The sequence below is a fragment of the Micromonospora sp. NPDC127501 genome (assembly GCF_040302185.1).
GTDB lineage: Bacteria > Actinomycetota > Actinomycetes > Mycobacteriales > Micromonosporaceae > Micromonospora.
This window is the reverse complement of record NZ_JBEORJ010000013.1, coordinates 62108-117159: the sequence shown is the minus strand read 5'-3', so window position 1 is coordinate 117159 and position 55052 is coordinate 62108. Positions and strand designations below refer to the sequence as shown.

Here is a 55052-nt window from a genome sequence, read left to right as displayed (position 1 = left end):
GACAGGGAGAGCACCCACCTCGGCACCTGCGCGCTCTGCCGTGCGGAGGTCGCGAGCCTTCAGCAGGTGGCGGGGCTCGGCACCGAGACGCAGGGCCTGGCCGACCTGCCCGACCCGCCGGAGCACGTCTGGCAGGGCATCGAAGCCCAGGTCAGGGCGGCGGAGGCCGGGCCGTTGCTGACCGAGACCCGTCGGCACCGGGTGCCCGGGCAGGCCGACATCACGACGGCCGAGCAGGCCTTCGGCGCGGCGGCCGAGTCGACGGTGACCCGACTGGACCCGGCGCGGCGATCCCGTCGGGGTCGCGGCTGGTCCGGTTGGGTGGCCACCGCGGTGACCGCGGCCGCCGCCGCGGCGGTCGGCGTGGTGGGCACCGTCTCGGTGCTCCGACCGGACGATCCGACGCCCACCCCCACGCCGGCGGTGGTGGCGAGCGCGCCGCTGGCGGCGTACGGGGCGACCCCGCCGACGGCCAAGGGTGACGCCCGGGTCTTGAAGAACGGCCAACTACATCTGCATGTGGCGAATCTCCCGAGCGTCACGGGGTACTACGAGGTCTGGCTCATCAATCCGACGACGATGGAGATGTTCTCGGTCGGCACCCTGGGTGGCGGCTCGGACGCGCTGCTACCCCTGCCCCCGAATGTCGACCTCAAGAGCTACTCGGTGGTCGACGTCTCCGCCGAGCGGTACGACAACAACACCCGCCACTCCGGCGACAGCCTGCTGAGGGGCTCCCTGACGGGCTGATCGGCGGGCCGGCTCAGCTCCCCGGCTCGCCGATCAGCTCCCATACGGCAGTGGCCGCCCGTTCGCACGGGCGGCCACTGGCGTATCGCTGGCTTACTTGCGCTTGCGGATCTCCTCGGCGGCCTGCGGGACGATCTTGAACAGGTCGCCCACCACCCCGAAGTCGGCCAGCTCGAAGATCGGCGCCTCGCCGTCCTTGTTGACCGCGACGATGGTCTTCGAGGTCTGCATGCCGGCCCGGTGCTGGATGGCACCGGAGATGCCGAGGGCGACGTAGAGCTGCGGGGAGACCGTCTTACCGGTCTGGCCCACCTGGAACTGGTGCGGGTAGAAGCCGGAGTCGACGGCCGCGCGGGACGCGCCGACGGCGCCGCCGAGCAGGTCGGCCAGCTCCTCGACCAGCTTGAAGTTGTCGGCGTTGCCGACGCCCCGACCGCCGGAGACGACCACGCCGGCCTCGGTCAGCTCGGGGCGGGAGCCCTTCTGCTCGGCGACCCGCTCGACGACAGTGGCCAGCTTGTCGGTGTCGGTGACCGACACGCTGAGCTGCTCGATCGCCGGGGTGGCCGCCGCCGGGGCGGGGGTGACCGAGTTGGGCCGGACGGTGACCAACGGCAGGCCCCTGGTGACCTTGGACTTGACGATGGTGGAGCCGGCGAAGGCGACCTGGGTCGCGGTGCCGTCGGCGTCCAGGCCGACCACGTCGGTCAGGATGCCGTTGTCGAGCTTGACGGCGAGCCGGGCGGCGATCTCCTTGCCCTCCTGGGCCGACGCCAGCAGCACGGCGGCCGGCTGCACCCGCTTGACCAACTCGGCCAGCACTGTCGCCTTGGGGGCCACCAGGTAGCCGTCGATCTCGTCACCCTCGGCGGCGTAGATCTTCTCCGCGCCGTACTCGCCCAGCTTGCCGCTCAGCGCCTCGGCGGCGCCGGCGCCGCCCAGCACCACCGCGCTCGGGGTGCCCAGCTCACGCGCGAGGGTGAGCATTTCCAGGGTGACCTTCTTGACGCCGAATTCCTTGGTGGCTTCGACGACGACGAGAACCTCGGACATGTCAGACCCCCCTCTCACACGAACTTCTCGGTGGCGAGGAACTCGACCAGCTTGACGCCGCCCTCGCCCTCATCAGTGATCTTGGCGCCGCCGGAGCGCGGGGGGCGCTTGGTGTGCTCGACGACGGCGCTGGTGGCGCCGTCGAAGCCCACCTCGTCGGCCGCGACCCCGAGCTCGGCCAGCGAGAGCGTCTGCACCGGCTTCTTCTTGGCGGCCATGATGCCCTTGAAGGAGGGGTAGCGCGGCTCGTTGATGGTGTCCCAGACGGAGACCACGGCCGGGGTGGAGGCGGTGACCACCTCGTAGCCCTCCTCGGTCTGCCGCTCGACGGTCAGCGTCGCGCCGTCGACGGTGAGCTTGCGGGCACCGGTGAGCGCCGCGACGCCCAGCCGCTCGGCGATCATGTGCGGCATGACCTGGACCCGACCGTCGGTGGACTCGGCACCGCAGATGACCAGGTCGGCATTGAGCTGACCGAGAGCGGCGGCGAGCACCTTCGAGGTGGCGACGGCGCACGAGCCGTGCAGGGCGTCGTCCAGCACGTGCACGGCCTTGTCCGGGCCCATGGAGAGCGCCTTGCGGATCGACTCGGTCGCCCGGTCCGGACCCATGGTCAGGATGGTGACCTCGCCGCCGTGCGCCTCCTTGATCTTCAGCGCCTCCTCGATGGCGTACTCGTCCATCTCGTTGATCACGTTGTTCGCCGAACCGCGGTCGACGGTGTTGTCGTCATTGCGCAGGTTGCGGTCCGCGCCCGAATCAGGCACCTGCTTGACGAGTACGACGATGTTCATCGCGCTTCGACGACCCTCCTGTGTGGTGTTGCGATTCGCTCGCCCGGTCTGGGGCGCAGCGTCGCGCGTCGGTCGACGCCAGGTCAACCGCGGGCGGTTGTGCAGTTGCCCACGGCGCAATGTTACCTGCCAGTAGGTTGTGCTCCCGCAGCACTCAGAGTGACACAGCTCACCGACGCGCAGATGGTCAGGCCGGCTCGGCCAGGGCGACCCGGATCTGGTCGATGGCCGCCGCCTCGGCGGGCGCCACCCCGTCGTGCGCCCGGGCCACCTGGTCCGCGGCGGCCAACACCAGTTCGCGGTACGCGTCCACGTCCCGTGGGGACTTCTCCCGCAGGATCCGCACCGCCTGCCCCAACGCCGGCAGCACCACCGACTCGATCTCCAGCTGCGAGTCCCGGGGAAGTCGCGGCAGCGGGCCGGTGGTCAACGCCTCCTTGACCGTGCCACTGGCGTCGGCCAGCGCGCCGGACGCGGCGATGCTCTCCCGGATCACCCCCAGGACACCGGGGTCGGCGTTGGAGACCAGGAAGACGGCGCCGAAGGCACCGGTCTTGAGGGTCAGCCGCTCCTCGTCCGTCAACCGCTGCTCCATGATCACGGAGTGTAGACGTACGGGGTGGTGGTGGTGACCGCGACGAGGCCGAGCCGCTGCAGGATGGGCCGGCTGTCCTCGGAACAGTCGACCTGCATGAGCGTCCGACCGCGCTGCTCGGCCAGTCGCGCCCGGTAGTTGACCAACGCCCGGTAGATGCCCCGGCGCCGCCACTGCGGCAGGGTCGAGCCGCCCCACAGGGTGGCGAAGCCGGTGTTCGCCGGGAACCGCACCCAGCCGGCACTCACCACAGTCTCGTCCGCCTCGGCCACCACGATGGTGATCGAGTTTGGGTCGGCGTCGATCTCCTTGGCCAGGCCCCACACGAGGTGCGAGCGGTCCTCCCGCCAGACCTCCTCCTCCATGGCGGCGATCCGCTCCAGGTCCTCCCGGGAGGTCACCTCACGCAGGCGTACCCCCTCGGGGACGACCGGCAGCGCGGCGGCCAGCGGCGCGACCGGGCCGACCACGACGGTCTCCCGGTCCTCCGGTACGAAGCCGGCCGCGCGCAGCCGGTCCGCCAGGTCCGCCGGTTCGTCGTGCTCGTTGAGCTTCCACTCCGCCGACTCGCTCCGCTCACGGCACAACCGCACCTGCCGGGCGATCAGCTCGTCCAGCGCGTCGCCGGTCAACCCGCCCAGGTCGCGGTACGTGATGAACCCACCGGAGTCGAGCCCGGTGATCCGCACCAGCGGCCCGTCCCGCTCCACAGTCACGCCGGCCGGAACCGGGTCGGGGATCTCCGGGCGGAGTTGGTTGTCGTAGGCGGTCCGCAGCGTCAGGATGTCGAGATCAGTCACCGGCCCAGGCTAAGCGGGATGGGAAGCGGATAATCTCCCACTGTGTGGGAGGCGATCAAGCGGTGGTTCGACCCGGCGGAACTGGGCTCGGTTGGTGAAACACCTGACTACCGCTTCTCCCTGGCCAACGAACGGACCTTCCTCGCCTGGCTGCGCACCGGGTTGGCGCTGGTCGGAGGCGGGTTGGCCGCCGCGCAGTTCCTGCCGCCCCTGCCGATGAGCCACCTGCGGGAGGTGATCGCGGTGGCGTTGCTGCTGCTCGGCGCGGCGGTCGCGATCCGCGCTGTGGACCACTGGGCGCGTACCGAGCGGGCCATCCGGCTCGGTCAGGAACTGCCCGCGTCCCGGTTCCCCGCCATCCTGGCGCTCGCCGTCGGCGTCGGCGCGTTGCTGCTGGTGGCCGCCGTCCTGATGCGGGCGGTCGGCGGGCGGTGAGCACCGGACGCGACCCGGGGCTGCAACCGGAGCGGACCCGGCTGGCCTGGCGGCGCACCCTGCTCACGGTGACCGTGGTGACAGTGCTCGCCGTCCGGCTGGCGTCGACCGGCGAGCCGACCGGTGCGTTGATCGCCGGCGGCACCGTTCTGGTGTGGGGCGCCCTGCTGGTGCTCTGCTGGCCCCGGGGCACCGGCACCGGTCCGGCCCGCACCGGCGGCCGGACACTGCCCCTGGTCACGGCGGGCACCGTGGTGCTGGCGTTACTGGGAGTGCTGCTGGTCCTGCGCGGACTAGGGTGACGCGATCCGGTGCGTCATCATGGGTGCATGGCCCGGCTTGGCGTACTCCTCTTCCTGGTGCAGATTGTCCTCGCCGTCTGCGCGCTGATCAGCTGCCTCTCCGCCGAGGAGGGCAAGATCCGCGCCCTTCCCCGGATCGCCTGGGTGCTGATCATCTTGTTCTTCCCGCTGGTCGGCTCGATCGCCTGGTTCATCGTCGGCCGCGAGCCCACCCCCGGCGCCCGCAAGGGCTGGCCGGGCGGCACCGGCGGCGCAGAACGGCAGCGCCCTCGGCCGGTGGCCCCCGACGACGACCCGGAGTTCCTGCGCTCGGTCGAGGAACGCGCCCAGCAGCAGGACCAGGAGCTGTTCCAACGCTGGGAGGAAGACCTGCGGCGACGCGAGGACGACCTGCGCCGCCGCGACGGTGAGCCGCCGCGCGAGGGTGACCGACCGGAGGTGTGAGCAGGCCGCCGCCGCCGGCGCGGGAGCGACGGCGGCGGCGGGTGCGACTCAGGCCAGGTTCGACGACCGGGGGTACGCGTCGGTCGGGTCGGTGAGCACGTTCACCAGGTACGGCACTCCCGAGTCGAACGCCCGCTGGAGTGCCGGGCCCAGGTCGGCCGCCTTGGCGACCGTCTCCCCCGCCCCGCCGAGCGCGCTGACCACGGTGTCGTACCGCAGCTCCGGCTGGAGGTCGGCGGCCACGTCGTAGCCGTACATGGCCCGCATCGGGTGCTTCTCCAGCCCCCAGATGCCGTTGTTGCCGACGACGATCACCACCGGCAGCTTCTGGCGGACCAGCGACTCGACGTCCATCAGCGAGAAGCCGGCCGCGCCGTCGCCCATCAGCACGCAGATCTGCCGGTCCGGGTGACTGACCCGGGCCCCCATCGCGTAGCCCATCCCGGTGCCCAGGCAGCCGTACGGGCCCGGGTCCAGCCACGTGCCGGGCTGGGCCGGCTCCAGGTACCGCCCGGCGTACGACACGAAGTCGCCGCCGTCGCCGATGGTGATCGCGTCCGGGGCGAGCGCCCGACGCAGCTCGCCGTAGATCCGGGCCGGACGGATCGGGTCGGTCTCGGCGGCCATCTCCGCGGCGTCCCGAGCCTTCGCCGCGTCCTCGGCGACGCGCAGGTCGGCGATCCAGTCGGCGTGGTCGGCCCGGTCACCGGAGTGGTCGGCCAGCGCGGACAGGATCAGGCGCAGGTCACCGGCGGGGGCGACGGCCGGCTGCACGTGCGTCGCCCGCTGGCTGGGGGCGTCGACGATGTGCACCACCTTGGCGTCGCCGAAGTCACCGAAGCTGAGCCGGAAGTCCAGCGGGGTGCCCACCACCACGACCACGTCGGCGCCGGAGAGCGCGGCCCGGCGGGCCTTGGCGAACGCCAGCGGGTGTTCCGGCGGGAGCGAGCCGCGACCCATGCCGTTGGTGAAGACCGGCACCTGCAACGCCTCGGCCGCCTCGCGCAGCGCGGCGACCGCGTCGCCCGCGTACACGTCGGAGCCGGCGATGATGACCGGCCGCTGCGCCCCGGCGATGAGCATCGCCGCGCGGCCGACCTCCTCCGGGTCCGGCGCGATCGGGTCGACACCAGTCACGGTCGGCAGCTCGGCCTCCGCGACCGAGAAGACCGTCTCCAGCGGAAAGTCGAGGAAGGCCGGGCCGCGGTGCGGGGTGAGCGCGGCGTTCAGCGCCGCACCCACCGCACGCGGGATGTCGTCGGTGCTGAACACCGTCTCGGCGTGCTTGGTGACCGGAGCGACCAGCGGCAGGTGGTCCATCTCCTGGAGGCTGCCCGAGCCCCAGCGGAACGCTGGCGCGCGCCCGCCGAGCACCAGCACCGGCGAGGCATTGAAGAACGCGCTGGTCATGCCGGAGATGCCGTTGGTGACACCGGGCCCGGCGGTGAGCACGGCGAGGCCAGGACGGCGCTGGAGCTTGGCCACCGCCTCGGCGGCGAAGACCGCGGACTGCTCGTGCCGGACGTCGTAGATCGGGAAGTCGGTCTTGTACGCGGCGTCGTAGAGCGGGAAGACATGCCCACCGGACAGCGTGAACATCTCCCGTACGCCGTGCGCGCGTAGTGCCGCGAGCGCCAACTCGCCGCCGTGACCCTCGATCCGCTCCGTCATGTCGCTCCCATCGTCCGTGGCCGGGATCACAGGTTACCGGCCAGTCACTTGGCCCTGCGACCGCGGCCCCGGCCAGTGGACGTGGCCGACCTCAGGGGCCGTCGGGCCGGGAAGCGACGGATCAGCGGCCGGTGAAGCCCGGCTTGCGCTTCTCGACGAAGGCCGCCATGCCCTCGCGCCGGTCGTCGGTGGCAAACAGGGCCGCGAAGAGCTGACTCTCCCAGGCCAGGCCCGAGTTCAGGTCCATGTCCAGGCCGCCGTCGACCGCCAGCTTCGCCGCGCGCAGCGCCTGCACCGGCCCGGTCAGGTACGGAGTGATCAACGCGACGGCGGTGTCGTACACCTCCGCGGCCGGGGCGACCCGGTCGGCCAGACCGATGCGCAGCGCCTCCTGCGCGTCGACCATCCGCCCCGACATGATCAGGTCCTTTGCGCGGGCCGGGCCGACCAGCCGGGCCAGCCGCTGGGTGCCGCCCGCACCCGGGATGATGCCCAGCTTGATCTCCGGCTGGCCGAGCTTGGCGTCCTCGGCGACCACCCGCCAGTCACAGGCCAACGCCAGCTCACAGCCGCCACCCAGGGCGTACCCGGTGATCGCGGCGACCACCGGCTTGGGGATCCGGGCGATCGCGCCGAGCGCGCTGGACAGGTTCGCCGCCCGGTCGGCCATGTCCACGTAGGACATCTCGGCCATCTGCTTGATGTCGGCGCCGGCGGCGAAGACCTTCTCCCCGCCGTACACGATGACGGCGCGGACCTCGGGATCGGCGGTGGCCGCCGTGGCGGCGGCGCGCAACTCCTCCTGCACCTGGGTGTTGAGCGCGTTCATCGGCGGCCGCTCCAGCCGGATCGTGCCGATGCCGTCAGTGGTCTCCAGCCGAACGAACTCGCCCACGCTGCCCTCACTTCCTCGTCGAAGTCGCGTGCCAACCTTACGACCCGGCTCGTTTGGGTAAGTAGTGTGGTGTCAGCCCCGTGGGCGGGAGTCCAGCCATGATCACGTATTACGACGACAGGTCGGTGCAGGTCACCTCCAGCACCGTCCGTATCGACGGTCGCAGCTACAAGCTGGCCGACATCACCATGATCTGGCACCGCCGGGGCACCCGTTCCTGGCGCGTGCTGGTGGGGCGGGGCGCGATCGGCGCCGCGCTCGCCGGCCCGCTGGTCGCGGCGGTGCTCGGCATCGGCGTGGCCGTCTGGCTGCACCGCTCACCCACCGTGACGATCGCGATCGTCGGCGCGTCGGTGCTGGTCGGGTTGGCCGTCGGACCGGTCGCCGACTTCCTCTTCGAACACCTGGACCGCTCGTACGCCCGGGGCAGCCGCCAACTGGAGATCTGGGCCCGTTGGCGGGGCCAGCCGGTGCGGCTGCTGCGCACCGGTGACGCGCTGCGCTTCGGGCAGATCTACCGGGCGGTGCAGCGCGCGGTAGAGCACAGCCAGCCGGCCCACCCCGTCACGCGCCGCTAGCCAGCCTGGTTCCGCTTCACGTCCCGACCTGACCGGGGCCGGTGGTCACCGGTGGGACCTGCGCAGCGACCCCGCTCGCCAGCCGGGCGCAGCGGGCGCGGGCCCATCCGGCGCGGAGCTGGCCCATCCGGCGCAGCCGGCGCGGAGCTGGCCCATCCGGCGCAGCCGGCGCGGCGCTGGCCCATCCGGCGCAGCCGGCGCGGCGCTGGCCCATCCGGCGCAGCCGGCGCGGCGCTGGCCCATTCGGTGCAGCCTGCGCGGCGCGGGCGCGGGCGGCGCAGCCAGCACGGGCCCGGGCGACGCAGCAGGCGGAGGCGCAGCGGCCGCAGCGGCCGCGGCCACAGCGTTCCTGCAGTGCCTATGGAGCTGATGTCGCAAACGAATCGGACCCGGGCCTGCGATTCCGCAAGGCCGCGATGTGACGCGACGACGCGACGACGCGACGACCCGTGATGTCGCAGACGATTCAGCTCCAAAGGACCGCCGCAACGTCACCTCCACCCGCCGGACCGCCTCCGTCGAGCCCTCTGCGCAGAACGGCCGATCCTTCTGCGAGGAAGGCCAGGCGCCACGCTCCGAGCGAGGCGAGGGTTGCCTGACGGTGGTTAGGCTTAGTGATGACCCTCTATTACCGGGACGACGCGGTGCAGGTGACCTCCGAGTCGATCCGGGCGGGCGGTCACGTGATCGCCCTGTCCGACGTCACGTTCGTCTGGCACGACCGGGGGCAGAAAACCCTCGCGGTCCGGGGCCGTGTGCTGGGGCGCGGTGTCCTGGTCCTGCTGCTCTCGCTGCCGCCGCTGGTCGCGGTGGTCTGCGTGCTGTCGCTGGCCTGGTCGGCTCAGGACCGGGGCAACTGGCAGCTCGCGCTGATCATCCTCGCCGCCTGCGCGGTGGGGGCGCTGGCGTTGATGCCGTTCCTGGAAATCCCGTTGGGGTGGCTGGACCGCTCCTACGAGCGCGGCAACCATGTGCACGAGTTGTGGGTGCAGCACCACGGTCGGGAGGATCTGCTGGTGCGCACCCCGGACGCGCTACGGTTCGGGCAGATCTACCGGGCCGTGCAACGCGCCGTCGAACAGCAGGGAGACCATCGATGACCACCCGCCGCGGCGAGGCCGTCGCGCTGGCCGGCCTGCTCGCGGCGGCCGGCGTCACCCACCTGCTGCGACCCGGCGTGTACGACCCGATCGTGCCAGGCGCGCTGCCCGGGCCGGCCCGCTTCTGGACGTACGCCAGCGGGGTGGCCGAACTGGCGGTTGCGGCGGCCGTGGCGCACCCGACCACCCGGCGGGCCGGCGGCCGGGCCGCGGCCGCACTCTTCGTCGCCGTCCTGCCGGCGAACGTGAAGATGGCCGTGGACTGGCGGCACCGACGCCCGACGAAGCGGGCCATCGCGTACGGTCGGGTGCCGTTGCAGGTGCCGCTGATCTGGTGGGCGCTGCGGGTGGCCAGCGCCGACACCGCCCGTCGACGGCCCCGCTGACCGGCTCCGCCGGGCGGTTGTGGCACGGCCGACGCACACTTGATCCCATGGCGATTCCCCTCCCCACCCCGACCGCGGTGGTCGGCCTGACCCGCTCCGCTCTCGACCAGGCGCTCGGCTCGGCCGCCTCGATGGCCGCCGTGCCCGCCCGCGCGTTCGCGGTGCTGGACGGGGTGGAGGCGCTGCTGGCCCGGATCAACGGCGTGGTCGACCGGATCGAGACGACCCTGGACCGGACCGACCAGGTGCTCACCGACGCGGAGGCGGCGGTCCGCGAGGTGGCCGTCATCAGCGCCGCCGCGACCACCGCCATCGACACGGCCACCGAGGTGGCCACCGCCGCCGCCGTGGTGGTCACCGAGGCCGAGCGGGTCTCCCGGGCGGCGGGCACGGTGATCGCCGCGGCCGAGCGTGTGGCGACCCGCGCCGCCACCACCGTGGGTACCGCGACGGAGGCCGCCGCGACGGCGGCTGAGCTGCTGGCCGCGTACGAGCCGGCGCTGCGCCGGGCCGCGCCGATGGCCGGGCGGTTCGTCGAGGAGCTGAGTCACGAGGAGATCAGCGCGGCGATCCACTTGATCGACGAGCTGCCCAAGCTCAAGGAACACCTGACGGCGGACATCCTGCCGATTCTGGCCACACTGGACCGGGTCGGGCCGGACCTGCACGACCTGCTGGACGTGACTCGCGACCTCAAGCTCGCCGTGGCCGGCATCCCCGGGCTGGGCATGCTGCGCCGACGCGGCGAGAAGCTCGCCGACGAACCCGTCGGCTGAGCCCCCGCAGGCCTGCGTCCCGGCTCAGCAGTCGCAGGTGATCGTCGTGGTGGGCGCGGTCAGGTCGTCGACCGGTCGTCGGGTCACCCCGGCCTCCGTCACCACCGGCAGCCCCTCGCGCGCCCAGTACTCGAAACCGCCGAGCATCTCCTTCACCGGGTGACCGAGCCGGGCGAACTCCAGCGCCGCCCGGGTCGCGCCGTTGCAGCCCGGACCCCAGCAGTAGGTCACCACCGCCGAGCCCGGCGGGATCAGGTCCGCCGCCCGGGTCGCGATCTCGGCGGTGGGCAGGTGCACCGCGCCGGGGAGGTGCCCCTGCGCCCAGGCAGCCGCGCCCCGGGAGTCGACGACCACCAGAGCCGGGGTACGGGCCGACAGGTCGGCGTGCACGTCACTGACGTCGGTCTCGACGCTGAGCCGATTGCGGAAGTAGGCGGCGGCGGTGGCCGGATCGGCCGGCGGAACGGCGAAGGAGAAGGTCATGCACCGATCCTCGGCACGATGCCACCTCGGGACGAGTGGCGGGAACGACGTCCTGCGCTAACATCCCGCCATGCCGATATCGGCCACGACAGTCGGCCCGCGCCCGCTGCCAGCGCCCCGACGACCGGCAGCCGCGCACCGGGTCGCCGTCCTCGCGTACCCGGGGATGTCGGTGTTCGAGACCGGCATCGTCACCGAGGTGTTCGGGCTGGCCCGGCCGGAGTTCGACGTCGACTGGTACGACCTGGTGCTCTGCGCCGAGCAACCGGGACCGGTGCCGGTGGTCGGCGGGGCCAGCCTGCACACCCCGTACGGTCTGGCCGAGCTGGCCACGGCGCGGACGGTGATCGTGCCCGGCGTGCCGGACGTGACCGCGGACCCGTCACCCGAGCTGATCACCGCGCTGCGCCGGGCGCACCGGCGCGGTGCCCGGATCATGTCGATCTGCTCGGGCGCGTTCGCACTGGCGGGGGCGGGGTTGCTGGACGGTCGGCGGGCCACTACCCACTGGCGGTACGCGGAACTGCTGGCGCGGCGGTACCCGCGGGTCGAGGTGGACGCGGACGTGCTCTACCTCGATGACGGTGACCTGCTCACCAGTGCTGGCAGCGCGGCCGGGCTGGACCTCTGCGTGCACGTGATCCGGCTCGACCATGGCGCGGCGATCGCCAACGCGGTCGCTCGACGGCTGGTGATCCCGCCGCACCGCGACGGCGGGCAGGCCCAGTTCGTCGAGGCGCCGGTACCCGCCGACCCGGACGACGACCGGATCGCGGGCAGCATCGACTGGGCGCTCTCCCATCTCGCCGAGCCGCTGAGCGTGGCCCGGCTCGCCGGGCGGGCGCACATGTCGTCCCGCACCTACCTGCGGCACTTCGCCCGGGCCACCGGGACCAGCCCGATCCGTTGGCTGATCGACCAGCGGATCCGCGCCAGTCTGGCCCTGCTGGAGGAGACCGACGCCCCGGTCGAGCAGGTTGCGCGCGCGGTGGGCTTCGACACGCCGGTGACCTATCGGCACCACTTCGGTCGGGTGATGCTGACCTCACCGTCGGCGTACCGCCGGGCCTTCCGCACGGGTGGGGGCCAGCGGGCGTAACCCGCCGACGCGCGCAGGCCGGCTCAGCGCGGAACGCGCTCAGGCCGGCTCAGCGCGGAACGCGCTCAGGCCGGCTCAGCGCGGAACGCGCTCAGGCCGGCACGTACAGCTCGTCGATCTCGGCGCGTTGCGGTAGCGCCACCGAGGCGCCGAGCTTGCGGACGCAGGCAGCGCCGGCCGCCGACGCCCAGCGCACCGCGTCGACCAGGTCGCGCCCCTCGCCCCAGCCGACGGCCAGTGCGGCGGTGAACGCGTCACCGGCGGCGGTGGAGTCGACCACGTCGACAGGTACCGCCGGCACGTGCACCTCGGTGCCGTCCCGGTCGACGTACCAGGCGCCCTCACCGCCGAGAGTGAGCACGGCCCGGGGGGTCAGGTCGAGCAGTGCGCGCGGCTCCTCCCGACCCCGGCCGGCGAGCGCCTGCGCCTCGCCCTCGTTGACGACCAGCAGGTCCACGGCGGCGAGCAGCTCGGGTGGGAGGTCCCGCGCCGGGGCGGCGTTCAGGATGACCCTCGTGCCGGCCTCGCGGGCGGCCACCGCGGCGGCCGTCACGGTCTGCACCGGGATCTCCAGTTGGGCGACCAGGACGTCCGCCGCGCGCACCGTGGTCAGCTCCTCCTCGGTGAGGCCGACCAGGGCGTCGTTCGCGCCGGGGGTGACCACGATGGCGTTCTCCCCCTGGGCGTTGACCATCACCAGCGCCACTCCGGAGGCGCCGTAGACCACGCGAAGCTGACTGGTGTCCACGCCGGCCGCGGTGATGCGGGCCTTGAGGGTGACGCCGAAGGCATCCGAGCCGATCGCGCCGAGGAACGCGCAGGAGGCGCCGGCCCGGACGGCGGCCACGGCCTGGTTGGCGCCCTTGCCGCCGGGCACCATCACGAAGTCGGTGCCGAGCATGGTCTCGCCCTGTCGCGGCAGCGCGGGTGCCATCGCGACCAGGTCCATGTTGGCGCTGCCCACCACGGCAACCCGGGTCTGCGGCACGGCCGTCTCCGCCTGTCCGGCGCTCAGGCGGCGCGAGCCGTGAAGCGGTCGCCCGACCGCTCGACCACAAGTGGCAGCCCGAAGGTCTTGGAGAGGTTGTCACCGGTCAGCGTCTCGGCGAGCAGGCCCTGGGCGACCACCCCGCCCTCGCGCAGCAGCATCGCGTGGGTGAACCCGGGCGGGATCTCCTCGACGTGGTGGGTGACCAGCACCATCGCCGGGGCGTCCGGGTCGTACGCGAGCTCGGCCAGTCGGGCGACCAGGTCTTCCCGACCACCGAGGTCGAGCCCGGCGGCGGGCTCGTCGAGCAGCAGCAGCTCCGGGTCGGTCATCAGGGCACGGGCGATCTGCACCCGCTTGCGCTCACCCTCGGAGAGGGTGCCGTAGCGGCGTTCGGCGAGGCCGCCGACGCCGAGTTGGCTCAGCAGTGCCCGCGCCCGCGCCTCGTCGCCGCGGTCGTAGTTCTCCCGCCAGCGGCCGACCACCGACCAGGCGGCGGTCACCACCACGTCGCTGACCCGCTCGTCGGCGGGCAGCCGCTCGGCGATCGCGGCGGTGGTGAGCCCGATCCGGGTACGCAGCTCGTTGACGTCGGTGCGGCCGATCCGCTCGCCGAGCACGTGCGCGACGCCCGTGGTGGGGTGCAGCCGACCGGCGGCGAGGTTGAGCAGTGTGGTTTTGCCGGCACCGTTGGAGCCGAGCACGACCCACCGCTCGTCCAGTTCGACGCGCCAGGTCAGGTCCTGGAGGAGGGCGGTGCCAGAGCGGCGTACGCCGACGCCGTCGAGGCTGACCACCAGATCCGGGTCCACAAAAGCGGCGGCAGGCGCGGCGCCGGCAGCGCCGGGGATCAGGTCACCAGTCACCACACCATCCAACCACGCAGCGCCCGGTGCCCCCCACGGGCGGCACCCCGGCCATAGGGTGAAGCGCCGTGTCATTGATCACCAAGCCCGAAGGACGGCCCATGCCCCGCCGACGTACGGAGCCGCGCGGATGAGCGCGGTCATCGAGATCGAGGGTCTGCGCAAGACCTTCCGCAGCCTGCGCAGCGGCCGACGGGTGGCGGTGGACGGGTTCGACCTGCTGGTCGAGGCGGGCCAGGTCCACGGCTTCCTGGGCCCCAACGGCTCGGGCAAGACCACCACCCTGCGGGCCCTGCTCGGGCTGGTACGCGCCGACAGCGGCCGGATGACGGTGCTCGGCGAACCGTCGCCGGAGCTGCTGCCCCGGGTTGCGGGCCAGGTCGGCGCCATCGTGGAGAGCCCGCAGTTCTTCGGCAACTTCACCGGCTACCGGACGCTGCGGCTGTTGGCCCGCGCCGGTGGTGTGCCGGTCTCGCGGGTGGACGAGGTGCTGGATCTGGTGGGCCTGCACGACCGGGGCGATGAGCGGGTGAAGGGCTACTCGCTGGGCATGAAGCAGCGTCTGGCGGTGGCGTCCGCCCTGTTGAAGGACCCGCGGTTGCTCATCCTGGACGAGCCGGCGAACGGGCTGGACCCGGCGGGCATCCGGGAGATGCGGGACCTGATGCGGTCGCTGGCGGCCAACGGGGTGACAGTGCTGGTGTCCAGTCACATCCTGGGCGAGATCCAGCTGATCTGCGACCACGTCACGATCATCTCTCGGGGGCGGCGGGTCGCGACCGGTCGGGTGGACGAGGTGCTGGCGGGCCACGACCGGCACGAGTTCCTGGTCCGGGTGGCCGAGCCGGAGCGGGCCGTCGAACTGCTGCACGCGGCCGAGCTGACGGCGGTCGTGGACGGCGGAGCGTTGGTGGTGAGCGGGGTGAGCGACCCGACGGTGGTCAGCCGGGTGCTCGGTGAGCAGGGTCTGTGGGTGGGCGAGCTGACGCCGCTGCGGCCGGATCTGGAGAGCGTCTTCCTGGAGCTGACCGGCGCGTACGAGCATTCGTCGGTGCCCCGGCAGGTCGGCGACTCGTCGCTGCCGCAGGGCGAAGCTGTGATCGACCTCGATCGGGGAGTGGACGCGTGAACCTGGTGCGTGCCGAGTTGGAGCGACTGTCCGCGCGTCGCTTCGTGCAGCTGATGGTCGTCCTGTTGGTGTTGGCGTTCGCCGTCACGGCGGCGACGACGCTCGCCGGCTCCCACAAGCCGAACGCGGACGAGATGAACTCGGCGCGGGCGCAGGCCGCCGAGGCGCGGCAGGGGATGGAGGTCGCCTTCCAGCAGTGTCTGGCGCGACAGAACGGCACACTTCCGCAGAGCGAGATGGGCCAGTACTTCCCGGAGGAGTGCTCGTCGATCGATCCGATCCGACAGGATCGGTTGCCGATCCCCGCCGACTACCTGCCGGGTGTGTTCAGCTTCGCTGGTCAGGCGCTGCCGCTGCTCTACTTCCTCATCGCGTTCCTCGTGCTGTTCGGGTTTCTGGTCGGCGCCTCCTACATCGGCGCGGACCTGAACTCCGGCGGTGTGGTGAACCTGCTGCTCTGGCGACCGCGCCGGTTGACGGTGCTCGCGGCGAAGTTGGGCACGCTGCTCGCTACGGTGCTGGTGCTGGCCCTGCTGGCCTCGGTGGCCTACCTCGCCACGTTCTGGGTGATCGGGCAGACCGCCGGGTTGCCGGGCCAGTTGGATGGTGACTTCTGGCGTTCGCTCGGTGCGGTGCACGGCCGTGGGCTGGTGCTGGTGCTGCTGGCTTCTGCCCTGGGGTTCGCGATCGCCACGCTGGGTCGGCACACCTCGGCGGCGCTGGGGGCGGCCGCCGCGTACGCGGTGCTGTGGGAGTTGGGCGGCCGGCTGGTGCTGGAGATCGTCGACGCCCGGCGGCCCGATCAGTTGATGCTCTCCAGTCACATCGCAGCGTGGCTCAGCGGCAGGACGCGGTTCTACGACCCTCAGGTCTGTGCGGGCAGCACGGGCACCGGCTACTGCGAGAGCTTCTACAGCCTGAACTGGCCGACCGCCCTGGTGGTGCTGCTCGTGCTCACTGGCGGGCTGACCGCGGCGGCATTTGCCGTGTTTCGTCGCCGCGACCTGATCTGAGGCTTTCACCGGGCTGCCCGTCCTCTGCTGGGCGGCCCGGTGGGCCGGGCCCGACCAGCAGGCGGCAAGAGCTTGCACCGTGCGGACGCGCGGTGAAATATTCCTTCACATGACCGCCGCAGCGGGCTCAGCCGACGGTGGAGCCGAACACCTCGTCGCGTACGGCGTCCAGGGCGGTGCGCAGCGCGCCCTGGAGGATCGGCTCCTCGGTCAGCCCGGTCGGTACCACTCGCGGCTGGACCAGGGTGATCGCGGCGACCTCCTGCTGCACCCGGTCGGCGAGCGCCGCGCCACCGGCCTGGCCGACCTCGCCGGCGAGCACGACCAGCGGTGGGTCCAGCACCACGCAGGTGCTGGCCACGCCGAGCGCGAGCCGACGGGCCAGTTCGTCGAGCATCGGGCCCCCGTCGGCGCCGGCCGCGACGGCCGCGCGGACCGCCTCGGCGGCGTCGGCGTCCGGGTAGCCGTGCTCGCGGGCCACGGCGCGCACCGAGTCCGCACCGATCAGCTGCTGGAAGGCCGGCTTGGCACGACGGGAGACGTCGCGCGGGATGGGCGCGCCGGGCACCGGCAGGTAGCCGATCTCGCCCGCGGCGCCGCTGCTGCCGTGGTGCAACCGCCCGCCCAGCATGATCGCCAGGCCGACGCCGGCGCCCACCCAGACCAGCACGAAGTCCGACAGCCCCTGCGCTGCACCGGACTGCGCCTCGGCCACCGCGGCCAGGTTGACGTCGTTCTCGAAGACCACCGGCGTGTGCAGGTCGTCCCGCAACGCGGCGAGCAGACCGCTGTGCCAGCGCGGCAGGTTGAAGGCGAAGGTGATGTCGCCGGTGCCGGGGTCGACCAGGCCCGGCGTGCCCAGCACGATCCGTCGTACGCTGCTCAGCTGCGCCTGGGCGCTGCTCGCCGCCTGCACGACGGCGTTGTGCACCACGCCCACCGGGTCGTCGGTGTCCCGGGTCGACTGCTCCACCCGGCCGATGACCGCACCGGTGATGTCGGCGCAGGCGGCCACCACCCGGTCGGGCCCGACGTCCACGCCGACCACGTGCGCGCTGCTCGGGCGGACGGCGTAGAGCTGGGCGTTCGGCCCTCGCCCGCCGGCCTGCTCGCCGACCCGCGCGACCAGGCCGCGCTCCTCCAGCCGCTCGACCAGTTGCGAGGCGGTGACCTTCGACAGGCCGGTGAGCTCGCCGAGTCGAGCTCGGGTCAGCGGGCCGCGTTCGAGGAGCAGCTCCAGCGCGGCACGGTCGTTGAGCGCCCGCAACAGACGGGGGGTGCCGGGCAGCCGGGTCGCACTCATGACACGTCCTCTAGTTTTAGTAAACTTTGCTAACTGTAAACCGACCTGCGAACGGGTAGCCGTAGCGTAACGGCCACCCGACGGTGGGACGCTCCGCCGAGTCGGCAGGGCCAGGACCACCACCGGTACGACGTTTCGTACTCGCGGGGCACCGAAGGGGGAAGATCACGTGGGGTTGGATCCAGGACTGCGCCGGCTGGCGCTGGGCACGCTGCTGGCCGCGTACCCGGGACCGGTCCCGCCGGACTGGGCCGTCGACCTGCTGGCCGACGGGCTGGCCGGGCACACCCTGTTCGGCACCAACGTGCACGACCCCGCGCAGGTGGCGGCGAGCACCGCCGCGCTGCGCGCCGGTCGGCCGGACGCGCTGATCGCCATCGACGAGGAGGGTGGCGACGTGACCCGGCTCGCACACGCCACCGGCAGCCCGTACCCCGGCAACGCCGCCCTGGGTGCGATCGGCGACGTGGCCCTCACCCGACGGGTCTACCAGTCGATCGGCGCCGACCTGGCCGCGCTCGGCATCACCGTCAACCTCGCCCCCACTGTCGACGTCAACACCGCCGACGACAACCCGGTGATCGGCACCCGGTCCTTCGGCGCGGATCCGGTGCGGGTGGCCGCCCACTCGGCCGCCGCCGTGGCCGGGTTGCAGGCCGCCGGCGTGGCCGCCTGCGCCAAGCACTTCCCCGGGCACGGCGCCACCGTCACCGACTCCCACCACGAACTGCCCACCGTGGACGCTCCGCTGAGCCTGCTCCGCCAGCGGGACCTACCGCCGTTCGCGGCCATCGTCGCCGCCGGGGCGCGGGCCGTGATGACCGCGCACATCCGCGTGCCGGCGCTCACCGGCGCCGACCCGGCCACCTTCAGCCGAGCCGTCCTGGTCGACCTGCTGCGCACCGAGTACGGCTTCACCGGCACCGTCATCACCGACGCGCTGGAGATGAAGGGTGCCGCGGTGGCCGCCGGCGGCGTCGGGCCGGCTGCGGTCCGGGCCCTGAGCGCGGGTGCCGACCTGCTCTGCATCGGCGCGAAGGTCGACGCCGAACTGGTCGAGCGGGTGGCCACCGAGATCGTCGACGCGCTCGCCGACGGCCGGCTGGCGAGGGCGCGGGTCGAGGAGGCAGCCGGCCGCGCCGCCGATCTCGCTGCCTGGACCCGGGCCGCCAGCGGGCCGCCGGCCATCGGTGACCCCGAGCTGGGGTACGCGGCAGCGCGCCGAGCGGTCCGGGTGGACGGCCTGCTCACCGGCCTGGGCCAGCCACTGGTGGTGCAACTGCACACCGAGTCGACGATCGCCGAGGGTCGGGTGCCGTGGGGCCTCGGTCCGCACCTGAACGGGGTGCCCGAGATCCGGGTGATCGCCGCCGAGACCGACCCGGCCACGCTGCGCGGATTGGCGGGCGACCGTCCCATCGTCCTGGTCGGACGACACCTGCACCGGCTGCCCGGCGGCCCGGAGCTGATCGCCGACCTGGCGGCCCAGCACCCGGTGACAGTGGTGGAGATGGGCTGGCCGGCACAGTGGCGGCCCGCGGGCGTCCGCGCCTTCGTCACCACCTACGGCGCGAGCCACGCCAACGGTCGCGCGGCCGCCGAGGTGCTCGGCCTGGCCGGCTGAGCCACGGCGCCATCCGGCCGGGCCACAGGCGCGGCCGGATGGCACGTTCCAGCGCCGACCCAGAGTGTCCACAGTCACTGGTCGCCACTTCTTGAACATGTTCAATATCGACCCTAGTCTGATGACGTCGGTAGTTGAACACGTTCAAGAAGGGCGTCCACATGGACATCAAGGTCTGGATGTACGTGATCTACCTCGCGGTCAGCGTCGGCCTGACCATCTGGGTGGCTCGAGCGCTGTCCCGCAACGGGCAGGTCTTCCTGGAGGAGGTGTTCGCCGAGGAACGACTCGCCCGAGCGGTCAACAGCCTCCTGGTGGTCGGCTTCTATCTGCTCAACCTCGGTTACGTCACGGTGGCGATGAAGCACTCCGACCCGATCGATTCGACCAGCCAGGCCATGGAGGAGCTGTCTCTCAAGATCGGCTTGGTGCTGCTGGTGCTCGGCGCGCTGCACTTCTTCAACGTCTTCGCGCTCGGCCGCTACCGCCGAAACCGACTCCGCCAGCTCGCCACCCACCCCCCGCTCGCCCCGATCGGCCGACTTCCCATGCCGTCCACCCCACCCGGATCGCAGTTGGTCGGCGCGTACCCGGGTGGTCCGCAGCCGACCGGCGCGCACCCGGCCGGACCCCAGCCCGCTGGTCCGCGACCGGCCGGACCACAACCGGGCGTCGACCCGACGAACAACCCGCCGACCCGATGACCGTGCCCCCGACCGACGGCGTCGGTCGGCTCCCGGATCCCACCGCGCACTCCGGCGGTGGGATCCGGGGGTTCACCGTCCTGTTCGACGCGGCCTGCCCGCTCTGCCGGGCCGCCCGCCGCTGGTTGTCGTCGCGCGCCCAGCTCGTACCCCTGGAGTTCGTGCCGGCCGGGTCCGCCGAGGCCCGGCGGCGCTTCCCCGGCCTGGACCACGACGCGACGCTGCGCGACCTCACCGTGATCGCCGACACCGGCGAGGTGTACGCGGGCGACGGCGCCTGGTTCGCCTGCCTCTGGGCGCTGACCGACCATCGGTCCACGGCCGAGCGACTGGCCCGACCGCACCTGCTGCCCCTCGCCCGGCAGACGGTGGCCGCCGCCTCGGCGATCCGGGAGCGGATCCGCGACCCGTGGGCGGAGCCGACCGACGAACCGGCGGGATACGGTGGCCCCGATGACCGAGCAGCCTGCGCAGACGACCACTGCGGGTGACCCTGCCACCGCCCGGGGCGAGCAGACCCGGCAGCTGATCCGGGACACCGCCATGCGGTTGTTCCGCGAACGCGGGTACGCCCAGACCACCATGCGGGCGATCGCGCAGGAGGCCGGCGTGGCGGTCGGCAACGCCTACTACTACTTCGGTTCCAAGGACCACCTGATTCAGGAGTTCTACGCACAGTCCCAGGTCGAGCACCGGGCCGCCGCGCAGCCCGTGCTCGATCGGGAGGAGGCGTTCGGTCCCCGGCTCGCCGGAGTGTTGCACGCGGGGATCGACGTGTTGACGCCCTCACACGGATTCGCGGCGACCTTCTTCAAGACGGCGGCGGAGCCCACCTCCCCGTTGAGCCCCTTCTCCGCGGAGTCCTCCGGCCCTCGGCAGGCAGCCATCGACCTCTTCGGCGAGGTGTTGACCGGCTCGACGGCCAAGGTCGACGCCGAGCTGCGCCCACAGCTGCCCGAGCTGCTCTGGCTCGCGTACATGGGCGTGATCCTCTACTGGGTGCACGACCGATCGCCGGGCCAGACCAAGACCCGCCAGCTCATCGATGGGGCCGTACCGCTGATCGACCGGCTCGTGGTGCTGTCCCGGCTCCGGGTCCTGCGGCCGGTGACCCGACAGGTGCTCGACCTGATTCGCACGCTCCGTCACTGATCCGGCTGGCACCTCCCGGCGGCGAAGAAGCAGGTCAAGTCCACTTTTCGACACTCCGAACCGACAGCTTCAGCCTTGCCTCGAGCCTGTTCGATACGTAGCGTGATCGGCACGTAGCGGCTCGCCCCCGGCGAGGCCGCTACACCGGTACCGGGGCCTGGGGGGAGGTTGCGGACCGTGGATCCGGCCCGGGATCCACGGTCCGCGCCCAATGCCCGCTCAGCGCGGATAGACCCCGTACGCGCGCCAGCCCCGGTCCGGAAACCCGGCCGCTTCGGCGACCCGGGCCGAGGCGTGATTGTCCCGCTCGTGCAGGTAGGTGGGGACCGCCCCCTCGTCGAGCACCCGTCGCGCCGCCTGGGCCACCAGCCGACGGGCGAGGCCGCGCCCCTGGGCGGCCGGCACGGTGCCGACGGCCAACTCGTGCCCGTACGCGTCGTGCCGCTTGATCCCGGCACCGGCCAGATAGGCGCCGTCCGGGTCACGGACCACCAGCACCGGCCGGTCGAAGAGGCGCAGCCACGGCGGCAGCCCGGCGGCGGTCGGCTCGGTCCACTCCCCCACGTCGGGCAGCGGGGCGGGCGACAGGCTCCACCGGAAGGGGCCGTCGTGTACGCAGAATTCGGGCCGGCCAACGGCCTCCGGCAGCGCGGCGAGCAAGCGAGCCGGCTCACGGCGGACCAACGCGCGGATCGCCGCCACACGGTCCGGCGCAACGGAGAGCACGGCGCTCTGCCCGGTGTCCACGGCGAGCGCGGGGCGCAGCCGGCCGTCCCAGGCCGGTTCGGCCCGCCGCTGCGAGGCGACCACGTGCAACCCCGGCCCGGCCGGCCACTGGCCGAGCCAGGTGGCCAGGTGCAGGTGAAGTCGCCGGTCGAGCATGCGCACCTCCCCGTCACCCGACCCGTCGTCGATCACCGTACGCCGGACGGAAGGGCCGGGCGCAGGATCCGTCAGGGCCGAGTGGGAAAGGGGTGCGGGAACCGAGGGCTCGGATCGACCGTCATATGTATTTCCATACCTGGACACCTTTGTTTGGGACGGTGAACGCATGCCGATTCAGCCGAATGACCACTACCAGCAGGACCCCGAGCGACTCTGGCAGGCGGCGGAGGCCGTCGGAGGCAATCCGCCCCAGCCGCGCTACCGGAACCCGCGGACGATCGGCGGCGGCGCCCTGTCGTGGGCCGGGTTGAACAAGCTGTCCGTCGGCAGCTCCAGTCGGCACCGTCTGAACACCCACTGACGCACCACCGGTTGGGTGGCACCGAAGGGCAGCCTCTGACGTTCGAGGCGACACACCGGAGGAGGTCCAGCGGCGGCTTTCGCACACCTGTCGGGTAATTTCTTGTGGTCCGCCATCCCGGCCTACGACAGGAGAAGCTCCGCGCATGGGCAAGAAGACGATCCACGTCTCCGACTTCACCGGCACGGTTCTGCAGCAGGACGACGAGGTGGTCCGCGTCGTCGTGCTGGAGCACCCGGACCTGGTCGCCGGGCCCGTGCAGTTGGACGCCACCCCGGGCGAGGTGGAGAACATCGACGACGCCGCGCTGGACGTGGCGGTGGTGGAGATCCACGATCGGCACGGTGGCGGCGAGCCCCGCCGGGTGGTGTTGACCGCCAGCGAGTTCGACGCGATGGCCACCGACGTGCCGATGGCGCAGCTGTTGAAGACGGCCGAGCGGGTTCGCCCGCCCAAGGCCCGCAAGACCACCGAGAAGATCGACTACGGCACGCTGGAGCACGCCGGCAAGCCACACCGGGGCCGGGTCACCGAGGAGGAGGCCCGCCTGGTGCGCGAGCAGCTCGACGAGGTCAACAAGCGCCTCGCCGACGCGGGCGTACGCCAGATCGACCCGGCCGATCCGGAGCACGCCCTGCGTTACGGCTTCCCCGAGGTGTCCTGACCCCGGGTTCTCACTTCTTTCCGACGGCGGCGGCGAGGGCGGCGGCCAGGTCGGCCTCGACCGTCGCCTTGTCCAGGCCGAGGTTGGTGAGCACCCCGGTGCCGTCCTCCTGCTCCAGCAGGGCGAGCAGGATGTGCTCGGTGCCGATGTAGTTGTGCCCGAGGCGCAGCGCCTCCCGGAAGGTCAACTCCAGCGCCTTCTTGCCGCGCGCGTCGTACGGGATGAGGTCCGGCACCTGCTCGGCGCGTGGTGGGAGGACGGCACCGACCGCCTCCCGTACCGCCTCGGGGGTGGCGCCGCGACCAGCCATCACCCTGGCGGCCAGCCCTTCCGGCTCGGCGAGCAGGCCCAGCACCAGGTGCTCGGGGCCGATCTCGGCGTTGCCGCTGGCGCGGGCCTCCTCCTGCGAGGCCATCACCACGTTGCGGGCGCGAGGGGTGAACCGGCCGAAACCCGCGTTCGGGTCGAGTGCGGCCGCGTCGGTCGCCTTCGGCACGAAGCGCTTCTGGGCGGCCTGCTTGGTGACCCCCATGCTGCGGCCGATGTCGGTCCAGGAGGCCCCCGAGCGGCGGGCCTGGTCGACGAAGTGCCCGATGAGGTGATCGGCCACTTCGCCGAGGTGGTCGGCGGCGATGACCGCGTCGGTGAGTTGGTCGAGCGCGTCGGTGTGCGCCGTCTTGATTGCCTGGATCAGGTCGTCGAGCTTGACGGTGTTGCCCATCTGAAGAGGATCTGTCATGCGTCAACCATAGGTTGACGCATGCCTCTCGTCAACCCCGAGTTGACGATGTGTGCCCGTCAGGCGGCGTACTCCGGCAGGAGTCGAGCGACGGCCGCTGGCGAGGGCATGGCGGCGATCTCCTCGGCGACAGCGCGGGCCGCGTCGCGCTGCCCGACGTTGCCGTGCTGCGGCAGCAGGCGGTTGGCCTGCTCGGCGACGGCGCTCGCGTCCACCTCGCCGGGAAGGAGCCGCAGGGCGACACCGGCGGCGGCGAGCGTGTCGGCGTTGGCGAACTGGTCGGCGCCCTGCGGCAGCAGCAACTGCGGTACGCCAGCCGCGAGCGCGCCGAGGGTGGTGCCGCTACCTCCGTGGTGCACCACCAGGTCGACGAGCGGCAGCAGCTCCGCCTGCGACACCCACGGAAGCACGCCGACGTGGTCGGGGATCTCGCCCAGTTGCTCCAGGGGCACCCGACCCGCGGCGACCACCACCTCGGCGTCCAGCGCCGTCAGACCGGCGATGGCGGTGCGCAGCAGCTCCGGCGTGCCGAACGCGGTGCCGAGGGTCAGATAGATCAACGGTCGGGACGCTCGACGGCTCACCCGTTCGGGCAGCGGGGCCCGTGTGGAGAAGGCCACCGGTCGCAGCTCGATCCGACGTTCGGTGGCGAGGAAGTCCTTGTCCTGCAACGAGGGCGGCCAGATGTCCAGGTGCGGCCGACCGACGACCTCGGCGTTCCTGGTGGGCAGTTCCAGGCCGATGCCCTCGGGAAACATCCGGCCGAACCCGTGCCACAGTCCCGGGATCCCGGCCCGGTGAGCCGCCACGGCCGCCCCCGGCAGCCCCCACTCGTGCACCACCAGGTCGGGCCGCAGCCGCGCCAGCTCCGGTGCGAGATCCTCGGCGTACACCTCGTAGAAGGCGTCGCCGGGCCGGAACGGCCGCAGGCCGTGCGCGGCGAGCGGCGCGTGCACCTCGGGACCGGCGGCGAAGTGGACCTCGTGCCCGGCCTCCCGGGCGGCGATCGCCAGCGGGATCAGCGGATAGGTGTGACCGACGGACGCAAGACTGGCGAACAGCACGCGCATGGCGTCGGACCCTACCTGCCGCACCGTGGGCCCGGGGCGTCCGGCGGCCCGTATACGGTGGGCTCCGGTCGAGCGCGGTCACCGGCGGGAAGGGCGGTCATGCGTCTGCACGTGGGGTGCGCGATGTGGAGTCACCGGTCGTGGCCGGGCCACCGGCTGCCGCCCACCGAGCGCTTGCGGCACTACGCCAGTTGGTGCGACGCCGTGGAGGGCAACACCACGTTCTACGCGACCCCGGCCCGGGACACAGTGGCCGCCTGGGCCGCCCAGACGGGTCCCGAGTTCCGGTTCGTTCTCAAACTTCCCAAGGTCATCACACACGAACGCCGGCTCACCAACGTCGACGAACCGCTGCGCGCCTTCCTGGACGCCATCGAACCGCTCGGCCCGCGCGCCCACGCCCTCTGGATCCAACTGCCCGGCTCGTTCGCGCCCGCCGACGTCCCGGCCCTGGGCCGTTTCCTGGAGCAGCTTCCGCCGTCCCACCGGTACGCCGTGGAGGTCCGCCATCCCGCGTTCTTCACCGACGCCCGCGCGGCCCGACTGCTTGGGGCGACCCTCGCCGCCGCCCGCGCCGAGTGGATCCCCTTCGACACGACCGCCTTCTTCGCGAGCCCGCCGACCAGTGACGCGGAGCGGGACGCCTGGACCAGGAAGCCCCGCGTGCCGCTCCGGTCCCTCGCGCTGACCGACCGGCCGATCGTCCGCTACCTCGGTCGCGACGACCCGACGCGCACGGTCGATGGGTGGCAGCGGTGGGTCGACGTGACAGTCACCTGGCTTCGCGAGGGGCGCTCGCCGACGATGTTCATCCACACCCCGGACAACGCCGACGCGCCGGCGCTCGCCCGCCGGTTCCACGACGAGGTACGAGCACGCGTACCCGGGCTCGACGCGTTGCCCGAACCGATCCCGGTCGAGCCGCTGACGCTGTTCTGACCGGTCCGATCACCCCTGCTGGTCGAGCAGGTCGTCGAGGTGGGCCGCCGTGCTGATCAGCGAAAGGTGACTGAACGCCTGCGGGAAGTTGCCGATCTGCTCACCGGTCGGCGCGATCTCCTCGGAGTAGAGGCCGAGCGGGTTGCTGTAGGTGAGCATCTTCTCGAAGGTCAACCGGGCGTCGTCGATCCGGCCGGCCAGGGCGAGCGCCTGCACGTACCAGAAGGTGCACATGTTGAAGGTGCCCTCGGTGCCGGCGAGACCGTCCGGCGAGGCCGTCGGGTCGTAGCGGTAGACCAGGCTGTCGGAGACCAGGCCGGTGTCCATCGCCCGCAACGTCGACTCCCACATCGGGTCGGTCGGCGAGATGAAGTTCAGCCCCGGCATCGCCAACAGCGACGCGTCCAGGATGTCGGACCCGTAGTGCTGCACGAACGCGCGACGGTCCTGGCTGAACCCACGAGTCATCACCTGCTCGTAGATGGCGTCACGTTCGGCGGACCAGCGGGCGATGTCGCCGGGTCGGCCCCGGCGTCGCGCGATACGGATCGCCCGGTCCAGCGCGACCCAGGACAACACCCGACCGTAGGTGAAGTCCTGCCGGCCGGAACGGGTCTCCCAGATGCCGTCCTCGGGCTGGTCCCAGTGCGCACAGAGCCAGTCCATCAAGCCGGCCGTCTTGCGCCACCCCTCGTACGGCGCGATCAGCCCGTTGCGGTCCGCGAGCTCCAACGAGATGAGCGCCTCGCCGTAGATGTCGAGTTGGAGTTGGCCCGCGGCGCCGTTGCCGATCCGCACCGGGGCGGAGCCGCGGTATCCCTCCAGGTGACCCAGCACCTCCTCGGGGAGGTCCGGTGAGCCGTCGATGCGGTACATGATCTGCAGGGGCAGGTTGCCGTCCCGTGCCTCACGGATGCGCGCGTCCAGCCAGAGCAGATACTTCCTGGCCTCGTCGGTGAAGCCCAGGCGCAGCAGCGCGTGCACGGAGAAGGACGCGTCCCGGATCCAGGTGTAGCGGTAGTCCCAGTTCCGCTGCCCGCCGATCTGCTCGGGCAACCCGGCGGTGGGCGCGGCGACCAAGGCGCCGGTTGGTGCGTACGTCATCAGCTTGAGGGTCATCGCCGACCGCTCGACCATCTCCCGCCAGCGGCCCTTGTAGCGGGAACCGCCCACCCACCGCCGCCAGTAGTCGCGGGTCTCGGCGAGCAGATCGCACGCCTCGTCGGTGGTGAGTGCTCGGGGCGCGTGTGGACAGGCGGTCTCCAGGACCACCCCGCCGATGTCGCCGGCGTGCAGGGTGAACGACGCGGACACGCCGTTGGCGTCGCGGCGGACGTCCCTCGTGCCGAACTGGCGCAGCGAGTTCTTGAAGGCGGCGAGGGTGAGGGTCATCGTCGGGCTCCGGAAGACGTCGCCCTCGGGGTGCACCTCCAGCTCGTACGGATCGCGCCCGTAGTTGAACCGTGGGTGGCAGTGGAAGCGGAACCGCATGCTCCCCCGGACCATCCGCACCAGCCGGATCAACCGGTGCCGTTCGGTGGCCTCCGCACCCGTGACCGGCATGAAGTCCAACAGCTCACCGACACCGTCGGCGCTGTGGAAGCGGGTGATCAGGACCGGCGTACCGGGCAGGTAGAGCTGCTTGCTCGTGTAGTCGACGCCGTCGGGCGAGAGCTGGAAGTGGCCACCGTTGCGGCGGTCCAGCAGCGCGCCGAAGACACTCGGCGAGTCGAAGCGGGGCGCGCAGAACCAGTCGACAGTACCGTCCGTGCTGATCAGTGCCGCGGTCTGCAGATCTCCGATCAGACCGTGGTCCTCGACTGCCGGGTAGCTGTCCACGCCGTCCCCCGCCACTCGTACTGGCAATGGCGGCGACTACCCGGGAACCGACGAAAAATGCGGTCCACGGCTCGACACGGTCGAGACCCATCGCTCATTGCGGAAGCAAACCTTCCGCAATCGTCGATAGCGTCGACACCAACGGCATCGACGAGAGGACACCTGATGAGCCTGCGAGGATTCGCCACCCTGAACATCTGGGCCGACGACGTCGAAGCGGCCACAGCCTGGTACGCGGACTTTCTCGGCGTCGAGGCGTACTTCGTGCGCCCCGGCCCCGACGGACGCCCGGCCTACACCGAGTTCCGCATCGGCGACTATCAGGCCGAGCTGGGCATCATCGACCGCAGGTACGCACCGGCCGGCGCGGCGACCGAGCCCGGCGGCGTGATCATGCACTGGTGCGTCGACGACCTCGACGCGACAGTCGGGCGGCTGCTGGCGATGGGTGCCACGGAGTACCAGCCGATCACCCCGCACGGGGACGAGGGGTTCATCACCGCGGCGGTGGTCGACCCGTTCGGCAACGTGCTGGGGGTCATGAAGAACCCGCACTACCTCGACGTCCTCGCCTCGCTGAAGGCGACCTGACGGGGGCGCGCTCGGGATTTCCGACGGCGGCCGGCTCAGCGACAGCGGCGGAGGCGCCGGGGCGGCTCAGTCCCACTCGTCCCGGTCCACCGTCCGCCGCACCAGCGCTGCCGCTTCGTCGGCGTTCAGCCCGCTGGCCATCAGCAGGTCGTGTGCCGACGTGCGGAAGTCACCCGCGGCGATCATGCCCGAGTAGCCCAGCCGGTGCGTGTGCGGGCGGGTGGGATCCGAGGCGGCGGGCCCCTGCGCCTTTCCGACCAACTCGATGGCGGTCAGGATCTGCTGGCGCGCCTGTTGCGGCTCAGCCCGCGCGCGAATCGCGCAGCGCAGCGTCTGCACGCTGTCGGCCAGCAGGTCGATGGCCCCGGCCAACTCCTCCGGCATCGGTTCGCCGTCCCGCAGGGCCTTGGTGAGCCTCCTCGCGATCGCGCGCAAGCTGTACAGGGTGCGTTCCATATGTCGGACGGCACCCGTGTAGTAGGCCAGGGATGGGCGCTCCCGCCAGCGCAGCGGCGCCAGTCGCACCACCTCCTGTGCGGCGCCGAGCCCCTCGTCCAGCGCGGTCAGCCGGGAGCCGAGGCCGCGTAACGCGCCCAGGCTCCGCTCGGCGCCGTCAAGATCCCGAAGGCGCAGGGCCGCCGCCAGATCGTGCATGGCGGTCATGGCCGGGTCGAGGACGGGTTCGGCCAGACGCCGCACGGTCCGCTGCGGGTGGATGGGCACCACCAGCAGACCGACCGCCAACCCGACCAGTCCGCCGACCGCGGCATCGACGAAGCGGGGAACGGACAGGTCACGCACGGGCGGTTCCAGGGTGGCGATGAGCACCGCGGTGCCACCGGCCTGGGTGAGCAGGGAGCCACCGCCCTTGAGCAGGATGGCGACGATGATCGCCAGTACGACGACCAGGCCGGTCTGCCAGGCACCGATGCCGAACAGTGGCATGAGCGCGTCACCGACGGCGAGCCCGAGAACGACCCCGGCCAGCAGCTCGATGGTACGGCGCAGGCGTGTGCCCATCGAGGCGGCCACGATGCCGACAGCGGTGGTGGGCGCGAGGACCGGGGCGGGATTGTCCAGGAACTGGTACCCCACGAACCAGGCGATCGTCGCCGCGACGCCGGCCTGCACGGCGAGCAGCCCGTAGAGGCGGAACCGCCACGCGCGGGAGAGCAACCCGTGCCGTACCCGCTCGCGCAGGCCGGCCCGCGTTCGATCGACCCGGGACACCCCGTGCGGATGCGGGTCGTTGTCAGCTGCCGGCTCCTGCTTGGCGGGCATCCGCGCCGCTTACCCAACGGAGGCGAAACTATCCGGTGAGCGAGCCGAATCGTGCGGGCGTCCCGTCAGTGGGCGGGATTCGGGGTGTGCGGGAGTTTCCCGAGTTGGCGCCAGTTCGTCTCGGCGACGTCGACGCCGTAGTGCTTGGCGGCGGCGAGGATGTTCTGGAAGGCCAGGTCCCGGTCCTTGTCGGTGACGCCCTGCACCTGGTCGAACCGGGCGATGGCATTGCGGACGTGACTGGCATCGGTCATCGGTTCCTTGCGTTTGCCGGGGAACGCGAAGACGGTCTCCGGCAGCTCGCGCTTGTCCTTGTCCGACAGGCCACCGTGCTTCTCGTGGGGCTTCCAGGTGGATTTCATCGCCCAGCATTACCCACACGCTGTCCGGCAGCACCTCCGAAGCCGACATTTTCCCAACCACCGCCACCGGCAAGATCCATATCATGCCGGTGCCTCGGGTCGAGGCCGAAGCCCTGCACACGCCGTCCATTGTGGAGTGCGAGCATGGCCGGCATGGATATCTATGAGGACTCCCGTACGGTGTCACGCTCCGACCTGGCCGCCTGGCTGCGCCAACTGGCGAACCAGCTGGAGTCTGACGGGCGTCTCTTCTACGGCGCGGCGGGCGCGGTGACGGTCGCGGACACGGTGCGGTGCGAGCTGGAAATCGAGCGAGAGAGCGAGACGGAGGTGTCCGTCGAGATCGAGTTCTCCTGGACCGAGCCCGCGCGCGTCAAGGTGGTGGACGAGGAGGAGCCCTCGAAGGACGACGAGGCCGCCGAGCCGACCGACACCACGCCGCACGCCGGCTCCTAGCGACGTCAAAACCATGAACGGGCGCACCAGGAGCTGCGTCCAGGGACGCCGGACCTGCGACAACTACGGCTGTCACAAGTAGCCGGGGCCAGGCCCGTGTCGGCCTGGCCCCGGGGGTCTGGTCGGGTCAGCTCCGCAGCGTCCACCGCTGGTTCGTGCCGCCGTTGCAGGACCAGAGGATGAGCTTGGTGCCGTTGGCCGTGGCAGCGCCATTGGCATCGAGGCAGAGCCCCGACTGGGCGTTCGTCACGGTGCCGTTGGTGTTGACGTTCCACTGCTGGTTGAGCCCACCGTGGCAGTCCCAGATGATGACCGCGGTGCCGTTGGCAGTGCCCGCCCCGGAGGCGTCCAGGCACTTGTTGCCGTACACGGTCAACTGCTTGCTGGTGGTGTGGGTCCACCGCTGGTTCGTGCCGGTGGAGCAGTCCCAGAGCTGGGTCTGAGTGCCGTTGGTGGTCGAGGAGTTGGGCACTTCGACACAGCGGCCGGACTGGCCACCCACGAGTTGTCCGCTCCCCGTACCGCTGCCACCACCCTGCTGCTGCCGGACGATCGAGGTCGACTCGGCCGACCGGTTGCCCTGTGCGTCGACGACGTACAGCCGGTACTCGCCCTGCGTGGCCGGCACGGTGATGGACGTGGCGGTGCCGGCGGCCCTGGTCATCGTCGCCCCGGCGGTGAAGGTGGTCGTGCCGTACGGAGCCAACCAGACCGACCTGGTGGCGTCGCCGATGCTCCGGATCGGGATCGACGCGGTGGCACTGGTGACGAAGGTGCTGGCCGGCAACACATAGTTCGGCGCGGAGAAATTGCTCGCCGGAATGATGTCCCGGTACGCGTCCTCAAGGCCGGAATTCGCGGCGATGCCGTACGCCGCTGCGGGCCAGACGTAGTCGGATGAGACGAGGATGTCGGCGACCGTGCTGTTCGGCAGATTCTTGTTCGAGACCTTGTTGATCGGGCCGTAGATCTGCGTGATGCTCAGATCGTGCTTCCGCCCGAAATCGTCCGAGTTGATCATCCAGGTGACGTTCTTGTCGATACTCAGGACGTTGTCGCGGAACGTGATGAACGCCGAGCCCTCATCCGGGTGCAGTCCGTACTTGTGGCCTGACGGAACGCCTTGGAGGTAGTTGTTGGTGATGGTGGTCCCGGGCTGGCTCCCGAGCGTGTAGATGGGAGCCGTGTCGCTGAGGCGTTGCACCGTGTCGATGATGTGGTTGTAGCTGATGGTGTTGTTTCTCGCCGTGGTGGTCGGTCGGTTCGGCACGATCGAGCCCGACGATCCGTCGAAGTTCCACCAGCCCCAACCGAGCGTGATGCCCGACCACGGGGTCTTCTCGATCCGGTTGCGCTGGATGGTGAGGGTGTCGGCGAAGTACGCGGAGATGGGGCTGTGCCCGTTGAACAGGACAGCGCTGTCGTAGAGGTAGTTGTTCTTGATGTCGATGTTCTTCGGTAGCCCCTCGACCGACGCGGAGTACTTCTCGCGGTTGGTCGACGTGCCGTCGCCGATGTAGACGTGCTGGGGATGACCGACGGTGATGGCAGATCCGGCGATGTCGTTGGTGTGGTTTCCGATCAACTGGGTGCTCTGCACATCATTGATCATGTTGATTCCGTCGGCGCCGGTGTGCTGGACGCGGTTGCGTTGCAGGAGGATCCCGTCGGCGTTCTGCATGTGGATGATGCCGGGGGTCACGTCGACGTTGCGGTAGTGGTAGACGTGGAAGTTCCCCTTGGCGTACACGTTCGCGCTGAGATTGCCCTGCTGCGCCTGCTTGAAGGACGATCCGGCGACGTTGACCAGGTTCCAGTCGGAGTGCTGCACCGTGAGGCCGGAGAAGGTGATGTTGCGCGCGTGGCTGCTCGTCGAGGTGCCGGCCACCCGCAACACCGTGGTCACGTTGTTCGGCGCGTAGACCGTCGCGGTCGACATGTTCTCGGCACTGGCCTTGTAGTAGTAGAGCGTCCGGCTGGTCTTGTCGAAGTAGAACTCGCCCGGGGCGTCCAGGAACTCGTAGGCGTTCATCACCTTGTGGGTTCCACCAACCTGGGCGTTGCCGTTGAACGCGCCCTGCGCGATGGCCGCACCCGGTTGCTGGAAGAGGGCCACCCGGTTGGCGCCGTCGGAACTCGTGGTCACCTGGCGGACGCCCACGATGGCCGTGGTCCAGGTCGTTCCGGTCTCGATCTCGATGTCGTCCTGATTGTTGGCGACGGCCGGGAAGTCGTTCAGGCTGTACTTTGCGCCGTCGCACTGCGAGCCTGACTCCCAGGCCCAGGAGGCCTGGTTGGCCGTGATGTTGTACGTCCCGTAACAGCCCGCCGAACTGATCGTCTTCGACGCCATGTACGCGCGCTTGTCATTGACGTAGAGCGCCCGCAGCTTGTTGGCGCGGTCGAGCGGTGCCTTCCAGATGTTGCCGCTGTGCTGGCTCCACCCGGTCACCGGGACGCCGCCGTCAAGGACCGGCTTCTCATTGGGGTAGGCCGTGTAGCTGACCCGGAATCCGTTGGTGCCGGAGTCGCTCGGCCCGAATTCGACAGTGCTGCTCACCGGATAGGTTCCACCACGCAGGTAGACGTTCACGTCGCCGGTCATGTTCGTGTTCACCGTACGAACGACGTCCCGGGCACGTTGCAGAGTCCGGAATGGCGACTGCAGGGTGCCCGGATTGGCGTCGTTACCGTCCGGAGCGACATAGTAGGTCGCCTGGACTGCGGCCGAGGCCGGCAGTTGGTTTGTCAGCACTGCCGGCAGTGTGGCGGCGACAAGCGCCGCCACCGCCAACACTGACATTCGAGCGGTGGATATGGCTGACTTCACGTCCGTTCCTCTCACTGGTCGTCGATGTGATGCCCCAAGTGCGTATCGAGCGACGAGTACGGAACAGCGACGCCACTAAGGGCCGGCGGGGACTTCCGTCGCCCCGACCGCACTCTTTGTTAACCGCCCCGAAATTCTTACTGGGAGCGTAGGTCACACGTCTGACCAATGCAACTGGCAATTGGAGGGCGTCTATGCAGATATGCCCCCGGATCGGGCAGATCAACCATGCCGGCCGCGCACCCCTTGTTACGTCGTCCGACGAATCCGCAGCGACGACACGGGATCGTCGTCCGAGGCCGGACTGCTCGCACGCACCTCGGCGGTCGGCAGCTGAACGGCGGCGTGGGCCTCTGCCCCGCAGCGTGTCGCACTGAACGTCGCGAGCAATCAGGACGCCCCGGGCCACCAGGCAGAGGGCGCCAGACCAGGGGGCGCTGGCACTTCGGCCTTCCTTTGGAGCTGAATCGTCTACGACATCACCAATAGCCGGCCCCCTCGAACCGCCCCCACGACAACGCCCCCCACACGGCCCCTGCGCGCGATCCCTTGCGACACCACCGCCAGGCGGTCCCGCGCGCGCCATCCCCGCGACACCACCGCCAGGCGCTCCCCGCGCGCCATCCCCGCGACACCACCGCCAGGCGCTCCCCCGCGCGCCATCCCCGCGACACCACCGCCGGGCGGTTTGGCCGCACGATTCGTCCGCGCAGTTCGTCGCGACACCGCCGCCACGGATCCCCTCGCCTGATTCGTTTGCGGCATCAGCTCCAAAGGCGCCGCAGTCACCGAACCCCGTGCACGGCGGACACGAGAGGCTCAGCGGCCACCCGGGCCGGACCGACGATCAACCCGCCCCAGGAACCGATCCCGCGAGACCCGAAAGGCTCCGAAAGTTTCGGCGGCCTCACGAGCCGAGGCGGCACCCCAGGGCTGCCCACGTCAGGCACACCGCACCCCCGCCAGCCGGCCCAGGGACCTGCATGTGCGCACCGATCACACATTGACTTACGTTAATGTTCTGCTTACAGTCACCAACGAAATACCGAAAGTTTACCGAAAAGTAGCCTGGAGGTCCGGCCACCTTCCGCAGGTCGCCACGCAGCGACGGCGGCCTGGCGTCGGTTCGCTCCGGGGTGAACCAGGAGGAACCCCAGCGATGTCGCAGCTCGTCCTGTTCGCGATCGACATCTGCGCGGTGGCGCTGCTCGTCTTCGGGCTCTACTTCCCCCGGCACCGCCGGCGCGACCTGGTCGTCGCCTATCTGGGGGTCAACGTCGGCGTCCTCGCAGTGGCGAGCGCGCTGAGCGCCAGTGACGTCGGGGCCGGGCTCGGGCTGGGGCTGGCGCTGTTCGGAGTGCTCTCCATCATCCGACTCCGGTCGACGGAGCTCGACCAGCACGAGGTCGCGTACTACTTCTCCGCTCTCGCACTGGGCATTCTCGGCGCACTCAGCACCACCTCGGTCTGGCTCAGCGGAGGCCTGATGGCACTCATCGTCGCGGTGATGTTCGTCGGCGATCACCGACGGCTGCTCCGCCACTACCGGCACCAGATCATGGTGCTCGACTCCGCCGTCACCGATCACGTCGCTCTCGTCGCCCAGCTTGAGCAACTGCTCAACGCCCGGGTGCACAACGCCATCGTCCAGCGGCTCGACATGGTCAACGAGACCACAGTGGTCGACGTCCGATACTCGGTCGCCCGGCGCAGCGCGGCGGCCGGCACCAGCAGGTCGGTACGGGCCGGAGCGCTCCGATGAGCGCGCCACCGCTGGCGACGCTGGCGCCGATCGCACTCGCCGAGGTGATCGACCGGGCGGCGCTGCAGTGCAGGGTGGACCGCAAGTACGTCATCGCGGTGGACGAGTTGCCGCATCTGCTGGACCAGCTCACCCCGTACGCCCGGGTGCTGGACATCGACGGTGAGCGCAGCTTCCGGTACGAGTCCGTGTACTTCGACACGCCCTGCCTGGCCAGCTACCACTGCGCCGCGTACCGGCGGCGCAGGCGCTTCAAGGTGCGGACCCGGACCTACCTCGACTCCGCCCAGTGCTGGCTGGAAGTGAAGGTCAGCGGCGCACGCGGACGGGTCACCAAACACCGACTGCCGTATCTCGCCGAGGACCGCCGCACCGTCCGGTCCGGGCGCGGGTTCGTCGACGATGTGCTCGACCGGGAGTTGATCCTGTCCAATCTCAACGGCAGCCCGCTCGAGCCGGTGCTGGTCACCAGCTACCGTCGCTCCACGCTGCTGCTGCCCGCGACCGCGAGCCGGGTCACCATCGACACCGGGCTCACCTGGCAGGACGGTGACAAAACCCTGCGACTGCCCGGCATCGCCGTGGTCGAGACCAAGACCAGCTCGGCCCCTTCGCTGGTCGACCGTGCGCTGTGGCAGCGCGGGACCCGGCCCGTACGCATCTCGAAGTACGCCACCGGTCTCGCGGCTCTCCGCCTGGACCTTCCCGATGTGCCGTGGCGTCGGACGCTACGCCGCCATTTCCGCGCCGACCCGTCCTCGGCGCTCCTGGAGTTGCCCGTTCCCACCCGATCAGAACAGGAGGCATCGTGCGCATGACCACCCGCAACACCGGTCTCCCGGTGGCGGCCCTTCGTGCCGCCGGGATCGCCGCCACCGCCGTGTTCGTCGCAGGCCTCCTCGTGGTGTCTTCGCCACCGGCCGGCGCCGAACCCGTCGCCGCTGCCCGAGCCGCTCAACCGGTCACCGAACTTCCCGCCGGCATCCCGGCCGCCGACGCCGCGGCCACAGCGGCCGCGGCGGACGACCTGGTCGGCGACATCACCTTCTCGGTGCCCAGCGGCACCTTCCAGGGGGAGGTGGCGGTGACGCTGAGCAGCACGGTCAGCGGTGCGCAGATCCGCTACACCACCAACGGGCAGCCGCCCACCGCCCAGTCGTCGCTCTATTCCGGCTCGGCACTGCGCTTCACCCGCACCACCCAGTTGCGGGCACAGGCGTTCGTCGGCCAGACCCCGACGGGTGCGCCCGGCACCGCCATGTACGCCGCCCAGAACGTCACCACCGCCCACGACCTGCCAGTGGTACTGATCGACTCGTACGGTGCCGGCCGGCCAGACCGTGAATACTTCGACGCCACCACCATGATCTTCGAACCGACGGGCGGCGGCACCACATCATTGGCGGCCGCCCCGACGCTCAGCACCCGAGCCGGATTCCGGCTGCGCGGCAACTCGTCGGCGACGTTCGAGAAGACCCCGTTCCGCGTCGAGTTCTGGGACAACGAGAACGACGACGCCGACTATCCGGTGCTGGGCATGCCCGCCGACTCCGACTGGGTGTTGCGCGGCCCATTCCCCGACAAGGCGCTGATCCGTGAGGCGCTCGTCTACGACCTCGGGCGAGAGATGGGGCTGCCCGCCCCGCGCTACGCGTTCGCCGAGTTCTACCTCAACACGGACGCCGCACCGGTGGGTGCCAGCGACTACATGGGCGTCTACATGTTCATGGAGACGATCAAGAACTCCAAGGACCGCCTCGACCTCAAGCAGTTGGACTCCGACGACGTGACCCTGCCGAAGATCCAGGGCGGGTACATCTGGAAATTCGAGTGGATGGCGGCCGAGGAGCCGACGTTGCCGTGCACCGGGCCGGCGGCCACCTGCTGGAACTACCTCGAGGTCGCCGACCCGTCGCCCCTGCAACCGCAGCAACGGGACTGGCTGCGCGGTCACCTCCAGGAGTTCAACGACGTGCTGCACTCGTCGAACTTCGCCGACCCGACCACCGGATACCGCAAGTACATCGACGTCGACTCCTTCATCGACCTCATGATCGTCAACGAGCTGAGCCGGGAGATGGACGCCTACGTCCGCAGCTCGCACTTCTACAAGGACCGGGACAGCAAGATCTTCGCCGGTCCGCTGTGGGACTTCGACCTCAGCTTCGGCGTCGGTGGATTCTTCGCCAACGACCAGGTGTCGGGCTGGCAGCACCAGCAGACCCGGCAGCCGTCGGCCAACGACTGGTTCGCCCAGTTGCTGCGCGACCCCGCGTTCGTCAACCAGGCCCGATCGCGCTGGCAGACGCTGCGACGGGGCCTGCTCTCCGACGCCGCGCTCCAGACCCGGATCAATGCTCTCGCGACCCCGCTGACCAACGCGGCCCAGCGCAACTTCCAACGCTGGCCCAACCTGACGGCACCGACGGTCAGCTTCTTCCGCACCCCGACCTCGCCCACCTGGCAGGGGCAGGTCCAGGTCATGCGGGACTGGATGCTGCGACGCGCCGCCTGGCTGGACTCCACCGCCGGCTGGGGTGGTTCCGTCACCACCCCGCCCACCACGCCACCGCCCACCACCCCGCCGCCCACCACGCCACCGCCCACCACGCCACCGCCGGCGGCCGGCTGCACCGCGACGTACGCGGTGACCAGCCAGTGGACCGGCGGCTTCCAGGGCGAGGTACGGGTCACGGCGGGAACCTCGGCGATCAGCAACTGGACCGTCACGTGGACCTTCGCCGGTGGCCAGAGCGTCGCCCAGGCCTGGAACGCGACAGTCACGAGCCAGGGGTCGGCGGTCACCGCCCGCAACGTCGCCTACAACGGGGCACTGGGCGCCGGCGCGAGCACCGCGTTCGGGTTCCTCGGCTCGTCGAGCGGCACGCCCAGTACGCCGGCGCTGACCTGCACGGCGAGCTGACCAACCAACGGCCCGGGCCGGGTCGACGATCGACCCGGCCCGGGCTCCGGTCATCTGATGGAGAATTCCGCCAGCCGCAGCGGGGAGTCGAACACCAGGTACACGTTGCGGGTGCCGACGGCCCGGGCCAGCTCGGTGCTGGTGCTGACGTACCGGTAGTCGTCGCCGGTGCTGGGCACGGTGGCCGTGCCGAGCAGCCGGCCGGTGGGCGACCCCATCCGGATCTGGATCGTGCCGACGCCCGCACCGGCCTTGGCGACCTTCGCGGTGAAGGTGCGCGCGTCGGCTCGCAGCGCGGAACCGTCGAAGGAGATCCACTGACCGGCGGCGGTGGCACCGACCGCCGTACCGCTGGGTTTCGTCTCGTCGACGAGCCGGACGCCCGCGTACCTGTCGAAGGTCTCCGCCCTGGTGGGCCGGGACAGGTCGCGGGCCGGGATGGTCTCACCGCGGACCCGGACCGCGGCGCGGGCCCGGATGTCCTCGACGGACGCCCCGACCATCAGGTCGTGGACGGACGACTCGACGACCCACCGACTGCGGGTGACGTCCCAGTGCGCCAGGTCGGCGGCGGGCAGGCGCAAGGTCACCGTACGGGTCTGCCCGGGCGCGAGTTTCACCTGCTGGAACGCCTTGAGCTGGCGGATCGGGGTGGTGTCCCGCGAGGTGCGCTGGTGGGTGTAGAGCTGAACGACCTCGGTCCCCGCCCGGCTGCCGACGTTTGTCACGTCGACACTGGCCGTGATGGTGCCGTCGGCCGCGACCGACTGGGCACCGGCACGCAGCTGGCCGTACCGGAACCGGGTGTACGACAGCCCGTGGCCGAACGGGTAGAGCGGCTTCGCGCGGCTGTACAGGTAGGTCTGCCCGGACGAGATGATGTCGTACTCCAGCAGGTCCGGCGGTAGTTGCGAGTCCGAGCGGTACCAGGTCTGGGTGAGCCGGCCGGACGGGTTGCGGTCGCCGAAGAGGACGTCGGCGATGGCGTGGCCGGTCTCCGCGCCCGCATGGGTGGTCCAGACGATGGCCGGTACGTGCTCCTGCTCCCATCGGATGGTGACCGGGTAGCTGGTCTGGAGCACGAGCACGGTCCGCGGGTTGGCAGCGGCCACGGCCTTGACCAGCGCCTCCTGGCCGGCGCTCAGCGCCGTCGAGGTCCGGTCGTGTGCCTCGCGGCCGTTGATGAACGGGTTGCTGCCGACCACCAGCACGGCGGTGTCGGCGGCCTTGGCTGCCGCCACGGCCCGGTCGATTCCGCTGCTGATCACCTCGCGACTGAAGTGGGTCGCGGCGGCCGGGGTCGATGCGCCGAGCTTGAGGGCGCCGTCGTCACCGATGGTCACGTACGTGTCGGCGCCGAACCAGCTCTCCTTGGTCTCGTAGCCGACGTAGCGCAGCACCACTGTTCCGTCGGCCTGCGGCTCCAGCTTGAACTGCTGCTGGACGTACCAACCGTTCGGCTGCTCGTCGCGGGTGAGGAACGGCCCCCAGTTGTAGCCGAGGTAACGGCCGTTGGCGGCGTTGCGCAACGTCACCACGTCCTGTCCCCAGTCGACCACGTCGAACTGGGCGACGAGCGCCGGGGTGGCGCCGGTCCCGAGGACGCGGTCGGCGTCGGTGGTGCCGGTGGCCGAGACGTACCGGCCGGTCGACACGTCCTTCAGCGCGATCCGGTCCGCCCCGTCGAGCCCGCTCACACTGGCCGAGCTGCCCAGCCGTTCGCGGATGCCGTCGAGCGCCGTGACCTGGTACGGCAGGTCGCCGCCGTACCAGTCCGAGTAGAGGGTGTCGGCCAGCGGGCCGAGCACCGCCACCTTGCGGGTCCGGGCCGGGTCCAGCGGTAGCGCCCGCCGCTCGTTCTTCAGCAGCACCATCGCCTCGCCGGCGGCCTGCCGGGCCAGTCGCTGGTGTTCGGGGCTGTTGATGACGTCCGGGGTGATGCCGCCGTACCGGCCGCCGCCCGGGTCGAACTCACCCAACCGGAACCGGATGTTCAGGATCTCGCGGATCCGGGCGTCGATGTCCGCCTCGCTGAGCAGGCCGGTGGCGAGAGCCTGCTTGATGGCGGTGATGGTGGGCTGCGCGTTGGTGTCGTCGGTGATGAAGCTGTTGAGGCCGGCCTTGATGATCGCGGCGTTCCCCTCGGCCTGGGTCGGGTAGTACCCCTGGGAGCCGACGAGGTTGTTCGGCGCCCAGGCGTCCGTGACGTTCATCAACGGCTGGTCGGTCCAGTCGCGTACCACCGTGGCCAGGTCCGGGTCCACTGTGGCCGGGCGGCCGTTGACCAGGTTGTACGCGGCCATCATCCCGGTCGCCGCGTCGGCGGCGATGGCCGGTTTGAAGGCGGCGCGGTCGTACTCGTTGAGCACCCGAGGCGGCACGTTCGAGGAGGTCACGTCGCGTCGGACCTCGTTGTTGTAGGCCAGGTAGTGCTTGAGGGTCGGCGCGCTCTTCAGATGGTTGGGGTCACCGCCGGTCATTCCCGACCCGTACGCGGTCGAAATGGCCCCGGTGAGCAGCGGGTCCTCGGAGTAGCCCTCCTCGTTGCGGCCCCACCGGGGGTCGCGCAGCAGGTTGACCACCGGGGCCCAGAGGTTGAGCCCCCAGACCCGGGGGTTCTGCGCGTGGTAGCCGCGCGCCTCGTCGCCGACGGCCGATCCGACCTGCCGGATCAGGTCGGTGTTCCAGGTGCTCGCCATGCCCACCGGCTGCGGGAAGACGGTGCCGCGGGCCTTGACCACCGCGCCGTTGTTGTCGATGTCGGTGGACCAGGCCACCCCGTGCAACGCCTCGGTGCCGGTCTTGAACAGGCCGATGCCCAGCCGGGGAATGGCCGGCTGGTACTGGTGCAGCCAGGAGATCTTCTCGTCCTGGGTGAGGCGGCCGAGCAGGTCGTCGACCCGGACGTTCACGGGTAGGTGGGGATCTCGGAACGGGTAGGTGGGTTCGGCGAGCGCGGTGCCGGGAACGGCCGGTAGGGCTAGCAGGGCGAGCGCGAGCGCGGTGATTCCGCGCCGTAGGCGCCAGTTCCGCATGCGGTTCTCCTCATGTCGTACGACAGACGCCCAGCGGGGCGCCGAGGCCGGCGTGACCAGGCTCGACACCCGGCTGACGGGCCTGAACGACGAATCGTCGAAGCGCTTCGACGACCCGGCCGCGTCACCACGGCCATGATTGTTGTGATCCGCGAACTATAGATGCACGCCTATGACAAGGCAATGCCGGATCGCCATCGATACCGACGCCCACGGCGCTTCTCACGTCGGAGCTGGCGGTTCACCAGTGGTAGAGCACGTTCACTGTCAGTGCGGCCGCCACGGTGACGAAGAATACGGCCGGGCCCACCAGTTGGCGCGAGCCGACGCGCAGGTGCGCGATGAGTGCGCCGATGAAATACAGCACCAGCCCGGCGGCGGCGAGGGTGCCCAGCAGCGGTACGGCGAATCCGGCCAGCAGCCCCAACGAGCCTGCCGCCAGCGCCATGCCCAACCGCGGTACCCACGACCGCGGCACGCGCTTCATGTCCGCCTGAGCCTTTGGATACTCGTGGCCGATCAGGTAGGTGACGGCGGCGACGCCGGTGAAGATCGACGCCAGAATGGTGACCGTGACATAGGCAGCGAACATGTGTCCTCCGTTGTGTTTGCTCGCCCCCTGGACGATCTGGCGCGGCGGAATGTGACGGCCGCTGGATGCCCAGCGATCAGCTCGTAGCCGAAGATGGCGTTGGCGAGCTTGGACGTGTTGTAGACGCCCACCGGGGAGTAGGCCCGTTGAGCTGTGGTGACCGGCCGGCACGCCTGCTGAGCGTCGGGCTTGCATCCGGTACTCAGGTACACCCCTACCGTCGTCGGTATGACCACTGACCCCCAGGCGTGGGTGCCCGAGTCGTGCACCTTGCCGCGCGGACAACGGCCGCTGCGGCTGGCCGAATTCGACGACCTGTTCGCCGCCGCCCTGCTGGCGCAGCAGCGGCTGTCCCCCACCGAACTGCGCTGGCGTCTCGACCCGACCGCCGAGGCGACCGCACGGGACCTGATCGGCCGGGAAAGCTCCTGCTGCTCGTTCTTCTCGTTCGCTCTCGCCGCCGGCACCGGCACGCTGCGCCTTGACGTGCAGGTGCCGGCCGCGCACGTCGATGTCCTCGACGCGCTCGCGCTGCGAGCCGCCGCTGGGATGAATTCGTGAGCGGATTGCGCAGCGGCCAGGTCGCCGCCGCAGCCGGGGTGAACCCGCAGACGCTGCGCTACTACGAACGTCGTGGACTGCTCGCCGAACCAGACCGGAGCCTGGGTGGGCACCGCCTCTACCCAGCCGAAACGGTCACCGTGCTGAGGGTGATCAAAGCGGCGCAGCGGCTCGGCTTCACCCTCGACGAGGTCGCCGAACTCCTCGACGCGGGCCAGCACCGTCACGGTCGCCACCCCGGCGGCGGCCTACGGGTCCGAGCCCAGGCAAAGCTCGCGGAGGTCGAGGCGAAGATCGCTGATTTGCAGGTCATCGCCGGCACACTGGCCGCCGCTGTGGAGACCGGCTGCGACGACCTCGTCGAATGCGCCGGCCAGCCGTGCTGCCCCATCCCCTTCCCCACCCGGATGCTGGCATCGCGGTGACCCGCGCCGCCTCAGCCGGCGGTGCCTGGCGGTGGGCGATTCGCCGCTCCCACCGCGGCGGGAACGGCTGCGAATGCTCGACCTGATCACCGGCATGATCGGGGGCTGCGCACACATCGGTACGGTCCACGGATGACCGTCGTCCGCTCTGTCCTGCTGTTCGTCGTCGCCGCCCTGTTCGAGATCGGCGGGGCGTGGCTGATCTGGCAGGGCTGGCGCGAGCACCGCGGCCTGTGGTGGATCGCCGCCGGAGTCATCGCCCTCGGCGCGTACGGATTCGTCGCCACCTTCCAGCCCGACCCGAACTTCGGGCGCATCCTCGCCGCCTACGGCGGCGTGTTCGTGGCCGGATCCCTCGCCTGGGGCGTGATCGTCGACAAGTTCCGACCCGACCGGTGGGACGTCATCGGCGCCGGCATCTGCCTGATCGGCGTCGCCCTGATCATGTACGCGCCACGTTCGGCAGGCGGCTCCTGAGCGCCACGAAGCCGGTGGCCTGAGGTTGCATGCCGCGGCTCTCGACCAGCTCCGCGACCGTGACATCTGGCTCGCCCTCGGCAGGGCCGAGGAACGTGTCGAGGGCTAGCGCCCGTGCCACTGCTCGGGGACCTACTCGATGCCGAGAACGGTTATCTCGCGTCCCTGCTCAGGTAACCGGCTTCTGCACGATGCGAGGGTGCGATCGTGGAGAGCCGGATTGACGCGCACGCAGACGAGGGTAAAGCCCTCGTCGATCAGGACCCTTGGTCGGAGTCCGCCGTGCCCCACCGTCCTGATCAACCGGTGCACCGGAGGTGTTCGGAGTGTTCGGACCTGTTCGGAACTGTCCGCACGTCTGCCATTCATAGACGGATCGCGCCCATCATCGATCGTGACGACCACACCGGTCGTTTCTCGACGGTAGGAGATTGCCGATGATCCGCAAGAGTTCACGCTGGTTCGGTGCCACGCTGATGGCGTTGGTGCTCGCGGCCACCGGGCTCGTGGCCACCCCGAGCACCGCTTTGGCCGGGTACCCCGTGGTCGTGTATTCGGCCGACCCGTACTCCGCCGGAAACGGCTTCGCCATCTACACCAACTCCGGGATTGATTCGGCGTTCAGAGCCTGCGACGAGGGCGCAGCGGACGGTCGCCGTACCATTGGCCGCATTTGGTGGGAGCCCGTGAACGCCAAGGTCACGCTCCACGCGGCGAACGGCAGCGGCACCTGCTCCGAGCCTTACTACGTCAGACTGCTTCCGGGCACGAGAGTCTATGTCGAAGCATGCGAGCGCAACGGCGCGAACGGCTCCGACGAGAAGTGTCGAACGACCTGGGGCACTGCGGCGTGACGCAGGACGGCCGGCCGGCGTTCGCCTCGGCCGGCCGTCAGGCCGGGCGCCACCGACGTTTCGCCGGGCAGGACGCTGGCGCGAGCACCGCGGGCTGTGGTGGCTCGCCGCAGGTGTCATCGCCCTCGGCGCGTACGGATTCGTCGACAAGTTCCGGCCCGACCGGTGGGACGTCGCGCGACAATTCGACCGCGTACCCGAAAAAGACCCCGACCCGGCATTAACCACCAGGTCAGGGTCTTGATCAGAAGTGCGCAGACAGGCTTCCGTCAGTGCCTCACAGTTGGTGCAGGATCACCGGGTCCTTGATCTTCTTGTCGGCTGCCAACAGCAACGCCTTACTGATGATTTCGCCGAGCCGGCTGTCGCCCTCGAAGGGCAGGAACATCTCCGGCTCCTTCGCTTTCGCCGAGGCAGGGACGATGCACAGGTACCGGTCGTCCGGGGCGATCAGGATGTTGCCCGAGCCGCAGTGGATGCGGTAGGTGTGCAGGTCACCCCGTACTTCGAGGAACCGGTCGGTGACGGTGCACCGGTTGGCGATCGCCAGCCGGGGAATCAGCTCGGCCAGTACCTCGCGACGAGTCCGGGCGGTCGGGGTGAGGTCGCCGAAGCTGCTCCGCGACCAGTAGTCGCGGTACCGGCCCTGGGGGCCACCGTCGTACCAGTTCGGGTCGCTGCCCACGCCGGCTGCGGCCACGAACAGGTCGACGTCGCGCATCACCTCGCTCAGCACGACCGGCGGAACCTCCTCCAGCGGCACCGGGGTGCGCTCACCCCGGACGAACCACAGTTGGTCGGTCGCCATCGTGTCGAACACCGCGTCGTCCCGATCCTCGATCCCCGCGACGTTCAGCTGGGCCCGTAGACCCCAGTCGGGTAGGGCCAACCAGGGCAGGTCGTAGCTGGCGCCGTCGTTGCGGTGCTGGACGTACGACCAGCCACGCCGGGACAGCAGCGCGTTGAGGCGGTGCTGGCGCACGATGTGCGCGGCGAACCGGTTGGAGTACGTGCCGGTGGCCCGCTCCGCGTCGGTGAGCAGGTACTGCTCGCGATGCGCCTGCTTGAACGGCTGGGTGATGGTGTGCCGGGTCAGGAAGTCCCGCCAAGCCTGGACCGCGGTAGGGTCGTCGACCGGGTGCCACAGCCGGACCGTGGCGTTGTCGGCCGGCTCGATGACCGCGTCGCCCACGGTCCGCAGGGCGTCGCCACCCCAGCAGCAGGTCACGCCGTCGATGGTCCAGATGAGACGCCGGGCCAGGGTCCGGGCCAGTGGATGGTCCAGAAAACGCTCGCGCCACTGCTCGACGGTCCACGCCCGGTCCCGCCGCAGCAGCCCTTCCAGGCGGTCGCGGGTGGCGACCAGCGTCGCCGCGACGTCCGTGACGGTCGCCTTCAGCTCCTTCAGCTCGTCGCCGTGGTCGTTGCGCACCTGCGCCGGTGGGGCCTTGACCACCTTGCCGTCCGCGTTGCGCCAGACCAGGACGGCGTCGACGCCGCGCACCTCCAGCTCGTAAGAACATTCGCCCAGCTTGTCCGCGAGTGGAAGGCCGAAGCCGGGCAGGGCCATCTCCTCGACGTCCTCGCGGCTGACGCCGAGCACTTCGGCGTGCCGGGTCAGACCCTTCTCGACGATGCGCAGGGTGCTCTTGTAGGTCAGCCGCGACGCGAGCCGGGCCAGTTGCGCGAGGGCGGCGGGATGATCGGTGTCGACGAGCGCTGCGACCGCGACGTTAGCCAGTTTCGGGCTGGCCGGACCGTGGCCGGGAATCTTGCGGGCGGCCCGTTCCGCGATCTGGCCGAGGCTCCGCAGGGTCTCCTCCGACGACGGCAGCATCGTCCGCAGCCAGATCAGGCCCCACAGCAGCCCCACGTTGTAGCGGTCGATCGTCCGCGGTGACACGTCCGTGAGGTGGTCAGGACAACACGTGGTCATGCGGAGCGGCAGGGTGCGCGCCTGACCCACAAGCGGGAGCCAGTCGTCGAGCCGTTCGATGAACTCGTCGCCGCCTACCCCGTCGAGCAGACGCTGGCCGGTCCTGCGCCAGGCGGCCGTCGGCTTCGCCTTGTCCGCGCCGACCGGGCAGTGGGCCAGCACCGTCTGCCACGCGGCCCGGCGGTCCTCCGGCATCGCCTCGATGTCCGCGATGGCCCGGTCCGCCCACGGCTCGCCGACGTTGGGGATCGGCCACATCCGGTCGGCCTCGTCGGTCGTGTCGCTCGAGGAATACTCGACCCGTGTCCGGCGCCAGGTCGCCAGCGCCGCCGGATGCGTCTGGCCAGCCGCCTCCGCCGCCTGGATGGACTCCCAGGAAAACGTCTTGAGCTGCGAACTCCAGTAACCGAAGCCCAGCCAGGCCTGACCGCCCAGCCGATCGAGCCAGACGGCGCCGTCGATACCGCCGCCGGAGCGTACGGCACGGATCAGCTTGCCCCGCCCGTCGCTGTTCTCCCCCGGCACCGTCAACGCGTCGAACACCGTCTGCCGGACCGGCGCCGGTTGCGCGGCCAGCAGTTGCGTTGCCCGGGCCCACACCTCGCGACGGGCCCGATCCCACAGCGTCTCGGCCTGGTAGGCCAGCCCTGGCAGGGCTTCGACCACCGTCATCGCCGCGGCGCGACGGCGATCGTGGTCCGCGTCGCGGCCGTCCAGATCCGCCACCGCGGCGGCGAGCAACTCGCCCTGCCGCGTGGCCTCCGGCAGCAGCTCGACCTGCGGCGGAGCGAGATCATACGGCCCGTCCGGATCGTTGAGCGCGGCGAGCAGCGCGGGCCCCGTGCCCGCCGGCGCCCAGCCACAGACCGTGGCCACCCGACGGATGAAATCCTGACCGTCGACGGCGTTGAGGGTCTGGCCCCGGCGCTCGCACCATCCCCTGACGGTGTTGACCACGTCGCGCAGTGCCAGCTCCGGGTCGTACGTGTCCATTCAGCCACCCACCAGCGGCACGAGCTTGAGGAACGTGACCCGCGACCCCGCGTGCAGGCGGACCTTCTCGTCCAGGGCCGTCACCTGCCGGTCGTCGACAAGCACGACGAACCCGTTGCGGCGGAAGGCGTCGAGGGCCACCAGCGTCCGCTCCTCCGGATCGACGTCCGCGCCGGACTCGGCGATCTCCAGGAATGTTCGCCGCCGGATCAGCTCGCCGAGGCGTACCGACTCCTCGAAGACCTCCAAGGTCCACTCAGGTCCCTTCGGGGCGCCTGTCACTTCATCGGCGATCGTGATCATGGGCATGGCGAAGAAGGTAGCGCAGCCCTCCGACACGGCGTCCCGCGAAGGTGCGGCGGAGCGCCGTTGGCCGTGGCAGCGCCGCGTGGGAGGGGCCCCGTCCTGGTCGCCGACCAGGCAGTTCGGCTGATCAAGCGGGTAGGCTCGTTACCGCTGCGTGCTGCGCTGACCGCCCGGCACCCGAAGAATCACGCTCGCGCCGCTCCAGGGGGAAGTCACCAGGTGAGCACCCACTCGATGTTGCTGTTCGTGCTCGCCGCCGTCGCGGTGATCGTCGTCGTGCGGTGGGTGGCGGCCCGCACCGGACTGCCGGCGGCGGCGCTGCTGCCGCTCATCGGCATCGGGTATGCGCTGCTCCCGGGCCCCAACGTCGGACTGGATCCCGACCTCGTGCTCATGGTCGTGCTGCCGCCGCTGCTCTACAGCGCCGCACTGGACTCCTCACTGCTGGATATTCGACGCAATCTGCGCATCGTGGTCAGCCTGTCCGTGTTGCTGGTGCTTCTCACCGGCGTCCTCGTTGGCATCGGTTTCCACCTTTTCGTCGCCGGCGCGACACTTGCCGCCGGAATCGCGGTCGGCGCCGCCATCGCGCCACCCGACCCGGTGGCCGCACTCGCGGTGGGCCGCCGGGTCAACCTGCCACCGAAGATGGTCACGATCATCCAGGGTGAGGGGCTCCTGAACGACGCCACCGCCCTGACGATGCTCAGCGTCGCGGTGGCCGCCGCCGTGGGTGGCGAATTCTCGTTCCCGTCCGCCGTCAGCCAGTTCGTGCTGGCGGCGGTCGGCGGGGTGGCGGTGGGAGCGGCCATCGCCTGGCTGGTACGTCTGGCCCGGCCGCTCACCACCGACCCGCTGCTGTCGAATGCCATCTCGCTCGCGACACCGTTCGTGGCCTACCTGGTGGGCGAGGAGCTGCACGTCTCCGGTGTGCTCGCCGTGGTGATCGCCGGGCTGATCGTCGGCCATCAGACGCCCCAGCTCGGGTCCGGCGCGGCCCGGTTGCAGACCAGCGCGGTGTGGCGGCTTGTCGACTTCCTCCTCGAAGGCTTCGTCTTCCTGCTGATCGGCCAGCAGCTCCCCGAAGTCGTCAAGGGCCTGCGCCAGTACGAGACGTCGACAATCGTCATCGCCGTCGCGGTGTCGGTCGGCGTCGTACTGCTGCTGCGCCCCGCCTGGCTGGTGCTGACCCAGTCCCTTCCCCGGTCGCTGCACAGCCGGTTGGGCGGCATCTCCGAGCAGGACGACCCGGACGAGCCCGGTAACGCCCGACAAATCGCCCGCGCCGACCGCAACGCGGAACGGCTGTCCCTGCGCGAGGTGACGGCGCTGAGCTGGTCGGGCACCCGTGGGGTCATCAGCCTGGCCGCGATCTTCACCTTGCCGTTGACCACCAACAGCGGCGCGCCATTCCCCGACCGGGACCTGCTTCTGTTCTGCACGTTCGTGGTCGTCCTCGTGACGCTCGTCGGGCAGGGCCTGACGTTCGCGCCGCTCGTGCGGAGGCTGGGCCTGCGCGCCAACGAGACCGACCAGGCCCGGGTACGCAACGAGGCCCGCTCGGCGGCGGTCGAGGCCGCCCTGGCCCGCCTGGACGAGGTGGCCGCCGAGGACCCGGACAGCGCTGTGGCCGTCAACACCACCCGTACGCAGCTGCTGGCCCGACTGGCGCGCTACCGCGGGCGGCTGGACCTGCTCGAACAGAGCGGGTCGTCGGAGATACCGACCTCACCGCAGTACGAGACGGCGCTCCAGGTCCGCCGGACGGCCATCGAAGCCCAGCGGGAGGAACTCGTGCGCTGGCGCGACAGCGGCCGGCTGCCCGACGAGGAGCTCCGCGTTCTGGAACGGGAACTCGACCACGAGGAGCTGCTGCTCCCGAAGCGCGCTTCCAGTTGACCCGGTGGCTGCGCCTTGCGGCAGGTGGATGATGTGCTCGCGTCCATCCACAAAAGAGGGACGGTTGGCGCTCGCGCACCCTGGGTCGTGGGCACGGTGACGTTGGCGTAGCGATGCGCGTATGCGGATCGTCGACGGCGTCGATTCAGATCAAAGTAACTTGAGCACTGCCTGAGGCACCGCACGACGCCGCGCCGCGTGACGGGTGACCCGGCTGTCGCGCGCCCTCGCCGGGCCCGACTGACCAGCTGTGGTTGATCCGGCAACGGAGGGGTAGCTGAACAGCATGCGACTACCAACCCTGGTCAAGACCGCGGCGGCGGTCACCGTCACGGCCGCCGCCGGTACGGCGGTGAATGACACCTCCAATGGCTGGTACCGGCGGCTGCGCAAGCCGAGCTGGCAGCCACCTCCGGTGGCGTTCCCGCTGGCGTGGACGCCGCTGTACGCGTTGATCGCGGTGGCGGGCGCCCGAGCGCTGGACCGGACCAGCGGGGCCGAACGTGCCGCGTTCACCCGCGCCTACGCGCTCAACCTGGCGCTCAACTTCGGGTGGAGCGCGTTGTTCTTCAAGGCCCGCAGGCCCACCGTCGCGCTGGCCGAGATCGCCGCGCTCAACGCCTCCAACTTCGCGCTCATCCGTCGCGCCTCCCGTGCCGACCGCGCCGCCGGTGCCGCGCTGGCCCCGTACGTCGCGTGGACGCTCTTCGCCACCGTGCTCAACGGCGCTATCGTCAGTCTCAATCGCAACAGCTGAACCGGGACGCCGACAACTGAGGGTCGACGGCAGCGACGCCAATTTGTGTGACCTGGGCGGGCCTCAACCAATCTCCACGGGTGTACGAGGATGTCCCGTGAAGGCGAGGTTGTGAGCGTGACCTACCACGCGTACCCGAACAGAACCGACCTCTCGGCGGTGGTGGACGCGGCCCGCCGCGGCGAGCACGCCGCGATGGACGAGTTGGTCTCCCACTACCTGCCGCTGGTGTACAACATCGTGGGCCGGGCGCTGAGCCGCTCGGCGGATGTCGACGACGTGGTGCAGAACACCATGCTGAGCGTCGTACGAGGGCTGGCCGGCGTACGTGATCCGCGCCTGTTCCGGTCCTGGCTGGTCGCCGTCACCATGAACGAGGTACGGGCCCACAAGCAGTACCGGCACACCACACCCACGGCGCCGGAGGACATCGACAACCTGATCGTCCCGGGCTCCGACTTCGAGGACCTGACCCTGACCCGGCTCCGCCTGTCCGATGAGCGCCGGGAGGTCGTCCTGGCCACGCGCTGGCTCGATGACGACCACCGCCATCTGCTGTCCCTCTGGTGGCTGGTCGAGGCCGGTCACCTCTCCCGCGCCGACCTGGTCGACGCCCTGCGGCTCGACGCGCACCTCGTGACCGTGCGCCTGGGCCGGATGAAGGCGCAGTTGGACATCGCGCGACTGGTGGTGCGAGCCCTCTCCGCCCGGCCCGGCTGCGCCGACCTGATCGACACGGCCTCCGACTGGGACGGCCAACCGGCACCCGTGTGGCGCAAGCGGTTGGCGCGGCACATCCGCACCTGTGCGTACTGCCCGAACACCACATCGGACCTGGTTCCGGCCGAGCGGCTGCTGGCCGGCCTGGCGCTCACGCCGCTCCCGGCCGGCCTGGCCGCGGACGTCACGCCCCGCGCGTACACCGTCTCCGGCGCGTCGCAGGGCGGTGCGCCGGCAGGCGCGCACGCGAAGACCGCCGGGGCTCTGCAGACCCGCCTCGCGGCGCTGTCGCTACCCAAGACCCTCGCCGGCGTCTTCGCCGCCGTCGCCCTGGTCGGAGGGGGCGGGATCATCCTCGCCAGTTACCCGGACGGGTCGAGACAGCAACCGACGGGCGCGACAGTCGCCCAGCCCTCGACCGCGAGCACCGACGAGACCGGCGAACCCACGCCCGCGCCGCCGTCCCCGACGCCCATCGAGGCTTCCCCGACCACCGCACGCGCCAGCTCCACCCCTTCCAGGTCGGCGGCGCCAACCAGATCGCCGAAACCGACCACGTCACCGACCAGGTCACCGGCGAGGTCTGCCAGCGGGTCGACCGGCGTGTCCGCCGCGGAACAACGTCTGCTGGTGCTGCTCAACGAGCGGCGCCGCGCGCTCGGGCTGCCCGAGGTCACGATGCGCACGACGGAGCAACGCGCCGCGGAGTCCTGCGTGAGGCAGAACCTGGATGCGGGCACCATGACGCACTGCGGCCATGAGGTGCTGTTCGCGTCCTCGGGCAACTCCCCACCCGAGCAGATGATCGAGGCCTGGTTCAACAGCCCCGGGCACAAGACGGCGCTTACCTACTCCAGCTCCCGCTACGCCGGCCCCGCCATCGTCTTCAACGGCACCCGACAGATCGCGGCCATCAACATCGACTACTGAGGCTTTCCGGCCCGGCGACGATCCTCGCCGGGCCAGCCCCCTGGGAACCGCCACCACCCGACCTGGGCCCAGGCCGGCCGTTTTGGCTGCCGTGGTCGCCGTCGGAGGCACACGCCTGCCGGCACGGAGCAGCAGCGAGACGAATGGTCTGGAAGGCGGTGCGGGCGCCGCCTTTCCACCGAGCGCGGAGGTAGCCGTTGGCGGGGTGAGGGCTAGCCTCTGGGGTCATGCCCGCCCCTGCGTCGCGTCCATTGCTGTTCCTTGACGTGGACGGCACCCTCATCCCGTTCGGGACCCCCGCGACGGATCAGCCGGGCATGCCGCATGGCCACACCCAGGGAGCGGTCCTACCGCCCGACGCCCATCCCCTGCTGCACAAGGTCGATCCGGAACACGGCCGCAGACTGGAGGCCCTGCCGTGCGATCTGGTGTGGGCGACGACCTGGATGAGCGACGCGAACGACGTGCTCGCGCCGCTGCTCGGGTTGCCGCCTCTGCCCGTCGTGGACTGGCCCGACTCCGACGAGATGGGGCCCCTGCACTGGAAGACCCGCGGGCTGGTCGAGTGGGCGCAGGGACGCCCCTTCGTCTGGGTCGACGATGAGATCTCTCACGCCGATCAGCAGTGGGTGTCTACTCATCAGCACAGCCCTGCACTGCTGCATCGGGTCGACCCGCGTCGCGGCCTGACCGAGCACGACTTCACAGTCATCGAGAGCTGGCTCAGGCGGGCGCGGTAGGCGAGCCCCATGCCGTCGCAGTCGACGGGCTGTCTGCCCACTCGGGACCGATGGTGGCGAACGGCGCGCCGGAACGGCGACATCGGGCTGCTCTACGGGGACGGAACGTTGGGTAACAGGTCGTCGTCGCGTCCGGTCTGCGGTAGCCCAGCCGCAGCGGCGATGGTGTTGACGGCGTCGTTCAGTCCGGTGGTCTCGGGTAGGACGAGTTCGTCGGACCAGCCCAGGACGTCATGGGCGGCGTACCAGCCGCTCATGTGCTCGGCGGTGAACTCGCTGGCCTGCGGGCGGGTGAGGTGCCGGCGCAGGGTCTCGGCCAGGGACACGTCGAGGTAGCAGAACAGCGACCGGCCGCGGTGGTCGTCCCGCAGGGAGGTCAGCATGTTTCGGTAGCGGCTGCTGTGCATGATCCCCTCCAGCACGACGTGGTAGCCGTGGTCGAGGGCGAACCGAACGGTCTGCCCGATCAACGCCGGTGCCGCGCCGCCGGGCTTGTCCCGTTCGCGCAGCAGGATGCGGCGCAGGTAGTCCTGCTCGACCAGGGCGCAGCCCCGGCCGTGCCGGCGTCGTAGCTCGCGGGCGATGCTGCTCTTGCCCGAGCCGGAGTTGCCCCGGATGCAGACGAGGATCGTGTCCGGGCTGCCAGTGGGTTCAGCGAGCACGATGCCTCCTCGGCTTCAGTCGTTGCGCACGGTGAGATTGAGGGCGGCGACGGCGAGCTGGGTGAGGTCAGGAAGTTGGTCCTCGCCGAGGATGGCGCCGCGCAGGTTGTCCAGCGGCGTCTTGAGGCCCTTCAGCCGGCTGCCCCGCAGGTCGGTGCCGTCGAGGTGGCAGGAGTCCCATTCCAGTCCGGCGAGGTCACATGACCGCAGCGCGATGCGAGGTAGTCGGCAGGAGGACCACGCGCCGTTGGTGAGAGTGCAGTCGGTGAACGCGACCGAGCCGGCGGCGGTGACGCGTTGGAAGGTGGCGTAGTCGAAGCGGCAGCCGTCGAACAGGACGTCCTTGAGGCGTACGTCGGTGAGTCTGGTGCCGGTGAAACGGGAGCCGGTGATGGCGCAGCGTTCGATGGTGATGCCGGTCAGGGTCGCGCCGGAGAAGTCGGTGCGGGTGATCTCGCAGCCGTGGAGACTGCCGGCTTCCCAGGTGCTCTCGCTCAGGTCCACGCCGGCGATCAGACTGCTGGAGATGCGGGCGTCCTCAAGGTGCGAGCCGTGCCACGCGGCGCCCTCGACGAGGGCCTCGGTGAGGCCGCCGTCAAGGTCCGTCGTGGTGTCGAGGTCGTCCGGTTCTAGGTCCGGCAGCAGGACCTTCATGTCGCCGATCGTGGTGGTGCGCATGTGTCCTCAACCTGTGTGGGCGCGGGGTGGGCACGCGGGCGGACGCCTCGGCGGGCGGATGCGCCATTGCCCTGACGCCCTGTTCAGGATGGCCACCTCACAAATGACGATGAGCGCGGGCGTCCGCGGAACAACGACGTGTCCCGGCAACGCCGGACCGGTCCAACAGCTCCCCGAGCACCCACCGAGCAACCGCCCACCCCCGGCGTACGAAAAAGGCCCCGGCCCGGTGTGAACCACCAGGTCAGGGCCTTGATCGTTGGTGCGCCGCCAGGGACTCGAACCCCGAACCCGCGGATTAAGAGTCCGCTGCTCTGCCAGTTGAGCTAGCGGCGCTCGCCGGCAACGGAGAGAACATTAGCACCCCCGGAAGGCGCGCTCCAATTCGGTTACCCGGGTCCCCCCTTCGGTCGAGCTTTGCCGGCAAAAAGCCCCAAACCGGCCACCGCCGTCAAGATCGGGGCGTGGGTTGGGGCGGTGATGCGGCACGATGTCCGCCAGGTACGCGAGAACAGAGGTGGGCATGGCACGGTTCACGCGAGCCGGGGCGGTGGTGGGCGCCCTGACTCTGGCGGCGTCGCTGGCACTGACCGGATGCGGCGGCGAGAAGAAGCCGGAATTCGTTGGCGGGGCGTCCTCGGACGTGAGCGCGACCCCCGGCTCAGCCGCACCTTCGACGCCGAGCACACCGAGCGGGCCGCCGCTCACACTGAGCCCGGCCAACGGCACGAAGAACCGGCCGGTGAGCACGGAGATCAGCGCGAAGCTCCCGGACGGCGGGAAGGTGTCAGCGGTCACCCTGACAGCGGACGGTGGCGGCCCGGTCGAGGGCAAGCTGCGTACCGATGGCTCGGCCTGGGTGCCGTCCGCTCCTCTGAAGTGGGGCACCCGCTACACGGCCACGGTGACGGCGAGCGCGTCGGACGGCACGAGCAGCCAGGGCACCAGCAGCTTCACCACGATGGCCAAGCCGAAGTCGACCATCGGTTCGGGCCTGTACCTCTTCGACGACAAGAGTTACGGGGTGGCCATGCCGGTGGTCACCGAGTTCCACCCGGGCATCCCGAAGAAGGACCGGGCGGCGGTGCAGAAGCGGATGTTCGTCCGGACCGACCCGCCACAGCCGGGCGCGTGGCACTGGGTCAGCAACGGCACGCAGGCCTACTACCGGGCCCCGGAGTACTGGAAGCCGGGCACCACCATCACCGTGCGGATCGCCCTGGCGGGGGTGCCACTGAGCAACGGCAGGTACGGCGACGTCGACCGCAAGGCCACCGCCAAGATCGGCCGGTCGTTCGAGATGAAGGTCGACAACGCCAACAAGAAGATGACGGTGTACGAGAACGGCGCGCCGGTGCGCACCATCCCGGTGAGCCTGGGCAAGAAGAGCACCCCGTCGTCGAGCGGCACGATGGTGGTGATGGAGAAGAAGGAAGCCACCGTCTTCGACACCCGCGACGACCCGGATCCGGCCAACCGCTACGTGACCGACATCCAGTTCGCCCAGCGGCTCACCTGGGGTGGCGAGTACATCCACGCCGCGCCCTGGTCGGAGCACGTGCAGGGGCGGCAGAACGTCTCGCACGGCTGCGTGAACGTGTCGATGGCGAACGCCAGGTGGTTGTTCGACAAGACCCGGATCGGCGACCCGATCACGATCAAGGGCACCGAGCGCAGGATCGCCGCCGGTAACGGTTGGACGGCGTGGAGCGTGAGCTGGTCGGAGTTCATCAAGGGCAGCGCCCTGCCGGTGCCCAGTGGTGGGGCCGGCCCGGCGGTCTGAGCCGTCGGCCTCGTTGCGCCGGCTCGGCCGTTGGCCGGGTCGGCGTACCCTTGCACTCCCGC

General features: G+C 70.6%; 55 protein-coding genes and 1 tRNA gene (1 of these 56 cut by a window edge). 32 read left to right on the top strand and 24 right to left on the bottom strand.

Going from position 1 to position 55052, the window contains the following annotated elements:
* Positions 1–750, top strand: the 3' portion of a protein-coding gene (locus ABTW72_RS26535; RefSeq protein ID WP_350862950.1) for an anti-sigma factor. The gene continues 60 nt to the left of window position 1, outside the view; only the last 750 of its 810 coding nucleotides appear in the window; its start codon lies off the left edge, out of view; it ends in the stop codon at positions 748–750.
* A gap of 93 nt (positions 751–843) precedes the next feature.
* On the opposite strand, the gene ABTW72_RS26530 is transcribed toward ABTW72_RS26535, so the two are convergent.
* From ABTW72_RS26530 to ABTW72_RS26515, 4 genes are all read right to left on the bottom strand, one after another.
* A complete protein-coding gene (locus tag ABTW72_RS26530) occupies positions 844–1803 on the bottom strand; it encodes an electron transfer flavoprotein subunit alpha/FixB family protein (protein ID WP_238670975.1) in 960 nt (319 codons plus the stop codon).
* Positions 1804–1817: 14 nt separating this feature from the next.
* Complete coding sequence (locus ABTW72_RS26525) at positions 1818–2597, bottom strand: electron transfer flavoprotein subunit beta/FixA family protein (RefSeq protein WP_350862947.1); 780 nt, start codon at positions 2595–2597, stop codon at positions 1818–1820.
* A gap of 187 nt (positions 2598–2784) precedes the next feature.
* Positions 2785–3198 carry a hypothetical protein gene (locus ABTW72_RS26520; protein ID WP_210781064.1) on the bottom strand — a complete coding sequence of 138 codons (414 nt, stop codon included), beginning with the start codon at positions 3196–3198 and terminating at the stop codon, positions 2785–2787.
* Positions 3195–3992, bottom strand: coding sequence for a GNAT family N-acetyltransferase (locus ABTW72_RS26515; protein WP_350862944.1), 798 nt, complete (start codon positions 3990–3992; stop codon positions 3195–3197). The genes ABTW72_RS26520 and ABTW72_RS26515 overlap by 4 nt, the downstream gene beginning before the upstream one ends.
* A gap of 42 nt (positions 3993–4034) precedes the next feature.
* On the opposite strand from ABTW72_RS26515, the gene ABTW72_RS26510 reads away from it, so the two are divergent.
* Genes ABTW72_RS26510 through ABTW72_RS26500 form a run of 3 tightly spaced genes read left to right on the top strand, consistent with a single transcriptional unit; the run spans position 4035 to position 5173 of the window.
* Entirely contained in the window at positions 4035–4427 is a 393-nt protein-coding gene (locus ABTW72_RS26510; protein ID WP_350862941.1) for a YidH family protein, read from the top strand.
* Positions 4424–4729 (top strand): DUF202 domain-containing protein, encoded by a 306-nt coding sequence (locus ABTW72_RS26505; RefSeq protein ID WP_350862938.1) that lies wholly within the window; start codon positions 4424–4426, stop codon positions 4727–4729. The genes ABTW72_RS26510 and ABTW72_RS26505 overlap by 4 nt, the downstream gene beginning before the upstream one ends.
* A gap of 27 nt (positions 4730–4756) precedes the next feature.
* On the top strand, positions 4757–5173 hold the full coding sequence (locus ABTW72_RS26500) for a PLD nuclease N-terminal domain-containing protein (protein WP_350862935.1): 417 nt from the start codon (positions 4757–4759) through the stop codon (positions 5171–5173).
* Positions 5174–5221: 48 nt separating this feature from the next.
* Here the strand turns inward: ABTW72_RS26500 and ABTW72_RS26495 are convergent, their stop codons facing one another.
* Both ABTW72_RS26495 and ABTW72_RS26490 read right to left on the bottom strand, forming a co-directional pair.
* Positions 5222–6844 (bottom strand): acetolactate synthase, encoded by a 1623-nt coding sequence (locus tag ABTW72_RS26495; RefSeq protein ID WP_266303490.1) that lies wholly within the window; start codon positions 6842–6844, stop codon positions 5222–5224.
* A 121-nt stretch (positions 6845–6965) separates the two neighbouring features.
* Positions 6966–7739: an enoyl-CoA hydratase/isomerase family protein gene (locus ABTW72_RS26490; protein WP_112604422.1), complete on the bottom strand. Its 774-nt coding sequence runs from the start codon at positions 7737–7739 to the stop codon at positions 6966–6968.
* Between the two features lie 98 nt (positions 7740–7837).
* Here ABTW72_RS26490 and ABTW72_RS26485 point away from each other — a divergent pair, with 98 nt between their 5' ends.
* The 4 genes from ABTW72_RS26485 to ABTW72_RS26470 all read left to right on the top strand — a co-directional run bounded on the left by ABTW72_RS26485 (position 7838) and on the right by ABTW72_RS26470 (position 10579).
* On the top strand, positions 7838–8317 hold the full coding sequence (locus tag ABTW72_RS26485) for a DUF6232 family protein (RefSeq protein WP_350862930.1): 480 nt from the start codon (positions 7838–7840) through the stop codon (positions 8315–8317).
* 617 nt (positions 8318–8934) lie between these two features.
* Positions 8935–9417, top strand: coding sequence for a DUF6232 family protein (locus ABTW72_RS26480; protein WP_091393319.1), 483 nt, complete (start codon positions 8935–8937; stop codon positions 9415–9417).
* On the top strand, positions 9414–9803 hold the full coding sequence (locus tag ABTW72_RS26475; protein ID WP_350862927.1) for a DoxX-related protein: 390 nt from the start codon (positions 9414–9416) through the stop codon (positions 9801–9803). Before ABTW72_RS26480 ends, ABTW72_RS26475 begins: the two co-directional genes overlap by 4 nt.
* 47 nt (positions 9804–9850) lie before the next feature.
* Positions 9851–10579, top strand: a complete 729-nt coding sequence (locus ABTW72_RS26470; RefSeq protein WP_350862924.1) for a hypothetical protein — start codon at positions 9851–9853, stop codon at positions 10577–10579.
* 24 nt (positions 10580–10603) lie between these two features.
* On the opposite strand, the gene ABTW72_RS26465 is transcribed toward ABTW72_RS26470, so the two are convergent.
* A complete protein-coding gene (locus ABTW72_RS26465; protein ID WP_350862921.1) occupies positions 10604–11062 on the bottom strand; it encodes a rhodanese-like domain-containing protein in 459 nt (152 codons plus the stop codon).
* 70 nt (positions 11063–11132) lie between these two features.
* Between ABTW72_RS26465 and ftrA the strand changes: the two genes are divergently transcribed.
* Positions 11133–12161 (top strand): transcriptional regulator FtrA, encoded by a 1029-nt coding sequence (gene ftrA / locus ABTW72_RS26460; protein WP_350862918.1) that lies wholly within the window; start codon positions 11133–11135, stop codon positions 12159–12161.
* A gap of 91 nt (positions 12162–12252) precedes the next feature.
* On the opposite strand, the gene ABTW72_RS26455 is transcribed toward ftrA, so the two are convergent.
* The gene (locus ABTW72_RS26455) at positions 12253–13149 is read right to left on the bottom strand and encodes a ribokinase (RefSeq protein ID WP_266303494.1); all 897 of its coding nucleotides are present in this window, start codon (positions 13147–13149) and stop codon (positions 12253–12255) included.
* Positions 13150–13172: 23 nt separating this feature from the next.
* Positions 13173–14090 (bottom strand): ABC transporter ATP-binding protein, encoded by a 918-nt coding sequence (locus ABTW72_RS26450; protein ID WP_350862915.1) that lies wholly within the window; start codon positions 14088–14090, stop codon positions 13173–13175.
* Positions 14091–14145: 55 nt separating this feature from the next.
* Here ABTW72_RS26450 and ABTW72_RS26445 point away from each other — a divergent pair, with 55 nt between their 5' ends.
* Positions 14146–15144: an ABC transporter ATP-binding protein gene (locus ABTW72_RS26445; protein ID WP_350862912.1), complete on the top strand. Its 999-nt coding sequence runs from the start codon at positions 14146–14148 to the stop codon at positions 15142–15144.
* Complete coding sequence (locus ABTW72_RS26440) at positions 15141–16157, top strand: ABC transporter permease subunit (RefSeq protein WP_350862909.1); 1017 nt, start codon at positions 15141–15143, stop codon at positions 16155–16157. Before ABTW72_RS26445 ends, ABTW72_RS26440 begins: the two co-directional genes overlap by 4 nt.
* A gap of 127 nt (positions 16158–16284) precedes the next feature.
* Here the strand turns inward: ABTW72_RS26440 and ABTW72_RS26435 are convergent, their stop codons facing one another.
* Positions 16285–17460 carry an ROK family transcriptional regulator gene (locus tag ABTW72_RS26435; RefSeq protein WP_238678372.1) on the bottom strand — a complete coding sequence of 392 codons (1176 nt, stop codon included), beginning with the start codon at positions 17458–17460 and terminating at the stop codon, positions 16285–16287.
* 169 nt (positions 17461–17629) lie between these two features.
* Here ABTW72_RS26435 and ABTW72_RS26430 point away from each other — a divergent pair, with 169 nt between their 5' ends.
* From ABTW72_RS26430 to ABTW72_RS26415, 4 genes are all read left to right on the top strand, one after another.
* A complete protein-coding gene (locus ABTW72_RS26430) occupies positions 17630–19084 on the top strand; it encodes a glycoside hydrolase family 3 N-terminal domain-containing protein (protein WP_350862905.1) in 1455 nt (484 codons plus the stop codon).
* A gap of 134 nt (positions 19085–19218) precedes the next feature.
* Positions 19219–19788 (top strand): hypothetical protein, encoded by a 570-nt coding sequence (locus tag ABTW72_RS26425; protein WP_350862902.1) that lies wholly within the window; start codon positions 19219–19221, stop codon positions 19786–19788.
* Complete coding sequence (locus ABTW72_RS26420) at positions 19785–20279, top strand: thiol-disulfide oxidoreductase DCC family protein (RefSeq protein ID WP_350862899.1); 495 nt, start codon at positions 19785–19787, stop codon at positions 20277–20279. The genes ABTW72_RS26425 and ABTW72_RS26420 overlap by 4 nt, the downstream gene beginning before the upstream one ends.
* Positions 20242–20940, top strand: coding sequence for a TetR family transcriptional regulator (locus ABTW72_RS26415; protein ID WP_350862896.1), 699 nt, complete (start codon positions 20242–20244; stop codon positions 20938–20940). The genes ABTW72_RS26420 and ABTW72_RS26415 overlap by 38 nt, the downstream gene beginning before the upstream one ends.
* 219 nt (positions 20941–21159) lie before the next feature.
* Here the strand turns inward: ABTW72_RS26415 and ABTW72_RS26410 are convergent, their stop codons facing one another.
* Positions 21160–21822 carry a GNAT family N-acetyltransferase gene (locus ABTW72_RS26410; RefSeq protein WP_350862893.1) on the bottom strand — a complete coding sequence of 221 codons (663 nt, stop codon included), beginning with the start codon at positions 21820–21822 and terminating at the stop codon, positions 21160–21162.
* 169 nt (positions 21823–21991) lie between these two features.
* Between ABTW72_RS26410 and ABTW72_RS26405 the strand changes: the two genes are divergently transcribed.
* A complete protein-coding gene (locus ABTW72_RS26405) occupies positions 21992–22186 on the top strand; it encodes a DNA repair protein (RefSeq protein ID WP_350862890.1) in 195 nt (64 codons plus the stop codon).
* A 145-nt stretch (positions 22187–22331) separates the two neighbouring features.
* Positions 22332–22850, top strand: coding sequence for a hypothetical protein (locus ABTW72_RS26400; protein WP_091393365.1), 519 nt, complete (start codon positions 22332–22334; stop codon positions 22848–22850).
* A 10-nt stretch (positions 22851–22860) separates the two neighbouring features.
* Here the strand turns inward: ABTW72_RS26400 and ABTW72_RS26395 are convergent, their stop codons facing one another.
* The gene (locus ABTW72_RS26395; RefSeq protein WP_350862886.1) at positions 22861–23589 is read right to left on the bottom strand and encodes a Clp protease N-terminal domain-containing protein; all 729 of its coding nucleotides are present in this window, start codon (positions 23587–23589) and stop codon (positions 22861–22863) included.
* A 59-nt stretch (positions 23590–23648) separates the two neighbouring features.
* A complete protein-coding gene (locus ABTW72_RS26390) occupies positions 23649–24659 on the bottom strand; it encodes a glycosyltransferase (RefSeq protein WP_350862883.1) in 1011 nt (336 codons plus the stop codon).
* Positions 24660–24758: 99 nt separating this feature from the next.
* Between ABTW72_RS26390 and ABTW72_RS26385 the strand changes: the two genes are divergently transcribed.
* Entirely contained in the window at positions 24759–25598 is an 840-nt protein-coding gene (locus ABTW72_RS26385) for a DUF72 domain-containing protein (protein ID WP_502892248.1), read from the top strand.
* Between the two features lie 9 nt (positions 25599–25607).
* Here ABTW72_RS26385 and ABTW72_RS26380 read toward each other — a convergent pair whose 3' ends face one another.
* Positions 25608–27437, bottom strand: a complete 1830-nt coding sequence (locus ABTW72_RS26380; RefSeq protein WP_350862880.1) for a glycoside hydrolase family 15 protein — start codon at positions 27435–27437, stop codon at positions 25608–25610.
* 165 nt (positions 27438–27602) lie between these two features.
* Here ABTW72_RS26380 and ABTW72_RS26375 point away from each other — a divergent pair, with 165 nt between their 5' ends.
* Entirely contained in the window at positions 27603–28028 is a 426-nt protein-coding gene (locus tag ABTW72_RS26375; protein WP_350862877.1) for a VOC family protein, read from the top strand.
* A gap of 66 nt (positions 28029–28094) precedes the next feature.
* Here ABTW72_RS26375 and ABTW72_RS26370 read toward each other — a convergent pair whose 3' ends face one another.
* Together ABTW72_RS26370 and ABTW72_RS26365 are read right to left on the bottom strand one after the other, a co-directional pair.
* On the bottom strand, positions 28095–29309 hold the full coding sequence (locus tag ABTW72_RS26370) for an FUSC family protein (protein ID WP_350862875.1): 1215 nt from the start codon (positions 29307–29309) through the stop codon (positions 28095–28097).
* Positions 29310–29374: 65 nt separating this feature from the next.
* Positions 29375–29671: a DUF6582 domain-containing protein gene (locus ABTW72_RS26365; protein ID WP_350862872.1), complete on the bottom strand. Its 297-nt coding sequence runs from the start codon at positions 29669–29671 to the stop codon at positions 29375–29377.
* A gap of 153 nt (positions 29672–29824) precedes the next feature.
* Between ABTW72_RS26365 and ABTW72_RS26360 the strand changes: the two genes are divergently transcribed.
* Complete coding sequence (locus ABTW72_RS26360; protein WP_350862870.1) at positions 29825–30127, top strand: amphi-Trp domain-containing protein; 303 nt, start codon at positions 29825–29827, stop codon at positions 30125–30127.
* A gap of 127 nt (positions 30128–30254) precedes the next feature.
* Here the strand turns inward: ABTW72_RS26360 and ABTW72_RS26355 are convergent, their stop codons facing one another.
* The gene (locus tag ABTW72_RS26355) at positions 30255–32930 is read right to left on the bottom strand and encodes an RICIN domain-containing protein (protein ID WP_350862867.1); all 2676 of its coding nucleotides are present in this window, start codon (positions 32928–32930) and stop codon (positions 30255–30257) included.
* Between the two features lie 1186 nt (positions 32931–34116).
* On the opposite strand from ABTW72_RS26355, the gene ABTW72_RS26350 reads away from it, so the two are divergent.
* The 3 genes from ABTW72_RS26350 to ABTW72_RS26340 are packed head-to-tail and all read left to right on the top strand — an operon-like array spanning position 34117 to position 37642.
* Positions 34117–34719, top strand: a complete 603-nt coding sequence (locus tag ABTW72_RS26350) for a DUF4956 domain-containing protein (RefSeq protein WP_350862864.1) — start codon at positions 34117–34119, stop codon at positions 34717–34719.
* On the top strand, positions 34716–35537 hold the full coding sequence (locus ABTW72_RS26345) for a polyphosphate polymerase domain-containing protein (RefSeq protein WP_350862861.1): 822 nt from the start codon (positions 34716–34718) through the stop codon (positions 35535–35537). The genes ABTW72_RS26350 and ABTW72_RS26345 overlap by 4 nt, the downstream gene beginning before the upstream one ends.
* Complete coding sequence (locus ABTW72_RS26340) at positions 35534–37642, top strand: CotH kinase family protein (protein ID WP_502892249.1); 2109 nt, start codon at positions 35534–35536, stop codon at positions 37640–37642. Before ABTW72_RS26345 ends, ABTW72_RS26340 begins: the two co-directional genes overlap by 4 nt.
* 50 nt (positions 37643–37692) lie before the next feature.
* On the opposite strand, the gene ABTW72_RS26330 is transcribed toward ABTW72_RS26340, so the two are convergent.
* Positions 37693–40677, bottom strand: coding sequence for a glycoside hydrolase family 3 protein (locus ABTW72_RS26330; RefSeq protein ID WP_350862858.1), 2985 nt, complete (start codon positions 40675–40677; stop codon positions 37693–37695).
* Positions 40678–40918: 241 nt separating this feature from the next.
* Positions 40919–41269: a DoxX family protein gene (locus ABTW72_RS26325; RefSeq protein ID WP_350862855.1), complete on the bottom strand. Its 351-nt coding sequence runs from the start codon at positions 41267–41269 to the stop codon at positions 40919–40921.
* A 228-nt stretch (positions 41270–41497) separates the two neighbouring features.
* Between ABTW72_RS26325 and ABTW72_RS26320 the strand changes: the two genes are divergently transcribed.
* The 4 genes from ABTW72_RS26320 to ABTW72_RS26305 all read left to right on the top strand — a co-directional run bounded on the left by ABTW72_RS26320 (position 41498) and on the right by ABTW72_RS26305 (position 43586).
* Entirely contained in the window at positions 41498–41830 is a 333-nt protein-coding gene (locus tag ABTW72_RS26320; protein WP_350862852.1) for a hypothetical protein, read from the top strand.
* Positions 41827–42255 carry a MerR family transcriptional regulator gene (locus tag ABTW72_RS26315; protein WP_350862849.1) on the top strand — a complete coding sequence of 143 codons (429 nt, stop codon included), beginning with the start codon at positions 41827–41829 and terminating at the stop codon, positions 42253–42255. Before ABTW72_RS26320 ends, ABTW72_RS26315 begins: the two co-directional genes overlap by 4 nt.
* 132 nt (positions 42256–42387) lie before the next feature.
* Positions 42388–42732: a YnfA family protein gene (locus tag ABTW72_RS26310; RefSeq protein WP_091393433.1), complete on the top strand. Its 345-nt coding sequence runs from the start codon at positions 42388–42390 to the stop codon at positions 42730–42732.
* Positions 42733–43169: 437 nt separating this feature from the next.
* A complete protein-coding gene (locus ABTW72_RS26305) occupies positions 43170–43586 on the top strand; it encodes a hypothetical protein (RefSeq protein ID WP_350862844.1) in 417 nt (138 codons plus the stop codon).
* Positions 43587–43863: 277 nt separating this feature from the next.
* Here the strand turns inward: ABTW72_RS26305 and ABTW72_RS26300 are convergent, their stop codons facing one another.
* Positions 43864–46515, bottom strand: a complete 2652-nt coding sequence (locus tag ABTW72_RS26300; protein ID WP_350862842.1) for a DUF4132 domain-containing protein — start codon at positions 46513–46515, stop codon at positions 43864–43866.
* Entirely contained in the window at positions 46516–46824 is a 309-nt protein-coding gene (locus ABTW72_RS26295) for a hypothetical protein (RefSeq protein ID WP_350862839.1), read from the bottom strand.
* A gap of 216 nt (positions 46825–47040) precedes the next feature.
* Here ABTW72_RS26295 and ABTW72_RS26290 point away from each other — a divergent pair, with 216 nt between their 5' ends.
* The 4 genes from ABTW72_RS26290 (at position 47041) to ABTW72_RS26275 (ending at position 51867) form a co-directional block, all read left to right on the top strand.
* Positions 47041–48720 (top strand): Na+/H+ antiporter, encoded by a 1680-nt coding sequence (locus ABTW72_RS26290; protein ID WP_502892247.1) that lies wholly within the window; start codon positions 47041–47043, stop codon positions 48718–48720.
* A gap of 286 nt (positions 48721–49006) precedes the next feature.
* On the top strand, positions 49007–49477 hold the full coding sequence (locus ABTW72_RS26285) for a TspO/MBR family protein (protein ID WP_350862837.1): 471 nt from the start codon (positions 49007–49009) through the stop codon (positions 49475–49477).
* A 117-nt stretch (positions 49478–49594) separates the two neighbouring features.
* Positions 49595–51127 (top strand): sigma-70 family RNA polymerase sigma factor, encoded by a 1533-nt coding sequence (locus ABTW72_RS26280; protein WP_350862834.1) that lies wholly within the window; start codon positions 49595–49597, stop codon positions 51125–51127.
* A 227-nt stretch (positions 51128–51354) separates the two neighbouring features.
* Positions 51355–51867, top strand: coding sequence for an HAD domain-containing protein (locus ABTW72_RS26275; protein ID WP_350862832.1), 513 nt, complete (start codon positions 51355–51357; stop codon positions 51865–51867).
* A 92-nt stretch (positions 51868–51959) separates the two neighbouring features.
* On the opposite strand, the gene ABTW72_RS26270 is transcribed toward ABTW72_RS26275, so the two are convergent.
* The 3 genes from ABTW72_RS26270 to ABTW72_RS26260 all read right to left on the bottom strand — a co-directional run bounded on the left by ABTW72_RS26270 (position 51960) and on the right by ABTW72_RS26260 (position 53543).
* Positions 51960–52529 carry a kinase gene (locus ABTW72_RS26270; protein ID WP_350862829.1) on the bottom strand — a complete coding sequence of 190 codons (570 nt, stop codon included), beginning with the start codon at positions 52527–52529 and terminating at the stop codon, positions 51960–51962.
* 15 nt (positions 52530–52544) lie between these two features.
* Positions 52545–53207, bottom strand: coding sequence for a pentapeptide repeat-containing protein (locus ABTW72_RS26265; RefSeq protein WP_350862826.1), 663 nt, complete (start codon positions 53205–53207; stop codon positions 52545–52547).
* 260 nt (positions 53208–53467) lie between these two features.
* Positions 53468–53543: transfer RNA gene (locus ABTW72_RS26260), tRNA-Lys, on the bottom strand.
* Positions 53544–53730: 187 nt separating this feature from the next.
* Here ABTW72_RS26260 and ABTW72_RS26255 point away from each other — a divergent pair.
* On the top strand, positions 53731–54990 hold the full coding sequence (locus ABTW72_RS26255) for a L,D-transpeptidase (RefSeq protein WP_350862824.1): 1260 nt from the start codon (positions 53731–53733) through the stop codon (positions 54988–54990).
* The last annotated feature ends 62 nt before the right edge of the window (positions 54991–55052 follow it).

Excerpts from the sequence above, each read along its gene's own strand:
- ABTW72_RS26390 (WP_350862883.1), bottom strand. The coding sequence starts at position 24,659 with ATGCGCGTGCTGTTCGCCAGTCTTGCGTCCGTCGGTCACACCTATCCG.
- ABTW72_RS26300 (WP_350862842.1), bottom strand. The coding sequence starts at position 46,515 with ATGGACACGTACGACCCGGAGCTGGCACTGCGCGACGTGGTCAACACC.
- ABTW72_RS26450 (WP_350862915.1), bottom strand. The coding sequence starts at position 14,090 with ATGACACGGCGCTTCACCCTATGGCCGGGGTGCCGCCCGTGGGGGGCA.
- ABTW72_RS26395 (WP_350862886.1), bottom strand. The coding sequence starts at position 23,589 with ATGACAGATCCTCTTCAGATGGGCAACACCGTCAAGCTCGACGACCTG.
- ABTW72_RS26480 (WP_091393319.1), top strand. The coding sequence starts at position 8,935 with ATGACCCTCTATTACCGGGACGACGCGGTGCAGGTGACCTCCGAGTCG.
- ABTW72_RS26360 (WP_350862870.1), top strand. The coding sequence starts at position 29,825 with ATGGATATCTATGAGGACTCCCGTACGGTGTCACGCTCCGACCTGGCC.
- ABTW72_RS26265 (WP_350862826.1), bottom strand. The coding sequence starts at position 53,207 with ATGCGCACCACCACGATCGGCGACATGAAGGTCCTGCTGCCGGACCTA.
- ABTW72_RS26525 (WP_350862947.1), bottom strand. The coding sequence starts at position 2,597 with ATGAACATCGTCGTACTCGTCAAGCAGGTGCCTGATTCGGGCGCGGAC.
- ABTW72_RS26355 (WP_350862867.1), bottom strand. The coding sequence starts at position 32,930 with ATGTCAGTGTTGGCGGTGGCGGCGCTTGTCGCCGCCACACTGCCGGCA.
- ABTW72_RS26485 (WP_350862930.1), top strand. The coding sequence starts at position 7,838 with ATGATCACGTATTACGACGACAGGTCGGTGCAGGTCACCTCCAGCACC.
- ABTW72_RS26305 (WP_350862844.1), top strand. The coding sequence starts at position 43,170 with ATGATCCGCAAGAGTTCACGCTGGTTCGGTGCCACGCTGATGGCGTTG.
- ABTW72_RS26255 (WP_350862824.1), top strand. The coding sequence starts at position 53,731 with ATGGCACGGTTCACGCGAGCCGGGGCGGTGGTGGGCGCCCTGACTCTG.
- ABTW72_RS26530 (WP_238670975.1), bottom strand. The coding sequence starts at position 1,803 with ATGTCCGAGGTTCTCGTCGTCGTCGAAGCCACCAAGGAATTCGGCGTC.
- ABTW72_RS26275 (WP_350862832.1), top strand. The coding sequence starts at position 51,355 with ATGCCCGCCCCTGCGTCGCGTCCATTGCTGTTCCTTGACGTGGACGGC.
- ABTW72_RS26375 (WP_350862877.1), top strand. The coding sequence starts at position 27,603 with ATGAGCCTGCGAGGATTCGCCACCCTGAACATCTGGGCCGACGACGTC.
- ABTW72_RS26295 (WP_350862839.1), bottom strand. The coding sequence starts at position 46,824 with ATGCCCATGATCACGATCGCCGATGAAGTGACAGGCGCCCCGAAGGGA.
- ABTW72_RS26400 (WP_091393365.1), top strand. The coding sequence starts at position 22,332 with ATGGGCAAGAAGACGATCCACGTCTCCGACTTCACCGGCACGGTTCTG.
- ABTW72_RS26500 (WP_350862935.1), top strand. The coding sequence starts at position 4,757 with ATGGCCCGGCTTGGCGTACTCCTCTTCCTGGTGCAGATTGTCCTCGCC.
- ABTW72_RS26470 (WP_350862924.1), top strand. The coding sequence starts at position 9,851 with ATGGCGATTCCCCTCCCCACCCCGACCGCGGTGGTCGGCCTGACCCGC.
- ABTW72_RS26385 (WP_502892248.1), top strand. The coding sequence starts at position 24,759 with ATGCGTCTGCACGTGGGGTGCGCGATGTGGAGTCACCGGTCGTGGCCG.
- ABTW72_RS26475 (WP_350862927.1), top strand. The coding sequence starts at position 9,414 with ATGACCACCCGCCGCGGCGAGGCCGTCGCGCTGGCCGGCCTGCTCGCG.
- ABTW72_RS26445 (WP_350862912.1), top strand. The coding sequence starts at position 14,146 with ATGAGCGCGGTCATCGAGATCGAGGGTCTGCGCAAGACCTTCCGCAGC.
- ABTW72_RS26405 (WP_350862890.1), top strand. The coding sequence starts at position 21,992 with ATGCCGATTCAGCCGAATGACCACTACCAGCAGGACCCCGAGCGACTC.
- ABTW72_RS26370 (WP_350862875.1), bottom strand. The coding sequence starts at position 29,309 with ATGCCCGCCAAGCAGGAGCCGGCAGCTGACAACGACCCGCATCCGCAC.
- ABTW72_RS26420 (WP_350862899.1), top strand. The coding sequence starts at position 19,785 with ATGACCGTGCCCCCGACCGACGGCGTCGGTCGGCTCCCGGATCCCACC.
- ftrA (WP_350862918.1), top strand. The coding sequence starts at position 11,133 with ATGCCGATATCGGCCACGACAGTCGGCCCGCGCCCGCTGCCAGCGCCC.
- ABTW72_RS26320 (WP_350862852.1), top strand. The coding sequence starts at position 41,498 with ATGACCACTGACCCCCAGGCGTGGGTGCCCGAGTCGTGCACCTTGCCG.
- ABTW72_RS26310 (WP_091393433.1), top strand. The coding sequence starts at position 42,388 with ATGACCGTCGTCCGCTCTGTCCTGCTGTTCGTCGTCGCCGCCCTGTTC.
- ABTW72_RS26340 (WP_502892249.1), top strand. The coding sequence starts at position 35,534 with ATGACCACCCGCAACACCGGTCTCCCGGTGGCGGCCCTTCGTGCCGCC.
- ABTW72_RS26350 (WP_350862864.1), top strand. The coding sequence starts at position 34,117 with ATGTCGCAGCTCGTCCTGTTCGCGATCGACATCTGCGCGGTGGCGCTG.
- ABTW72_RS26415 (WP_350862896.1), top strand. The coding sequence starts at position 20,242 with ATGACCGAGCAGCCTGCGCAGACGACCACTGCGGGTGACCCTGCCACC.
- ABTW72_RS26285 (WP_350862837.1), top strand. The coding sequence starts at position 49,007 with ATGCGACTACCAACCCTGGTCAAGACCGCGGCGGCGGTCACCGTCACG.
- ABTW72_RS26365 (WP_350862872.1), bottom strand. The coding sequence starts at position 29,671 with ATGAAATCCACCTGGAAGCCCCACGAGAAGCACGGTGGCCTGTCGGAC.
- ABTW72_RS26435 (WP_238678372.1), bottom strand. The coding sequence starts at position 17,460 with ATGAGTGCGACCCGGCTGCCCGGCACCCCCCGTCTGTTGCGGGCGCTC.
- ABTW72_RS26325 (WP_350862855.1), bottom strand. The coding sequence starts at position 41,269 with ATGTTCGCTGCCTATGTCACGGTCACCATTCTGGCGTCGATCTTCACC.
- ABTW72_RS26330 (WP_350862858.1), bottom strand. The coding sequence starts at position 40,677 with ATGCGGAACTGGCGCCTACGGCGCGGAATCACCGCGCTCGCGCTCGCC.
- ABTW72_RS26345 (WP_350862861.1), top strand. The coding sequence starts at position 34,716 with ATGAGCGCGCCACCGCTGGCGACGCTGGCGCCGATCGCACTCGCCGAG.
- ABTW72_RS26465 (WP_350862921.1), bottom strand. The coding sequence starts at position 11,062 with ATGACCTTCTCCTTCGCCGTTCCGCCGGCCGATCCGGCCACCGCCGCC.
- ABTW72_RS26410 (WP_350862893.1), bottom strand. The coding sequence starts at position 21,822 with ATGCTCGACCGGCGACTTCACCTGCACCTGGCCACCTGGCTCGGCCAG.
- ABTW72_RS26495 (WP_266303490.1), bottom strand. The coding sequence starts at position 6,844 with ATGACGGAGCGGATCGAGGGTCACGGCGGCGAGTTGGCGCTCGCGGCA.